The 57,671-nt window shown below is 34.3% G+C and carries 50 protein-coding genes and 1 other RNA gene (2 of these 51 only partly in view); 18 read left to right on the forward strand and 33 right to left on the reverse strand.

Annotated elements, in window-relative coordinates:
- Positions 1–228: the start of a LysR family transcriptional regulator gene (locus tag IC221_RS01795; RefSeq protein ID WP_188167331.1), read on the reverse strand. It extends 660 nt beyond the left edge of the window; 228 of the gene's 888 nt are visible here — the first part of the coding sequence; its start codon is at positions 226–228; the stop codon falls past the left edge of the window.
- Between the two features lie 101 nt (positions 229–329).
- Between IC221_RS01795 and IC221_RS01800 the strand changes: the two genes are divergently transcribed.
- Positions 330–1,064: an SDR family oxidoreductase gene (locus IC221_RS01800; RefSeq protein WP_188167332.1), complete on the forward strand. Its 735-nt coding sequence runs from the start codon at positions 330–332 to the stop codon at positions 1,062–1,064.
- Positions 1,065–1,112: 48 nt separating this feature from the next.
- Here IC221_RS01800 and IC221_RS01805 read toward each other — a convergent pair whose 3' ends face one another.
- The 4 genes from IC221_RS01805 to rpiB all read right to left on the reverse strand — a co-directional run bounded on the left by IC221_RS01805 (position 1,113) and on the right by rpiB (position 8,515).
- Complete coding sequence (locus tag IC221_RS01805; RefSeq protein ID WP_188167333.1) at positions 1,113–3,539, reverse strand: BNR-4 repeat-containing protein; 2,427 nt, start codon at positions 3,537–3,539, stop codon at positions 1,113–1,115.
- A gap of 218 nt (positions 3,540–3,757) precedes the next feature.
- Positions 3,758–6,208 (reverse strand): BNR-4 repeat-containing protein, encoded by a 2,451-nt coding sequence (locus IC221_RS01810; RefSeq protein ID WP_188167334.1) that lies wholly within the window; start codon positions 6,206–6,208, stop codon positions 3,758–3,760.
- Positions 6,209–7,588: 1,380 nt separating this feature from the next.
- On the reverse strand, positions 7,589–8,065 hold the full coding sequence (locus IC221_RS01815; RefSeq protein WP_044213142.1) for a DUF4293 domain-containing protein: 477 nt from the start codon (positions 8,063–8,065) through the stop codon (positions 7,589–7,591).
- 21 nt (positions 8,066–8,086) lie between these two features.
- Positions 8,087–8,515: a ribose 5-phosphate isomerase B gene (gene rpiB / locus IC221_RS01820; RefSeq protein WP_044213144.1), complete on the reverse strand. Its 429-nt coding sequence runs from the start codon at positions 8,513–8,515 to the stop codon at positions 8,087–8,089.
- Positions 8,516–8,747: 232 nt separating this feature from the next.
- On the opposite strand from rpiB, the gene IC221_RS01825 reads away from it, so the two are divergent.
- Together IC221_RS01825 and IC221_RS01830 are read left to right on the forward strand one after the other, a co-directional pair.
- Positions 8,748–9,416, forward strand: a complete 669-nt coding sequence (locus IC221_RS01825; RefSeq protein WP_188167335.1) for a hypothetical protein — start codon at positions 8,748–8,750, stop codon at positions 9,414–9,416.
- A 324-nt stretch (positions 9,417–9,740) separates the two neighbouring features.
- A complete protein-coding gene (locus IC221_RS01830; RefSeq protein ID WP_188167336.1) occupies positions 9,741–12,272 on the forward strand; it encodes an AAA family ATPase in 2,532 nt (843 codons plus the stop codon).
- Positions 12,273–12,422: 150 nt separating this feature from the next.
- Here the strand turns inward: IC221_RS01830 and IC221_RS01835 are convergent, their stop codons facing one another.
- Positions 12,423–14,099: a hypothetical protein gene (locus IC221_RS01835; protein ID WP_188167337.1), complete on the reverse strand. Its 1,677-nt coding sequence runs from the start codon at positions 14,097–14,099 to the stop codon at positions 12,423–12,425.
- A 200-nt stretch (positions 14,100–14,299) separates the two neighbouring features.
- Between IC221_RS01835 and IC221_RS01840 the strand changes: the two genes are divergently transcribed.
- A complete protein-coding gene (locus IC221_RS01840; RefSeq protein ID WP_188167338.1) occupies positions 14,300–14,806 on the forward strand; it encodes a hypothetical protein in 507 nt (168 codons plus the stop codon).
- A 29-nt stretch (positions 14,807–14,835) separates the two neighbouring features.
- Here IC221_RS01840 and IC221_RS01845 read toward each other — a convergent pair whose 3' ends face one another.
- The 9 genes from IC221_RS01845 to IC221_RS01885 all read right to left on the reverse strand — a co-directional run bounded on the left by IC221_RS01845 (position 14,836) and on the right by IC221_RS01885 (position 27,357).
- On the reverse strand, positions 14,836–15,684 hold the full coding sequence (locus IC221_RS01845) for a hypothetical protein (protein ID WP_188167339.1): 849 nt from the start codon (positions 15,682–15,684) through the stop codon (positions 14,836–14,838).
- On the reverse strand, positions 15,684–19,328 hold the full coding sequence (locus IC221_RS01850) for an ATP-binding protein (protein ID WP_188167340.1): 3,645 nt from the start codon (positions 19,326–19,328) through the stop codon (positions 15,684–15,686). Before IC221_RS01850 ends, IC221_RS01845 begins: the two co-directional genes overlap by 1 nt.
- A gap of 2 nt (positions 19,329–19,330) precedes the next feature.
- Positions 19,331–19,891 carry a hypothetical protein gene (locus IC221_RS01855; protein ID WP_188167341.1) on the reverse strand — a complete coding sequence of 187 codons (561 nt, stop codon included), beginning with the start codon at positions 19,889–19,891 and terminating at the stop codon, positions 19,331–19,333.
- Positions 19,884–21,095 carry a hypothetical protein gene (locus IC221_RS01860; protein ID WP_188167342.1) on the reverse strand — a complete coding sequence of 404 codons (1,212 nt, stop codon included), beginning with the start codon at positions 21,093–21,095 and terminating at the stop codon, positions 19,884–19,886. The genes IC221_RS01855 and IC221_RS01860 overlap by 8 nt, the downstream gene beginning before the upstream one ends.
- A 20-nt stretch (positions 21,096–21,115) precedes the next feature.
- Positions 21,116–22,153: a YhcG family protein gene (locus IC221_RS01865; protein ID WP_188167343.1), complete on the reverse strand. Its 1,038-nt coding sequence runs from the start codon at positions 22,151–22,153 to the stop codon at positions 21,116–21,118.
- 469 nt (positions 22,154–22,622) lie between these two features.
- The gene (locus IC221_RS01870; protein ID WP_188167344.1) at positions 22,623–23,855 is read right to left on the reverse strand and encodes a type II toxin-antitoxin system HipA family toxin; all 1,233 of its coding nucleotides are present in this window, start codon (positions 23,853–23,855) and stop codon (positions 22,623–22,625) included.
- Positions 23,855–24,133, reverse strand: a complete 279-nt coding sequence (locus tag IC221_RS01875; protein WP_188167345.1) for a helix-turn-helix domain-containing protein — start codon at positions 24,131–24,133, stop codon at positions 23,855–23,857. Before IC221_RS01875 ends, IC221_RS01870 begins: the two co-directional genes overlap by 1 nt.
- 333 nt (positions 24,134–24,466) lie before the next feature.
- Complete coding sequence (locus IC221_RS01880; protein ID WP_223241264.1) at positions 24,467–24,712, reverse strand: helix-turn-helix domain-containing protein; 246 nt, start codon at positions 24,710–24,712, stop codon at positions 24,467–24,469.
- A gap of 272 nt (positions 24,713–24,984) precedes the next feature.
- The gene (locus IC221_RS01885; RefSeq protein WP_188167346.1) at positions 24,985–27,357 is read right to left on the reverse strand and encodes an arylsulfatase; all 2,373 of its coding nucleotides are present in this window, start codon (positions 27,355–27,357) and stop codon (positions 24,985–24,987) included.
- 141 nt (positions 27,358–27,498) lie between these two features.
- Here IC221_RS01885 and IC221_RS01890 point away from each other — a divergent pair, with 141 nt between their 5' ends.
- Positions 27,499–28,476 (forward strand): AraC family transcriptional regulator, encoded by a 978-nt coding sequence (locus IC221_RS01890; RefSeq protein WP_188167347.1) that lies wholly within the window; start codon positions 27,499–27,501, stop codon positions 28,474–28,476.
- A gap of 86 nt (positions 28,477–28,562) precedes the next feature.
- Here IC221_RS01890 and IC221_RS01895 read toward each other — a convergent pair whose 3' ends face one another.
- A complete protein-coding gene (locus IC221_RS01895; RefSeq protein ID WP_188167407.1) occupies positions 28,563–28,787 on the reverse strand; it encodes a helix-turn-helix domain-containing protein in 225 nt (74 codons plus the stop codon).
- Between the two features lie 332 nt (positions 28,788–29,119).
- A complete protein-coding gene (locus tag IC221_RS01900; protein ID WP_188167348.1) occupies positions 29,120–29,428 on the reverse strand; it encodes a hypothetical protein in 309 nt (102 codons plus the stop codon).
- Between the two features lie 195 nt (positions 29,429–29,623).
- Here IC221_RS01900 and IC221_RS01905 point away from each other — a divergent pair, with 195 nt between their 5' ends.
- Positions 29,624–30,400, forward strand: coding sequence for a hypothetical protein (locus tag IC221_RS01905; protein ID WP_188167349.1), 777 nt, complete (start codon positions 29,624–29,626; stop codon positions 30,398–30,400).
- Positions 30,401–30,519: 119 nt separating this feature from the next.
- The gene (locus tag IC221_RS01910; RefSeq protein WP_188167350.1) at positions 30,520–31,926 is read left to right on the forward strand and encodes a hypothetical protein; all 1,407 of its coding nucleotides are present in this window, start codon (positions 30,520–30,522) and stop codon (positions 31,924–31,926) included.
- A gap of 50 nt (positions 31,927–31,976) precedes the next feature.
- Here IC221_RS01910 and IC221_RS01915 read toward each other — a convergent pair whose 3' ends face one another.
- From IC221_RS01915 to IC221_RS01960, 10 genes are all read right to left on the reverse strand, one after another.
- A complete protein-coding gene (locus tag IC221_RS01915) occupies positions 31,977–32,378 on the reverse strand; it encodes a hypothetical protein (RefSeq protein ID WP_188167351.1) in 402 nt (133 codons plus the stop codon).
- A 28-nt stretch (positions 32,379–32,406) separates the two neighbouring features.
- A complete protein-coding gene (locus tag IC221_RS01920) occupies positions 32,407–33,660 on the reverse strand; it encodes a serine hydrolase (protein WP_188167352.1) in 1,254 nt (417 codons plus the stop codon).
- Between the two features lie 209 nt (positions 33,661–33,869).
- Positions 33,870–34,574, reverse strand: a complete 705-nt coding sequence (locus IC221_RS01925; RefSeq protein WP_188167353.1) for a hypothetical protein — start codon at positions 34,572–34,574, stop codon at positions 33,870–33,872.
- A gap of 38 nt (positions 34,575–34,612) precedes the next feature.
- Positions 34,613–35,758, reverse strand: coding sequence for a hypothetical protein (locus tag IC221_RS01930; protein ID WP_188167354.1), 1,146 nt, complete (start codon positions 35,756–35,758; stop codon positions 34,613–34,615).
- Positions 35,759–35,910: 152 nt separating this feature from the next.
- Complete coding sequence (locus IC221_RS01935) at positions 35,911–36,219, reverse strand: hypothetical protein (protein ID WP_188167355.1); 309 nt, start codon at positions 36,217–36,219, stop codon at positions 35,911–35,913.
- Between the two features lie 219 nt (positions 36,220–36,438).
- Positions 36,439–37,818, reverse strand: a complete 1,380-nt coding sequence (gene mnmE / locus IC221_RS01940; protein WP_188167356.1) for a tRNA uridine-5-carboxymethylaminomethyl(34) synthesis GTPase MnmE — start codon at positions 37,816–37,818, stop codon at positions 36,439–36,441.
- Between the two features lie 174 nt (positions 37,819–37,992).
- A complete protein-coding gene (locus IC221_RS01945) occupies positions 37,993–38,787 on the reverse strand; it encodes a type 1 glutamine amidotransferase domain-containing protein (RefSeq protein WP_188167357.1) in 795 nt (264 codons plus the stop codon).
- A gap of 95 nt (positions 38,788–38,882) precedes the next feature.
- Positions 38,883–39,455, reverse strand: coding sequence for a Crp/Fnr family transcriptional regulator (locus IC221_RS01950; protein ID WP_188167358.1), 573 nt, complete (start codon positions 39,453–39,455; stop codon positions 38,883–38,885).
- Between the two features lie 98 nt (positions 39,456–39,553).
- On the reverse strand, positions 39,554–40,753 hold the full coding sequence (locus IC221_RS01955; protein ID WP_188167359.1) for a FecR family protein: 1,200 nt from the start codon (positions 40,751–40,753) through the stop codon (positions 39,554–39,556).
- Between the two features lie 175 nt (positions 40,754–40,928).
- The gene (locus tag IC221_RS01960; protein ID WP_044208989.1) at positions 40,929–41,558 is read right to left on the reverse strand and encodes an RNA polymerase sigma-70 factor; all 630 of its coding nucleotides are present in this window, start codon (positions 41,556–41,558) and stop codon (positions 40,929–40,931) included.
- A gap of 337 nt (positions 41,559–41,895) precedes the next feature.
- Between IC221_RS01960 and nth the strand changes: the two genes are divergently transcribed.
- The 3 genes from nth (at position 41,896) to IC221_RS01975 (ending at position 46,250) form a co-directional block, all read left to right on the forward strand.
- Entirely contained in the window at positions 41,896–42,582 is a 687-nt protein-coding gene (gene nth / locus IC221_RS01965; protein ID WP_188167360.1) for an endonuclease III, read from the forward strand.
- A gap of 274 nt (positions 42,583–42,856) precedes the next feature.
- Entirely contained in the window at positions 42,857–44,788 is a 1,932-nt protein-coding gene (nagB, locus tag IC221_RS01970) for a glucosamine-6-phosphate deaminase (protein WP_188167361.1), read from the forward strand.
- Between the two features lie 199 nt (positions 44,789–44,987).
- Positions 44,988–46,250, forward strand: coding sequence for an exo-beta-N-acetylmuramidase NamZ domain-containing protein (locus tag IC221_RS01975; protein ID WP_188167362.1), 1,263 nt, complete (start codon positions 44,988–44,990; stop codon positions 46,248–46,250).
- Positions 46,251–46,261: 11 nt separating this feature from the next.
- Here the strand turns inward: IC221_RS01975 and IC221_RS01980 are convergent, their stop codons facing one another.
- The 4 genes from IC221_RS01980 to IC221_RS01995 form a co-directional block, all read right to left on the reverse strand.
- The gene (locus IC221_RS01980; protein WP_188167363.1) at positions 46,262–46,639 is read right to left on the reverse strand and encodes a TerB family tellurite resistance protein; all 378 of its coding nucleotides are present in this window, start codon (positions 46,637–46,639) and stop codon (positions 46,262–46,264) included.
- Between the two features lie 144 nt (positions 46,640–46,783).
- On the reverse strand, positions 46,784–47,989 hold the full coding sequence (locus tag IC221_RS01985; RefSeq protein ID WP_188167364.1) for a hypothetical protein: 1,206 nt from the start codon (positions 47,987–47,989) through the stop codon (positions 46,784–46,786).
- 108 nt (positions 47,990–48,097) lie between these two features.
- Positions 48,098–48,757, reverse strand: coding sequence for a nitroreductase family protein (locus IC221_RS01990; protein ID WP_367397747.1), 660 nt, complete (start codon positions 48,755–48,757; stop codon positions 48,098–48,100).
- Between the two features lie 77 nt (positions 48,758–48,834).
- Positions 48,835–49,602, reverse strand: a complete 768-nt coding sequence (locus IC221_RS01995; protein WP_188167365.1) for an alpha/beta fold hydrolase — start codon at positions 49,600–49,602, stop codon at positions 48,835–48,837.
- An 82-nt stretch (positions 49,603–49,684) separates the two neighbouring features.
- Here IC221_RS01995 and IC221_RS02000 point away from each other — a divergent pair, with 82 nt between their 5' ends.
- From IC221_RS02000 to IC221_RS02035, 8 genes are all read left to right on the forward strand, one after another.
- Positions 49,685–50,182, forward strand: coding sequence for a hypothetical protein (locus tag IC221_RS02000; protein WP_156152437.1), 498 nt, complete (start codon positions 49,685–49,687; stop codon positions 50,180–50,182).
- A gap of 189 nt (positions 50,183–50,371) precedes the next feature.
- On the forward strand, positions 50,372–50,932 hold the full coding sequence (pth, locus tag IC221_RS02005) for an aminoacyl-tRNA hydrolase (protein WP_188167366.1): 561 nt from the start codon (positions 50,372–50,374) through the stop codon (positions 50,930–50,932).
- A gap of 1 nt (position 50,933) precedes the next feature.
- Positions 50,934–51,683, forward strand: a complete 750-nt coding sequence (locus IC221_RS02010; protein ID WP_188167367.1) for an SPFH domain-containing protein — start codon at positions 50,934–50,936, stop codon at positions 51,681–51,683.
- Between the two features lie 21 nt (positions 51,684–51,704).
- Complete coding sequence (gene rimM, locus IC221_RS02015) at positions 51,705–52,232, forward strand: ribosome maturation factor RimM (protein ID WP_188167368.1); 528 nt, start codon at positions 51,705–51,707, stop codon at positions 52,230–52,232.
- Positions 52,233–52,481: 249 nt separating this feature from the next.
- Positions 52,482–53,048: a hypothetical protein gene (locus tag IC221_RS02020; RefSeq protein ID WP_188167369.1), complete on the forward strand. Its 567-nt coding sequence runs from the start codon at positions 52,482–52,484 to the stop codon at positions 53,046–53,048.
- A 104-nt stretch (positions 53,049–53,152) separates the two neighbouring features.
- Positions 53,153–54,022: a LytTR family DNA-binding domain-containing protein gene (locus IC221_RS02025; RefSeq protein WP_188167370.1), complete on the forward strand. Its 870-nt coding sequence runs from the start codon at positions 53,153–53,155 to the stop codon at positions 54,020–54,022.
- Positions 54,023–54,169: 147 nt separating this feature from the next.
- Positions 54,170–54,598, forward strand: coding sequence for a DUF2141 domain-containing protein (locus IC221_RS02030; RefSeq protein WP_188167371.1), 429 nt, complete (start codon positions 54,170–54,172; stop codon positions 54,596–54,598).
- Positions 54,599–54,600: 2 nt separating this feature from the next.
- The gene (locus tag IC221_RS02035) at positions 54,601–56,832 is read left to right on the forward strand and encodes an FAD-dependent oxidoreductase (RefSeq protein WP_188167372.1); all 2,232 of its coding nucleotides are present in this window, start codon (positions 54,601–54,603) and stop codon (positions 56,830–56,832) included.
- Between the two features lie 129 nt (positions 56,833–56,961).
- On the opposite strand, the gene ffs is transcribed toward IC221_RS02035, so the two are convergent.
- Together ffs and IC221_RS02045 are read right to left on the reverse strand one after the other, a co-directional pair.
- Positions 56,962–57,052: signal recognition particle sRNA small type (gene ffs / locus IC221_RS02040), an RNA gene on the reverse strand.
- A gap of 144 nt (positions 57,053–57,196) precedes the next feature.
- Positions 57,197–57,671, reverse strand: partial view of a DEAD/DEAH box helicase gene (locus IC221_RS02045; RefSeq protein ID WP_188167373.1) — the 3' portion only. Its footprint extends 2,441 nt past the window's final position; only the last 475 of its 2,916 coding nucleotides appear in the window; its start codon lies off the right edge, out of view; the stop codon is at positions 57,197–57,199.

The following is a 57,671-nucleotide window of genomic DNA, read 5'->3' on the forward strand; positions in this document are numbered from 1 at the left end:
AAGGGTATCCAATGATTCAATAATGAGGTTATTGAGGAATTTGGCATTTTCAGTAGGGATCACTCCTTTTGATTTTCGGGTGAACAACTTATGCCCCACTGCCGCTTCAAGCATACTAATTTGATTACTTACTGTGGGTTGAGTCAAGAATAATTCTTCGGCTGCTTTCGAGTAATTCTTGTGTTTATAAACTGCTTTAAAGGTGCGATACCATTCTAGATTAATCATAATGATATTAATATTTTTATATCAATACTAAAATTAAACGATTTCATTTTATATCACAAGCTCTCTACATTTGTATCATCACTTTTAAACAATAAAAAACTATGAAAAGAATAGCATTAGTAACAGGAGCAAATAAAGGTTTAGGTTTTGAAACTGCTCGTCAATTAGGTGCAAAAGGAATCAAAGTATTGATGGCATCTAGAAATCAAGAAAGAGGTCAAGCTGCAGTAGGTCAATTGACTGCTGAGGGACTAGATGTCGAATTGGTTCAATTAGAAGCAACAAAAGATGCACAAATCGAAGCGTTGCAGCAGAAAATTGAAGCGGAGTACGGTAAGCTGGATATTTTAGTCAACAATGCTGGTATCATTCATCAAGATGAACCTCTAGGAGTGAATACTTCTGAAAATATTGTCGCTTCCACTTTACAGGAAACTTTTGACGTTAACTTTTTCAGTGTTGTAAAACTTACTCAGGCTTTACTTCCTCTTATCAAAAAAAGCGATGCAGGTAGAATCGTAAACTTATCAAGTATTCTTGGTTCGAATACGGAGCAAAGTGATGTAGAATCACCTTACTATACGGTGAAGCCATTTGCCTATGATGCTTCAAAAACAGCCTTAAATTCTTTTACAGTTCACCTTGCAGCCTCACTTGAAGGAACAAATGTAAAGGTAAACTCTGCTCATCCAGGTTGGGTTAAAACGGATTTGGGTACTGAAAACGCACCAATGGAAATCGTGGATGGAGCTAAAACTTCAGTGAGTCTGTCTTTATCAGAAGAAACTGATTTCAATGGTCAGTTTATTCATATGGGTGAAGCTGTGGCTTGGTAATTATTTCATAAAAATGAAGGTGCCCACTTTTACATGGGCACCTATTTTTTATTTGATCATCAATTTCTTCTCATAATGATTTCCCTCTTGATCAATCACCTTGATCAGATAGAAGCCAGCTCCAAAGGTTGAACCTTTAGATAACTGTATTTCCTGAGAAGCATCCAATTGTTGATATACTTTTTGACCATTCATATTATAAATCAAAATATCAGCGTTTTCCATACCTTCCAAATTAATGGTAAATGTGCCATTGGATGGATTAGGGAAAACCGTCACTGCTGAAACTTCCTCTTCAATGAACGATGTACCACGTTGACGGGCAGAAGACGACCCGGAAGTCAATACTTCAAACTCATTGATACTTACCCAATCACCAGTATAATTATGTGCCCCTTCTACAATCAGTTTTACATAACGTCCTGAAGCATTGAAATTATCATTCAATGGTTGAGTAGTACTTGTATTTCCTGATCTATCCACCACCGTATTAAATCCAGTAGTTGGTGAGTTAGACACTCGAACTCTATATTGATAAGCTCTATCAAGGTAAGTCCACATTTTTGTACCCGTGATATTTTGAGTGCTTCCCAAATCAAATACTACTGTTTTAGAGAATCCTTGTGCACTCCATCGAGAATTGTCGCTCACATCACCGTCCAACAAATTAGTCGCTACGTTTGGTACTTGCTCGGCAGTAACAGATTCAATTGTCACGTTCACTGATTGTACATTGACGGTAACACTTGAAGCTATAGTACTCTGGCCGTCTTCATCATAAGCAACGGCATCAATAGTGTATGTTCCTGTAGTAGTTGGAGTCCATGTTACTGAATACGGAGCCGTTTTATCTTGTTTGTAAAAACCGTTATTCACTCTGAAATTCACTTTTGAAACTGCTTGGTCATCAGAAGCATTGGCTGTTAATGTGACCGTAGTACCTGGTTCAACGGTAAGGTTATTGGAAGGAGCCGTCATGCTGACTACAGGCGGTGCATTTTGAATATCTAAATCTATGATTTGAAGGTATGTTGGATGTGTGTCATCACTGTCATTTCCTTTTAAGTAATAGTATAATTTCCCATCGTTGATATGTACTATTCCTTTTGTAAAGGTCATTCCTGAAGTCGCTTTATAAACATTTGTGATATTGTTTGTACCACCTTCTAATTTGTCTACAAACACTCTACCTCCACTTAAACCAATCATATACACATCATTTCCTGAAGTATAAAGTGCATCGGCTCCATTGAAGTTCGTCGTCACTGTAAAGTTAGATGCCCCTGCCGGTTTGTAACTGTGTATGTATTTTGTGACATTGTATTGATCATCTCTTACTTTACTGATGATATGTACATCCCCTCTTTCAGTAACGGTCCAATCAAAACCACCTACAATATAAACCATATTTCGAGCAGTTGTTTGAACATAATCTCCAGGTTCATAGACCAATGCCTCTTGTGCTTTTACTAATGGGAAAGTGATGGACTGTCCTTTATGGTTTTTCCATTGAGAAGCTCCTGTTGGGTCATCAGAGTAGGCATAATAGACGCCATTTTGATACTTGTATTTATCAGTTCCATCTTTTAGTCTACGTTGGAAGCCAATACGCATTTTTCCATCCACGTATTTCATACTTCCATAAATACTCCAATTGTGTGTCTCTCCTTTACTTCCTGCTCCTAAAGCATTGAACATCTTAAATCTCCCCCATTTCTTTTGAGAGGCATCGTACTTAATGAAAGCTTGTGCTCCATCATGAGAAGTACCTTTACGCATTGTCAAGAATAATTCTCCTTGAGCATTTAGGAAAAACTTAGGGTAAGTGAACTTCGAATAATGTGATGCATCTCTCACCCCATCCATCGTACAATGCTTATAATCTCCATCAATGGGATCTTTGACAAACTTACTCAACGTAAATTCTGAATCAGAAACCTCAGCAACATTAGATTGAGAATAAGAATATCTGAAATAATCATTGACAAATGACCCCGAATTGCTGTAAGCGTGCATATCATAAGCCAAGTGAATCGTACCATTGATCGGGCTGATACCAATTGCAATTGTATTGTGTGTTTCTCCTAACCACCACTTACCATTGTAACCTGTGTGCTGATGAGGAAACTCAATAGTCTTCTTACTTCCCGTTTGTGTATTATACCTTGTCAACATCACATGACGGTTGGTTTTTCCACCTTTGTACCAAGTCATAAATACATAGTGCTTGTACGTTTTGATACAATCTCCATGAGGAGTCAGTGAACTTCCATATACATAATCATACCCTGTTGAAGAATTGGCGGTATGACTGATAGACACTTTGTTTCCATCAAAATATAAAGCTTGGCTCGTAATGCTTACTTCTTTTTCAAGTGTAACCTGTCCCATTGACACTCCACTGATCAATAAACCAATCAGTCCAAATGCAATTTGACCTAGTCTGCTAATTTGATAATAAAAATTGTTTTTCATACTTCATTAATTATTCATACTTCTTATAGATAAGCAGCTGTACAATTAAAATCGGAAGTTTTGGATTTTCTTTTTTAGCCTACTCTTCGTTAGAATATCATCACGTAGCTCCGGCTATGCTCTTCTATTCTGCCTTGATTAGACTAAAAAATAATAATCCAACTTATCACAATTATAAATGTGCAACTGCTTAAAGCCGTTGTAACGGTCTTTTTTACTTATCTGATCATCAGTTTTTTGTCATAGTAATTCCCATCTTGGTCAATCACTCTGATCAGGTAAACTCCAGAATTAAAGGTTAACCCTTTTGACAATCGGAGGGACTGAGATGTATTTTGCTCTTGATGTACTAATTGACCTTTCATATTGTAAATCAAAATATCAGCGTTTTCAATACCTTTCAAATCAATGGTAAATGTACCATTAGATGGATTAGGGAAAACCGTCACTGCTGAAGCTTCTTCTTCAATGAACGATGTATCACGCTGACGAGCAGAAGACGATCCGGAGGTCAATACTTCAAACTCATTGATACTTACCCAATCACCAGTATAATTATGAGCCCCTTCGACAATAAGTTTTACATAACGTCCAGAGGCATTAAAATTGTCATTCAACGGTTGGGTAGTGCTTGTATTTCCCGTTCTATCCACCACCGTATTAAAGCCACTATTTGGTGAATTAGACACTCGAATTCTATATTGATAGGCTCTATCAAGGTAAGTCCACATTTTTGTACCCGTGATATTTTGAGTACTACCCAAATCAATTACTACTGTTTTAGAGAATCCCTGAGCACTCCATCGAGAATTGTCGCTCACATCACCGTCTAACAAATTAGCTGCTACATTTGGTGCTTGTTCGGCAGTAACAGATTCAATTGTTACATTCACTGATTGTACATTGACTGTTATACTAGACGAAATTGTACTCAATCCTTCTTCATCATAAGCTACAGCGTCAATCGTGTAAGTGCCAGTAGTGGTAGGTGTCCATGTAACTGTGTAAGGAGCTGTTTTGTCTTGTTTGTAGAATGCATTATTTATCCTAAAATTCACTTTGTGTATGGAACCATTATCTGATGCATTAGCTCCTAACGATATTACGCTACCAGGAGCAACTGTAATGTTATTCGCAGGAGAAGTCATGTTGACTACTGGAGGAGTATTGGTCGGAATCCCTAAATCTATAATTTGCAAGTAAAGCGGTTGGGCATCGCCTGATAGACGCTCCATCATATAGTAATAGACTTTTCCATCCTTGACATATACTTGACCATGTCTAAATCTTTTTCCACTCGTTGCCTCATATACGCGAGTAAAATTATTGGTACCACCTATTCCTTTTTCAATAAATACTCTTCCCGAACTATTTAAGCCAATAATGTAAATATCATCACCAGATGTATAAATTCTTTCCGCACCCGAAAAATTAGTAGTGGTTGTAAAGTTAGAATTGCCCGCCTTTTTATAAGTATGCACATTTTTAGTGACATTAAACTCGTTGTCTTTGACCTTCCCTACAAAATGTACATCTCCGTTTTGCGTCACGGTCCAATCAAACCCACTCACAATGTACACCTTGTTTTTTTGAGTCGTAGCGACCAAATCACCCGGTTCAGAAATTTTGATTTTATCTGCATCAAGAAGTGGTAAAGAAAAGCCTTTACCTTTATCATCTTTCCAATTACTCGTTCCGTTCTGATTATCAGAATAGGCATAATAGAAACCGTTTTGATACTGGAATTTATCATTATTGTTACTAGACCTTCTTTGGAAACCGATTCGAATTTTCCCATTAACGTATTTCATATTGCCATACAAACCCCAGTTGTAAGCTTCTCCCTGCCCCTTTGCATTCAGCACATTGAAACTGGTAAAATTAGACCAAGTGGAGTTGCTGGCATTGTACTTACTAAACTTATAGGCTCCATTATTATTCCCTCCTTCTCTGATGTATACAAATAGATCTCCTTGATCATTCAAGAAAAATTTAGGATACGTCAAACCTGAAAAGTTGGCATAATCTTCACCTCCATTTAGACTCAAATGCTTATAATTACCACTTGGGCTATTTACAAACAACGATAATTTAAATTGACTATCAGAGACCGTTGCTGCATTAGCTACAGAATAAGAGTATCTAAAATAATCATCACTCAAACTTCCATCTGATGGCTTTGTTCTGGAATAAGCGTGCATATCATACAGCAAATGTATGGTACCATTCAAAGGGCTTACCCCAACGGCAATTGTATTGTGTGATTCACCAATCCACCATTTATTTTGATAACCGGTATGTCGGTGGGGAAACTCAATGGTTTTCACCACACCCGTACTTTTATTGTACCTTGACAACATCACTTGACGATTGCTTTTACCTCCTTTGTACCAGGTCATAAAAACAAAACCATCAAACTCAGTGATACAATCTCCATGGGCAGAGATTTTTGGTCCGAAGAAGTAATCGTAGTCTGTTCCGGTGTTAGAGGCAGAACCGCCCACTTTCTGACCATCAAAATGTAAACCGATGTCGGAAATTTTGGTTTCAGATTCAAGTGTTACTTGACCCAATACCATAGTAGGAAAATAACAGACACAAATTACCCATAGCAATGAATTAGATGTAATCCGCTTCGCTAAAACGTTTAGATTAGCATAAATTTTCATAGTAAAATATTTAGATTAGTACAGCGAAAAATTTAGCAATACCCATCGTGCTGCAAGAATAGGCATTGGCTATTCTTGAGATAACACCTTTTCACTGCCGAGTCTGATTGTATTGAATGAAAGCAATGAATAAGTAATAGTGAATTTGCTTCATTACTTTATGATTGATTCTATCCAAAATAGAATTAAAGAGGGTAGTTTAGATTTTCTATCTTTTCATTTCATAACGTGTACATTTAAGTTTCCCTTACCGTATAACTAATATTATACGCTACAGGCTTCACTTGATAAGTGACCGAAAATAATAATCCGAACGCTACTTCTCTAAAGCGATCTCTAGATATCAATACAATAAAGTCATTCAATGATTTTAAATTGAAAGTATACGGAATTGCCTTAAGTTATTTGACAGTGGTACCTACTGCACAAACAAAAGTGGTATTCGTAATCATTGTAATCTGCTCAAATCTCAATACCATACATCAATCATTGCACACTGAAGTAAGATTGTCGATTTGTGTAATAATCAGCTGGTGTAAAAGTAATGTTACTCAGAATTCCATTTAGATGTAATACATAAATTTCAATGCTAGCCAATTTCATTTCATCCTGTTTGAGTAGAGTTGATTCCTATTTCATTTTCTTTCTTTTGTACAAAACGCTATGGTTTCATTAATTCATCTCAATCATCAATATACTCTTCTTCATAGCTTCTGACTAGCTGATTCAAATATGATCGTTCACTTAAAAAAAATCATCCAAAAAGCATGGACTATAGTGTAAAAAATACATGTAATGGACTATTTGGCAAATATTAAATCATCGTCTACAATTAAATACATTGTAAACTAAGTTTTCGAATATTAATAATATTTAGAAATCGGGAGATTTCTGCTGATCTTTAGGACACGAATGTCGCTATCGCTTAACATTCGCGCCAGTGGACTTTCTACTCAATTCGTTTGGTAGTGCTTTCCATAGGCCTTGAAGGGAAAAGCGTTAAGAATTACATGGATTGAGCCGTTAAAAATGATTTTGTTGTTTGAGCGCAGCGAGTTTAAAATCATTTAGGCGAGAGAAATGGAATTTAGCTTTTGACTTCGAAGCCTTGAATTTTTTGCTTCTTTTTGTTTCAAGACAAAAACGAAGAGGAAAGAAGCTTGAAAGTAGATCCTATAAATGCTTACAGAAAGGTCAATTAAAAGTTGGCAAAAATTTAGTTTACAGTGTGCTGAATGATCTAGTGATGGAATGTAAGTGAGTAATTAATTCCCTACATATTATAGAGATTCGTTTACTTCAAATTTTTATTATAGCAAAAAAAGGAATGCAGCTTTAAACCACATTCCTTTTTAATCTTTATCGATATATCAATTCAGGTTAGTCTCTTAATCGACCACTGATTGAATCTTTTACTTTTTTCTCGTCTTTTTGGATAAAACGATTAGCCATAGAATTGAATAAGATGGCAAAAACAGGTAAGAAGAATCCTATTTTGTATTGTCCTTGAACTCCATCCATTAACTCAGTACCTTGCAAGTAACCGTAGTAAAGGTTTAAACCAATTACAGCAAATATCAAAAGGCTGTTGACTAAGTTTAGTTTCATTTGGTTCATTCTATTTTTGAATGAAAATAATGAAGCTAAAGCCACAATGCCTGACAATCCTGCAACTACTGCAATTGCGATAGTGTTAACTGATTCTACTAAATTACCATTTTCAGAAATGGTCAATTGCATCGCAGTTAGCACAGCTTGTTTCGATTCTGTGGCAGATACCCAAATTTGTGATGAAACAATAGCACCCATTGCCACTGCCACCAACAAAAGAAAAATTGATTGTATTCTCTGAATCATGTTTGTTTGATTTGTCTTCCTTTATACAGGAATCTTGTCTACTCTATTTTGATGACGTCCTCCCTCGAATTCAGTCGAAATGAAAGTATCAACAATCTCAATTGCTCTTACCAAAGAGATAAAACGAGCTGGAATTGATACTACATTAGAATTGTTGTGCTGACGAGTCAACTGAGCCAAAACGGGTTCCCAACATAAGCCAGCACGGATACCTTTGTGCTTGTTTGCTACAATAGAAACACCAATACCACTTCCGCAAATAGTGATACCAAACTCATACTCACCATTTTCTACAGCTTCCGCCAATGGGTGTACATAATCAGGGTAATCACATGAAGCTGTTGAGAAAGGACCAAAATCTTTTACTTCGTGTCCGTTTGCTTCTAAATGCTTAATGATCTCTGCTTTATATTCAAAGCCAGCGTGGTCGCCACCAATTGCCAATTTCATTTTTTGACTATTTATTATTTAAAAATCAATGGAATGACAAGCAAATCACTATTGCTTAACTCATCATGAACGCAAATTTAACCAATTAATTTTCCTAGTTGATCTGTTGAGGTAAGAATTGCATCTTTTTTATTCAGTTTTTGTATTCAAGTGTTAAATTTTGAACACAATTGTTTTAAAAGTCGATTTTTAAAGATTATTTTTGGCACTCACTAATCTTAATAGTCTCAACATGGTCACACTTGCCGAAGTAATAGCGGAACTTATCAACGAATCACCTTTTATTCAAGAGGGAATTGCAGAAGGTATTATTAATTACAGTGCCTTAGCTAGAAAGTTCCACTCAGAAGTTGAAAAAAGATTCGGCAAAGAAGTACAGCAAGGGGCCATTGTGATGGCATTGAAGAGGATGGCTCATAAAATCAATGCCACAGAGTTAGAAGATCAAGCGAAAGAATATATCCGACATATGGGTGATATTTTGGTACGTTCAGACCTTGTCGATTTCGCCTATAAAAACTCCCCTACTCTTATTCGTGCCCAAAAAGAATTACTGGAAATGGTGCAAAACAGTAGCACCGAACTTTTCCATGCTTCTTCAAAAGGAATGCATGAAACCAACATTATCACCAGTAAATCTTTCGCACCCAAGGTAAAAGAACTTTTCTTCGGTGAAGAGAAACTCTCAGAGATTACGGAACTTGCCGCCGTCACCATGCGTATGCCAATTACTTATGATAAAGATGCTCCCGGGGTATTTTATTTTATCTTAAAGATTTTGGCGTGGAATAAAATCAACGTAGTCGAGTTCATTTCCACTAAACATGAATTCTCCATTATTATTGAAAAAGAAGAAATCAATCATACATTTAAGCTATTGCATGATATGAAAAATAGCTAATACCTAGATAAAAATATCATTCAATTTAATCTTTGTAAACTTGGCTTTCTATTGAAGAGAAATCCCCTAAAGCTTTAGATCAAAACACCTTGATACATCCCGACTTACAGTTATAGAGGCACAAACATTGGAAATTAGCACCTTAAATTGTGAGGGATTGACAAACTAACTCTTTTATCTAATTAGTATATTTAAGTCTGAAATATACTTTTAAGTAGAGGGAAATGACAATAGAAAAAAATAGCATAATTGACCTTAAAGCAACTCTTTATTTCAATATCACCTTCCTCATTTATTTCTAAAGCATTCCACTTTTGATTGATCATGGAAAAATTCAAAGGCATAGTACACCGCGTTACGTATCATAACAAAGAAAATGGATGGACGGTCATCAGGGTAAACCCTGCCGACAGACCTCACGAACAAATCACCGTTACGGTACATCAAGCCAACGTTTTTGCGGGTGCTACTTTAGAGTTTGAAGGAGAATGGACTACTCACCCCAAATTTGGGGATCAATTCAAAGCACATTCTACTATTGAAAAAAAACCGGCAAGTTCGTCTGCCTTAGAAAAGTATATCGGATCAGGTTTGATTTATGGTGTAGGACCTAAAATAGCCAAACGGATTGTCAATCACTTCGGGAAAGATACTTTGGATGTTTTTGAAGAGAATATTGAACGGTTAACAGAAGTGACAGGAATTGCGACTACAAAACTGGATCAAATTAAAGCCTCTTGGACGGAACATCGTGAAATCAGAAATGTGATGCTATTCCTTCAGGAATTTGGAGTAAGTACGCTGTTTTCTGTCAAAATTTATAAGACGTATGGCAATGATGCGATCAAAATTTTGAAAGAAAACCCTTACCGTTTGTCAAAAGATATTTATGGAATTGGTTTTTTCTCAGCGGATAAAATTGCGTTGAGTATGGGGATTGCAAAGGACAGTCCGAAACGAATGAGAGCGGCAATCAGTCATGTGCTTTCGGCAAGTAGAGAACAAGGGCATTGTTATCTTGAATTAGAAATTATCCATCAAAATGTAAAAGCATTACTCAAAGAAGATTTTAAGGAGCTAGTGATTTCTGAAATTGAGGCCATGGAAAAGGATAACGACCTCTGTACTAGAATGAAGCAAATGGGTGAATTAGAAATCAAATGCTATTATTCTAAATCCCTTTTTTATGATGAATTGAATACCGCTAAGATTGTCAAATCCTTCTTATCCGAAAAAGTAAATGTGGATGCTGAGCGTGTAAAAAGATGGCTGGATTTATTCAACTCCAAACAACAATTTCCTTTAAGCGATGAACAGTTTGATGCCGTCTATGGTGCAGTACAACAACCTTTCTCGATCTTAACTGGCGGACCTGGATGTGGTAAAACGACAACGACAAAGGCTTTGGTGAGATTGCTTTTAGCCATGAAAAAGCGTGTTTTGCTAGCAGCACCAACAGGCCGTGCCGCACAACGAATGGGAGAAGTAATTGGAAGAGAAGCACAAACTATTCACCGTTTATTAGTATGGCAACCTAATACGGGACAATTCAAAAAGAACGAAGAAGATCCTTTGGAAGTGGATTTTATCATTATTGATGAATGCTCAATGCTGGATATTTCCATTTCGGCTTCATTACTGAAAGCCATTCCAAAATCAGCCCAAGTACTCTTTATCGGCGATCCTAATCAGTTGCCTTCAGTGGGTGCAGGAAACGTGCTGAAAGATTTAATTGAAAGTGAAGTAATGCCTTGTTTTCACCTCAAGAAAGTATTCCGTCAGGCACAAGAAAGTCAGATTATCAAGTTTGCCCATCAAATTATAAAACGACAAATTCCGAGAGTAGAATCTCCTATTAATACGCCAACGGTATGGGAGGACAATATGGATTGTTTGTTTATAGATTCAGATGAAGCGACAAAAGAGCAAACGCAATTCATCAAGAAAATGACACAATCTATGAAGTATGTCATCCAAAATGAAGGAGTTGCATTTGTCAAAGAAAAGGGAGCAGAAGGGGAAGAAGATACTTATAAATCCGTGACGCAAGAAGACGATATCTACATTCACACTACCTCTGAAAATGAGATTGAAGAAATCAAAAAAACAGGCGGAAGGTCTTTTGTATTTCATATCCCCAATCATTATTTACATGCTGACTTGCAAACTTTAATTCAATCAGAAGATCATGCTTCTGCTTTGAAAACTATTATGGAGGAAATTCACCCTTGGTCAAGTTTGCATTATGGATTTGTAGCTTCAGAAATGGTGGTTCGACTGTACGGAAAAACGATCAAAGAGAAAGTAGGTTCCAACTTAGAAACTCAAATCCTAACACCAATGACCGTAGGAAGCATGGGTGCTAGAAGCCTCAACCAATTGGTTCAAGCAACCTGTAATCCTGAGGCACAAGGAAAAGCGAGCCTTACCATTGGTGAGCGTATTTTCAGAATGGGAGACCGAGTGATTCAAAAAAGAAACAACTACGATCTTGAAGTGTTCAACGGCGATATCGGCAAAATTTCATCTATAGACACTTCCAATGTTCAACTTGCCGTTGATTTTGGGTCGGGTGAAAATGCCAAAACAGTATTTTATGAAAAACAAGATCTTATCGACCTTGACCTGGCCTATGCCATTACAATACATAAATCTCAGGGTAGTGAATTTGATGTCGTTATCATTCCTGTTGTAATGCAACACTTCAATATGCTCTATCAAAATTTGATTTATACAGCACTCACAAGGGCCAAGAAAATGGCCATTTTTGTAGGAACTCGTAAGGCTTTTGGCATTGCGGTGAGGAATATTGATAATAGGGCTAGGAAGACGATGTTGAAGGAGATTTTACAATAGAAAAAGTCAAATCACCTCAATAATTCATAGACTGATTTTACCTAGTCTATACCTATAAAGCTCAAAAGAGATTTAAGTCTCCGAAAAAAAAGCCAACCTATTTAGAATAGATTGGCTTGTGATTTAAGTAGTACCTTATGTTGAAGGAATTTACAATGATTTCTCTTTTAATTGTAACGTAATCATTTTGGTTTTGAATACCTTCGATGCTAAGCCAATATATGAGTTTGGAGCATAGTCATTGAAGCTTTTCATCATTAACCAATGACCTTCAATCTTATCGTTTTTCAGAGGATAGATATCTTTCGACTCTATTTTACCATTTTCAAGTGAGATCTCACCATATTGCATTTTATCTACATTGACGTTGGCATACATAAAGCTCAAAACATCATCATTTTCAATTAAGAGCACTCCACCTGATAATGCTGCCCCTTCCTCTAATTTCTGGTATTTATGAAAATTACTAATCCAATGAATTTTCCCTTCTTTATCAAAGTTGACAAAGCAAATATCACCAAAAGTATACTTTGTACTTACATCTGTAGTAGCTATTCCACCAAATGTTGATGTAGAAGACGTCGTTATTGCTGTGAGAGCTTCTGATACAAGCGTAAATGTTCCATTACTATTCGTGATCAGTTTTAAAGGATAATAAGAATTACCCATTCCAATCTCTTTTCCTTTCTCTAGTTTTTTTCTCAAATTTTCATCCTTTGAGACAAACTTAGATTCATATTTCGATGTTTTAGGATAGTAACCCGAAGTCATGAAATCCACTTTATTCTTATTTGTGAACTCTATTTTTTTCTTATTTTTCGTTTTAAGAAAGATCGGATCCATTAATTCGATGTAAAGACCATTAATTTCATACCCTTTCGTCTCTAGATTTGCATAATAACCGATTACACCTATTTGATCTTCGTATTCTGTTAAATACAAGCCTTTTAAGTATTCTTTATCGTTAGTAAAGGTCTTTACAATTGGGTTTCTTTTACCTTCAGAAAAGGAATATAATAAGTGGGCATAAGTGTTTTTCTTCCCAGAAACACGGTTAAAAATATTGAGTACTCCAGAATTCGAAAGAAGAATTTTATGATCCTTAAAGTTTTCAACTTTAGCTAAACCAATACTTAATTTAGAGGTAAAATTATTTTTTCTGTATTGAGGTACTTTAGAGATCATAGACCATTTGCTATTGAATTGATGGTCAAAAACATGGACATAAGCATTTGAGTTTTCTGCTTTCCTATTAGAAGAAATAGAGTAGATACATAACAGATTTTTATCGTCAGATAACTTTATATTATATGTACCTTGTTTACTGATTTTATCACTCCCAATTCTTTGTTGTGAAATTAAAATTGGCTTTTCAAAACCTGTTTGAGCATTATTTAATCTTGTGCGATAAAGGCGATTCATACCTTTTGAACCCGTTGAATAAATAACCCAAATCACCCCCTCTTGGTCTTGATAAGTGAATTCATAATTTTTATCATTGGCACCATTTAGTGCCATCATTTTAATTTCTCCAAGTGATACTTCTTTAACTAAATCTAATTTTTTATTGTAAAAAGATAGATGGAGGGCAATTTTTGTCCCGATAGCAATGGGGTCCATAATTCCTACTCCTATAGCAGTCCCTTTACCTTTACCACTTAAGTAAATCAGATGTTGATCTGTCTTACCTACCAAATACATGTTAGATTCTGCCAACCCTTTACCATGTTTTTCTCCTGTGGTCATCACTGGATCATACCTCAACTGTGCGTTTGCTGAAAATGTTAATACAAAAATAAGTAGTATAGTTGAAAAATAAGTTTGCATCGTTTTTAATTAAAATTGAAAAGATTAGTCTGCGAAAGTACAGTATTTCTCATTCTTTTGAAAATTAGCTAATTCATCTTCTAATGAAATTTTATTGAGTACATAAAAAACGGTGCTTAGTTAGAAACATTATAATAGCTCAGAGGATTTTTACCTGAACTAATTAATTCGTATTATGTTAATCCAAAACCTATAGACTAATGAAACTTTTAATTCTATGTAGCTTAACATTACTCTTTCTTACTAAGTGCAAGAGTGAATGTGATCATTGTGATGATAATAATAAAGGGAGTATTTCTCAATATCAAATTGTTAATACCCTCGATAAAGATGTTCTGATCAAAATATACAGTAGTGATATTATTACTTCTCTGGAACTAAATCCAAATGATACTTCAACGTATTGGATAAGAATTATAGAGCCTGCCGAACCAGTATCTTCTTTTTTTAGGGTTGACCATTATAATAATGGAAAAAGTTTCCCTTATGATAGTGATTCAATATCAATTATTATTGATCATCAAGTTCAGAAAAAATTTATATATGATGCGATGAACAAAGACATTAATTGGGAAATATCATTGTACAATGACTTTTCAGCTTATGAAATAGTTAAAGAAAAAGAGAACACCAATGAGATACTTTCTTCCTCCGACAATACACATCACTTCTATTATATTCTTGATTCAAATAAGATGAATAATTAGGTTTACAAAAATTATGTAACACTCCCACTTCACTTTATCAAAACCTCCTGCTCCAAACACTTTTTATAATGATGAAACAGATCTACCAACCTTTTCAACTTTTCGTCCTCAACAATCAATTTTCTAATATTCAACTGAAGATCATATAAATTCCTATTCCCATATTTCTGGAGTAATTCTTCAATATTTGGAGGGATAAAAAAAGAAGCCCTTTCCCCTAAATATGTTTGATATTCATTTTGGAAAATGCCAATTCCTTCAAAGTCAAAATCTCCAAAATGAAGGTAGGAATTAGGAACAGTTTGAAGCCAATGCATCAAATCTTTGGATTGGGATTGAGGATAACGACTCACAAATAAAACCCTCATGCCTTCAAAAAGATACTTTTGCTGTTCGATCATTTTAAAGTTTTCGGCATTTTCTACACCAACTATGGTTACTTCATTATCTACTGTAAAGTTTTCGAAATCACTGATAAAAATAAAGCTTCCTGAGGCGGGTTGAAGTTTCAATTCTTTCTCATTTAAAACTGCTGAAATTGATTCATAACAGTTGACCAAAAAGCCTTTAAAAGTTCTGACTTTTTTTGATTTAGAATCTGATGCTACAATAATATTATCTTTCCTACTCTCACCCACTTTGAAATTTTCTACGTAAGCCGACAGGTCATTAATACCCCATTGATTTTTCAAATAAAATTTCAATTGTGATGTATCATTACACACTACCTTTCGTCTTGATCTTCCTTGAATAGAAGATTGTAAAATACCATCATCAAGCATTTGTTCAAAAGGTGCTCCTTTCAATTGACTCCCCGAAATCACCTCTCCATTACTCAGTTGTAATAACTTTTTGGCTTTACTTTCAGATAACTTCATTATGCTTTAGATATTATTTGTCGAACCATCGTTTTATGCCCTGCCACTTTATCCAAATGATAAATATGACCATAATCCAATTGATTGTTCGTTTCTGGTGAGCCGTTCAAAACAATAATATTTCGTTCATTGGCAAACCTCAACAAACCTTTGACATTGGTAGAATGCAGTTTCCCAATTTCATCCATAATAATATGCAATTGGAATTCTTTAAACTTCCTCGAAGCACCCTCTTTGAAGACATTCAATAACATAATGTTCAGCATGGCTTTGACCAAAATATCTGTTCCTTCAGAACCCACATTTTTCAGTTTCTCAATCCACCCCGTATCATTACCGTTCTCTTCTATTCTAAATAAAATATGAATTGTATCTGAAAGTAATAGTTTTCCCGTTTTTGACTTCCCTATTTCATCCTTCAGATATTTTAATAGTTTGACGGCATTCCTATTGATCTTATTCAAATCTTTGTTTTGAGTAAAAAGATTTGCCACACCCAAAGAACTATTATTTTCTTCCTGAAACTCCTTGATTCTCTTCAAAACACTGATAATTGGATTTCTACTTTCCTCCAATTTCAGCTCAATGTTGGTAACTGCACTAACAAAGTTTTTCAGCTTAAAGTCCTTATTGATCTTTTTAATGATTTGATCTATCTCTGCCGTTTTCTTTAATAGATCCTGAGTTTCTGTACCGAAAATATTGATGATATTGGCAAATCGTTCATTGAAAATTTTCTCTATTTCTGAAATCTTATCCTCACGAACAAACTCTTTCAGTCGCTCACCAATCACTCTTACACCTTTGCTTTCTAATTCCTCAACAGAAGGAAATTTAAGCACTGAGTTGACTGTAAACTCCCCTAAATAATTTTTCAGTTTTTTGTAAAGTGCATCTTTCTTTTCTTTCATCATATCAAAAGTCTGAAACACTTTTCGATGTAGTTCATCAAAAGTCAAATCACCTTCCAACGATGTGACCGTAGTAGCATATTCTTCCAAAGCAATCAGCTTATCATCGTCTTTTTGTTCTTCATAAACCTTGAGTTCTGCTTCATAAGTTTGGATAGATTGATTGATATCAGATAACTGTTGTTTTACTTCTTTATACTTCTCTTCTAAAATATTCAAAGAATTAGAAAATTCAGCCACCAAATTATTTAGCTTCTCCTCCTCATGAAGCATTTCGTTTTCAAACGTTTTCTGCTTATCGATGTACTCACGCTTGTCTTTATCATATTCAAAAACCAATTGTTGATGTTCTTTAATATAGTCTAACTCGGCTTTGTTATTTTTAATTTGATCAGATAATTTCTCAAGGTGCTTCTTATCCACTCCTTTTCCAGAAAGCTCCTCATTTTTCTGTTCATTCAGTTCGTCAATTGCTTTTTGGATCTCTTGTTTATAGTCTTCAATTGCTGATCGAATTCCATTTTGTTTCTCTTGAAAATCCTTTTTAAACTGATTCAAACGCCTTGTCTTTTCTTTACGTTTGACTTCTTTTTGTTGCTTTACTCCTTCCTCAAATGAACTTAATTGCTGTTTTAACTCTCCCAACTCCAATTGAATAGTATTCAATTCCTTATTGAGTTGAACCAATTGTAACTCCCTCTCTTTCTGTCCTTTTTCAATCCATTCCGCTAATAAAACTTCTTGGCGTTCTTTCTCTTTTATATTCTTCTTAATTGTATTATTAGATACCTCAATAAAAGATTTCAACTTATTGATTTGAGGTTGATATTTTTTCTTTAGGCTTTGTTCTTTCTTAATTAAACCCTGATCTAATTCACTTGACGCCTTCCTCACTTTTTCAATCTCACCTAATGTATCTTTCAACTGTTCCTCCAACAATGACAATGAAAAAGACCTCCCTTCAATCGTTTTCAAGTCAATACCTACTCCGAAAAATGAAGAGGACAACTGATCCAATAATTGAGGATTGAGCTCATCATGGAATAGTAAATCTTGATCAATGACTTTACCAATATTTTCAGACCAATCTTTTTTATTATTCGTAAGCCAAGCCAAGAGTGTGTGATTGTATTTTTCGATTTTACCTTCTAAATCCTTTTTCGTTTGAGTCAGTTTCTCAAAACGTAGATTTAAATTTGCTCTCTCGTTTTCAATCTCTTTTTGATAGATTTCTAATTCATGCGTCCAACTCTTACGGTATCCTTCTATTTCTTGTTCAGACTTCAGCACCTCTTGACCTAATGCATTAGTTTCCGCTATTCCTTTTTGAATATAATCCTTTACACCTTCAATTTCTGAATGATAGAATTGCTTATTCTTACAATCATTGAGCTCAATTTTCTTCTCTGATTTGTTGTTTTGAAGGGTAGAAAAATGCTCCTGTAAGACGACTCTTTTATCAGCATTCGTTTCCTCCAACTGATCAAATAATTGATCGTATTCTTGATTTAACCCTCTCTCCTGATCAAATAGTTGATCTTTTAACTCACCTATCAAAGCTTCTTTCTGATGAATAAATGTGGATTGTTCCGCTTCTTTTTGTGCTTTTAGAGATTTGTATTTTACTTCTATATCCTGAAACTGACTAGTGAGCGAAGACTCTTCTGCTTCGAGATTTTTAAGTTTAATTTCAATACTAGGGCGCTCTTTTACCCTACGTTCTACTTCTTGAATATTTTGAGATTGATAATACTTCTTCTTTTCTCTCGTCTTTTTTAGATTATCCTTTAATACACTAATTTTTGAAGCAATAACCTCTTTTCTTTTTGCATGCAACGACTTCTCATGAGCTATTTTGTCATTTAACTTCACTTCATTTTGAGAAAGTAGATCTGCATTATCTTTCAAATAGGGTAATTGATCATTCAACCATTTTTCTCTGCTGTATAATTGACCGTACAAGGAATACAACTGACTATCGACATCATCTAATTCTAATAAAATCCCAAACGATTGCTCTAATGTTTTTAGATTTTTATCCTTTTTATATTCATCAATATCTCTCAATTGTTCTTCAAAATCAGATAAGTGATGATTGTAAGTATTCAGGTCGATATACTTTTCTTCACTGTCCAGAGAATCAATAATAATTTTCTGAATATCATCTGCCGAAACATCTGCATTGAGGTAGACACTTTGAATCGTTTTATAAATAGTACCGTACTGCTTTGCCTCAAGTAAATTGTACTTTTTAAATTCCCTTTGTTGCTGTTGAGCACCGTAAATGATATCACGATAAGTAGTGTAATTATCGATCACCTTTGAAAGTCCAATTCCTTCTTTATCTAATATCCCTCTGATCTGATTCCAATGATTAAAAACTTCTCCATTTTCAGTCATAAAAAATCGTTTTTCAAAACTGCTATCAAAAAACCTGAATTGTACTTTAGACTGAGCACGAAACAACACCACACAAAAACTCCCCTTCTCTGTAGCTACTTCATAGATGATATAAGAATTATCATTTTTCAAATACCAATCAACAAAACGGGTTTGTTCTTTTTTGATCCCTAGCTTTCTTGGGTCTGCATTATAAAAGAATAAAAGCGTTCGAAGAATTGTACTTTTCCCCACACCTTGTGTACCTCCAAAGTGACAATTGCTGTCCAATTCTATTTCTGCATATGGAATATTGGCACAATGGATTAATATGACTTTATTGAGGGTTCTCATGCTTAGTTTTCGTTTGTTGTTGGTTCTTCAATATCGATACTCAAAATCAATTCCTCGAGGTAAGAAAAAGAATTCAATACTTTGTAAGTCATGGAAAGATCATCAATTACCTCCACAAAACCTTCCTTCTTTAAGATCTCGAAAAGTTCATTTACACTCTCATCGTATTTCTCTTTTTTAGTAATCCTTTTTAGCAGATTGAGTTTATTTTTCAGATTCTGATTTACTCCAATAATAGACGAAACTTCTGAAGGTGTAATTTGAGTACCCACTCCAAAAGATTCATCATACGACTTGAAAAAATCAAGAATACTGATCCATCGCATTGCCCTTTCTAATTTACTTTTCAGTGTACTCCTTTCCTCTTCCCTACTAAAATAAAAACAGTCCTTCCCCTCCACTAAATAAAACCCGATCTGATCAAAATAATCTTGTGTTGCTTCCTTCTCTTTTTCTAAATACTGATATAACTTTTTTTGTGTTGAATTGATAGAGTTTGAGGAAATAAAATGTCCTTTACTCAGTATTTCAAAAATTTGTTTGTTATAATTTTCTCTAGGCATATTTCTTTCTTTTAGGGTACACTTTCGCAAAATATCGGTCTTCGTATCTTATTTTATCATTAGTAATCTCAATCTCATTACTGTAGTAATTAATGATCTTATAATAGCATCCCACCAATTCAATATAAGACACTTCAAAAGGAAACTCATAATGAAATACAAAATTAAAAAGATCATTTCCTTGAGCCAAAAAGCTACGTTTTACTTCCTCATGATTGATAAAGAATACACTTTCGGTTTGTTGATTTAAAAGGTTAGTATCTATTGCTTCCGCAGATGGGGCTTTTCGTCGTTCTTTATTTTTTTGATTTTGATTAATCTCTTGGATCAACTGATACACTTCATCCTCCTCCAAAATATCTAAATCTAATTTCAACGGATACGTTTTCCGTTTCTCATAAAGCACCTCCTTCCTTTCATTGAGCACTTCCTTGATATTGGTTTGGGATTCCAACTCCACCTGATCCATCAATAACTTCAGCTTCTTGACCTTTTCCACCACTTGAGAATTATGCCTCACTTGATTGATATATTGAAGCAATTGCCTTTGAATTTCAACCAAATTATGACTGGCTGAATTGAATTCTTTTTTCAACTCTACCACTATAGTCTGCAACTCTTCATCAGCAGAAAGTACAAAAAAGGAGACCTCCTCTTTATCAATCAAATGTCGTGACTGAGCGATTAAGTTCTGAATCTCTTCCGTTTTACCCTTAAAGTTTTCAAGCTTCTTTAATTTAATCTGATAGTTCTCCTCTGTCTTAAAAGTCGTATCAATATTTCGGATCAAATCGTCAACATTTCTAGAACATATTTTACCAATTCTACTTAAATCCTTTTTGACTAACTTAAAATAACGTTGTTTTCTGTTTTGTGTATTTTCCTTACTGAAGTAATCAATATTCTCCTTTATAATCTTGATATGTTCATTAAAAGACGAAATATTAATGACCTCATTAACCTGCATCAATTCCTCAAAAAAGGAAAGAAACTGATCTTCAATTTCAAGATATTGTCCATTTTCTTTTATAATGCCTTTATCTATCAAGCGTTGAATTTTTGCCTCCCCTCCGTCACCTAAAAGTTCTAACGCCTGTTCGTATTCGTAATCATAACGTTTACGATTTTTAAAGATCTCATCAATAAGCTTTTTACCCTCATTGAGAGTGCCTATGATTTCTGATATGTCTTGGAAGTGGTACATGTTTGTTGCTTAAATTATTTCTATTTCATTCTCTCTTCAAAAACCTCCCTTTGCCTCTCAATTTCGGCTTTTAGTTCTGCTTCTGTAGGTAAATAAGTCAAATATTTAGAGGTGAATAATTGTTTATTATCATTCAATACTGAATATTTAGCAATAGTTTGATCAGTATCAGCACATAAAAGAATTCCTATTGTTGGATTATCTCCTTCATTTCTTTTTAGATCATCATACATACGAACATACATATCCAATTGACCAATTGCTTGATGAGACAACTTCTCCGTTTTGATTTCAATCAATACAAAACACTTCAGAATATAATTGTAGAACACAAGATCAATATAAAAATCAGAAGTTTCTGTCCTTACGAGTTGTTGACGTTCTACAAAAGCAAAACCTTTCCCAAGTTCCAAAAGGAATTTTTGAATATCATCGATCAATGCTTTTTCTAACTCCTGTTCAGTATAAGCAAAGTTTGTTGGTAGATTTAAAAACTCTAATACTGAAGGATTTTTAATGAAATTTTCAGGGTTAAGGTTTAAGTCTTTTGTTTTTTCTTTCATCTCCGACTTAACTAAATCCTTTGATGGAGATTGTAATAGTCGTTGATAATATTGGGTTGATATGTTTCTATCTAATGTTCGAACTGACCATTGATTTTCAACTGATTCTTTCTGATAATACTTTCTAGCATCAATATCATTAACTCTAAACAATAATTTATAATGACTCCAACTCAATTGGGCATACAGTGTGTGCCCAATTTGAAAATCAGGAAAAAGCAGATAGAATTGTCTAAAATATTTTAGGTTTCTCATTGAAAACCCCTTACCAAACTCTTCTGTTAATTGTATTGATAGTTCTTTTATTAAGAAGCTACCGTACTTTGCTTTAGCTTCTCCTTTTTGTTCTTCCTCTACAATACGTTTTCCAATGGACCAATAGGCTTCTACCATAGCAGAATTAACTACTGAGTTCACTTTAATTTTTGCAGAAGCTAAGATTTCTTTTATTTCTGAATAGAAATTATGTTGGCGTGATGGTATTTGATTCCCCATTCTTATTCATTCAAATATACACACAATCTAATCATTAAATAGCTATCATCAAAAAAGAGGCCCTAAAGCCTCTTTCAAAGATCTATATACTATTTTTAGTATTACATTATTTCCCGATACAGAACTTAACAACACCCCTAAAATCTACGTTTTTGATAGTGTTAAGGCTGTTTTTGAAATTTGAGCGAACAAATAGAGTACAAAATAGTTTAGTGCTATTTTTGATGATTTTGGAGGTTGAAAAAATATTGATTTTAACATTTTAAACCTTCCCTCTCAAACCTCATGTATACTTTGTAGATTTTGTATACTTCAGTGTAGACTTAATAAAACACTACTATACTGTTAATATTATTTTTTACCATTTTTCAATTTTATAAGTTCTCTTTTAGGAAACCTATAATTTTCAGGGAGACTCAATATAATCGTTGTATGTACAACCTACTTTTACAAGAAAAAAAGAGCTAATTTATTTACTCACCAACTTTTCAATTGAATTTGAAATCACCTTTTTAGAACTATTTGTTACATTAGCGTCTTCAGCAAACCCCTTCCAATCACTTACAACTGTTTTTATATGCTCTATTATTTGTTTGCCATTTTTAATACCAAAGTGATTGGCCAATTCCATTAAATGTTTAGTATTTGGTGATTGACTTTCCCCAGCAATTGTTGTGGAATGAAAACCATGTGAGGAAGAAGAAAAAGTTAAATCATAAGCAGGTGAGAACTTCCAATTACCATTACTATCCATAAGAAATGAGAAGTTTTTACTATGATCATCACGATTGTGAGTAAATACATTGAAACAAGCTAATCGGAACACCTTTTCATAAGCTTCTATGCTCTTTTCCAACTGAAAAGCACAGTCTAATAAATGACCGTAATCCATATTACTTAATCGAAAATTATCATGCATCATACCACTTGCCGTATGCATATGCAATCTTTTTTGATTTTCTAATCGATCAAAACGCTTTGTACCGAAATAGGCTTTTCCTGTAGTTCCATAAAACAGTTGACTAGTACTCATTTCAATGCCACATGCGGTAGCCATTAAATAGTAAGCATATTCAATATGTGCAATATCTCTTGTATCATATGATGAAGGGAATTTAATAATCCAAAACTCATCATTTGCTTTTGGAGTTACACTTGCAGTCAATTGAGTTGTTTGAGGATTAAACAATACATTAATTTTGGGTCTTGCTCCACCTGAAGAACCTCCCATTCCAAATAGTTCATCTAAAATATCTTCTGATGTTCCCTCTAAAACTTTAGTCGCATGATCCGCTAATTTATCCAACTCTACAGACTGGTAATCATTCCCGTTCTCAAATTCAGGTTCATATGTCAATGCTCCTGCACCACTCTCTCCTACATAAGCCAATCTTTCCAAGGGTGTAATAGTATGAATATCTATTCCTTCTGTTGTCAATTTTCTATCTAAAAGTAACCGTCCCCAACCATCTGGTAAAGAATCATTAAACACCCCTGCAATACCTTCAAAAGGAAACAACGTCATGTCATACACATCCCTTTTTAGAGGTAATTTAAATGGGGATAACTCTAATTTTTCAGACAAAAATGAAGAGTGATATTTAAAATAATAGGATTGATTATTATTGATAATTTCTCCTACTTGGTATTTTTGAGTAGGGCCAAAATTCAAGTTTACTCTTATTTTTTTAATATTTCCCATTACATATCATCACTAAATAGTTTCTCAATTTCAGACATATCTTTTTGCGGTAATAAGATATTATCTAATTCCTCTAACCTTCCAAAAACATGCATTAATCGAAGCAATGATTCTAATGAAATTTTGCCCGTGCTTTCAAAACGTTTCAGGCTTCCTAAAGAAACACCTGAACGCTTTGCTAATTCTTCTTGGGAATATTTATAGGCTTTACGGATTGCTCTTATCTTATTAGAAATCTCTTGTAAAACAGAATTTGGAGTTTTATTTACATTATACATAATTAGCTAAAATATTATCTGTTAATACATAAATATACACATTTTAGCTAAAATATTATCTATATAATTTTTAAAATAAAGTACAATTTGCCCTGTTTATTTCAAAAAAAACAAGACAAAAATATATCATATCTATATAAGCAACCTCATGGTATCAAACCTTCAAAAAATGGAAATAACCTATTATCCTTAAATATCTTATCACACACAGGTATTGAGAACGTAATGAACTATTTAGTAAAATTTTGAATATAGTCATCTACATATTGTAAGGTATACACACCTTCATATGTTTCCTATAAAATACCTGCAATTTGTTCCTGATAATATACTTTACCCTTTCTCATTTCCTTCTTCTACTTTTAACTCACGACTATTTACAGGAGCTAATTCATGACCGAACATTCTTAATACAAGATTGACCTTATCAAGGTTTAAATTAGTTTTACCTTGTTCTATTTTTCTTATCACTGTCAAAGCTACTCCAGACCTTTCTGCAAACTCTACTTGGGTTAAACCAGCCTGTTTTCTTCTACGTTTCACGAATTCAGATAAAGCACTCATTATATCTTTTTGCATATAAAAAATATTCTATCGTAAAGAAAAAAGATAACACAATACATTTAGCTTGACATTAAGCAGATTTATGACTTTTGAATGACATTTCTAAAACCGTATAGTTAAAGTCGATAATATCTACATTTCCAAAAAGTGGAAATATAAAATGCAAACCCAACTTATATTCACATTTTTTGGAGATATAAAATAGTCCCTTTGAATTATATAATTTTAGTTCAAAAAAAATCCCCTAAACAAATTATTGCTTAGGGGATCTCTTTTAAATTTACCGTTTAATCTTCTAAAGTGTAGATGATTTTAGCTTCTTTAAAATCTCCTGTGAAATTATAGGGAGCTTTATCAAAATAATTCTCTGAAACTGGACTGCCCTTATCACTTCCAAAATCAAGACAATCATTTGCAGTAAATGCTAGAGGAGCAGTGACAGGAACTGTACCTTTACTTATTTCCTTTCCATTTACGAGTATAGAAATGGACATTGGAGCTCTTGCTTTATTTTGTGTCATTTTAGAAATAACTTCAATTTTTACATCTCCAACGGGCAATTTTGTTTTTGATTTAATAATAGTCCTATCGATTTCAAAAAGATTATACTCATAGTAAATGTATCCATTGATCATATATACTGAAAGTCCCCCTGAGAAACCTCCTAGCGAATAGAGTACACCATCCGAGTTCTTTTGAGTAGTTACATTTAAAGTTACTTTATTTGAAATAGTACCTAATTTTGGTGCAGAAAATTCAGGCATTCTTTCAACTATTCCTTTAAAACTCCATTCTTTATAAGGTGATCTAGGAGCATCTTCTGGATGATAAAGTATCGACCATAGCGCACCTCCGATAGGTAAATCATCATTTTTTGCAGCTTCAACTAAAAATAAATCTTTCATTAGTTGAAGCTTATGAGGATTTACTTTTGATAAATCATTTGATTGAGTCCAATCTTCATTTAAGTTATACAACTCCCATTGATCATTTTCGGGAGACCATGTACCTATACCTTTAGGAACACCGGGTACCCATGGCGTTCTAGGTCCGAAAGTACAGGCAAACCAGCCATCTGAGTAAACGCCTCTACTCCCCATAATATCAAAAAACTGTGTTTTTAATTGTCCTTTAGCGTCAGCATCATTAAATGAATACGCCATACTAACACCATCAATATCATCTTGAGGAAATCCATTTACTTCATTTGGAGGAGTAATACCTACCACTTCATAAATTGTTGGTGTGATATCATTTACATGATGAAATTGTGAATGAGGTTTCTTATCCACTTTAATTTTTTCCGGCCATGCCACCGCCATAGGCTGACGAGTACCACCAAAGTGTGAAGCTAATAATTTGGTACCTTTGTAAGGTGTACTACCAGCCCAAGCCCATCCTGCATGGTACATATTATCTGTTTTATTTGAACCAAGTACCTCTAAACCTCCAAGTTTATCAAGGGTTTCTATATGTTGTTCAATATTAGTAGCAATACTATTTTGAGCTAAAAGTTCACTAATCGTACCGTTCTGTCCTTCAGAAGATGAGCCATTATCACCCCAGATATAAAAAATTAATGTATTATCTAATTTTTCTAATGCTTCCAGTTCATCAATTATTCTACCAACATTATAATCTGTATGTTCTGTAAAACCTGCAAAAACTTCCATTAACCTTCTTTGAAAATCCTTTTGCTCTTCTGGAATTTCATCCCATCCAGCTAAGGTGGTATCTCTGTCTGTAAGCGTAGCATTTTCAGGTATCCAACCTAACTCTTTTTGATTTTTAAATACTCTTTCTCTGTATGCGTCCCAACCGTCATCAAATTTACCTTTGTACTTATCTGCCCATTTTTTATTGACATGATGAGGTCCATGTACAGCTCCTGGTGCCCAATACATTAGAAATGGTTTGTCTGGAGAAAAAGCATTTTGATCTCTTAACCATTTGATGGCATCATCTGCTAAGTCATCTGTCATATGGTAATAATCATTCCCTCCACTTGTTTCAGGGTGTTCAACAAAAGTGGTATTTCTAATCATTTGAGGTTCGTATTGAGAGGCCTCACCACCTAAAAAACCATAAAAATATTCGAAGCCATAACCCATAGGCCATTTATCAAAAGGGCCTTTGTTTGTTGTTACTAAAGGATCTGTATTATGCCATTTTCCAAAAGCACTGGTGTTATATCCGTAATTTTTTAATACTTCTGCTACTGTAGCTGATGTCTTCGGAATTTCTCCGGTATAACCATCCCAATCATTCGCAAGCTCAGCAATCTGACCATTTCCTACTGAAGTATGATTCCTACCTGTCAATAAAGACGCTCTTGTTGGAGAACACATCGCTGTAGAGTGAAAACGGTTATAAGAAACACCCATATTTGCTACTCTTGAAAGTGTAGGTGTATTTATCTCTCCACCATATGTTGAAGCTGTTGCTGGACCTGCATCATCAATTAAAATAATTAAGATGTTAGGAGCATCATCACTCAAATGCTTTTCTTTTGGAGTAGGCTGATAAACAGAATTTTTTATCGTTAAACCTGCTTTACTTTTTGATTTTTGCTTAGGAAAGGGTAATACCTCTTGCCCCACTGATTGATATATAATACCCAAAAAGAATATTACAGTTAATGGTAAGTTTTTCAAACTCATTTATCTATTTGTTTTAATGTTAAACAACTCTCATTTATGATAATCTCTTTACTGATTATGCTTATTGTTTTACAAAATTAGGCCTCATCAATATATAAGAATTACAAATTTTAGTATCTTAATTGCATAAACTTATATATTATGGAAGAAAGAATAATTTGGTCAACAGGAGATTATACTATTGAGGAAAATTTTAAACGGCTCGAAAAGATATATACAGGTGCTAACTATAATAGGTATCGTATAGAAAGAAAAGGGGAAGAGTATCAGATTTACTGTGGTAATTTCAATCAGATTAATAACATTTCAATATCAATTAATAAATCAAAATTTGATAAAGATTTTTATTTTAAAGGTGATTTAACCAAAAAAGATTGGACAGAAATTCATTTACTTCGAAATAAGTCTCACGTAGACTTACAGAAAAAGCTAATCACAATACGAAATTTTGGTTTTAATGAGGTCATATTATACAATGCTCCTCATCCATATGATATTTTGATACCAAAAGATCAATATTTCGAAATCATCACTCTAAAAATAAAGAATGATACAATTTGTGATTTCAGTGCAATAGATCATTCCGTTGTAGCCTCTATATTAAACTCACCCGAACCATTGGTTATTCATGAAAGAATGTTACCTGAATTAAGAATCAAAGTTGATGAACTATTTAAAATTCAAGAAAAAAGTGACGGAGTGATTGGGTATACAATTTCTAAAGCTTTGGAGATAATGACTTTTTTTCTTGTTCAGATACGTAAGCGATTACAAGATAAAGATGCTTATGGATCAACGAATGTTAAATTTCAGAAAGCTATCGATATAAAAGAATATTTAATGGATAATTTATATTCAAATATTGAAATTCAAGAGATTGCCAAAAAATTTGGGATTAGTATACCAAGCTTATATAAAAACTTTAAACAGTTTTATGGAACTAGTCCCTATCAATACATAAAAAAAGCAAGATTAGATAAAGCACATAAATTATTACTTGAAACAGATGATCCTATCTCAAATATTGCTTACAACCTTAATTTCACTCACCCAAGTCATCTAACCAACGCTTTTAAAAAAGAATTTGGTTATTCTCCTAAATACCTAAGAAGCAAATAGTATTTATTATCATATAGTGATAGGTTATTCTCACTTATCAAATGATTTCGTCTATACTTCTTATTCTAAACTGATCAAGTTGATAACTATAATGTTCTGGGGAGATACTCTGAATATACTTCCCTCATCTCTAATTTTTCTTTTAACTCACAACTATTTACAGGCAATAGTTCAAGATTGAATATTCTTAATGCAAAATTCACCTTATCAAGGTTTAAATTGGTTTTACCTTGTTCTATTTTTCTTATCACTGTCAATGCTACTCCAAACCTAACAGCAAACTCTTCTAAGGTTAAACCAGCAAGTTTTATTCTATGTTTTTACAGATAATTAACAGCAAAAAAAGAGGGCAAAACCCTCTTTTCAATGAAGTAAACTTCTAAAAATACAATTTATTTTCCGATACAGAACATAACAACACCCTTAAAATATACGTTTTTGACATCGTTAAGGTTGTTTCTGAAATTTAAGCGGATAAGTAGCGTACAAAATTGTCAAATACTATTTTTGATGATTTTTGAAGTAGAAAAATATTGATTTTAACATTTACTTCAATAAAAATCTTATTTATCACTTTAATCATCATCAGTCAAGATTACATTTCAGACTGATGATGATTAAGAATATTGATTATTTAATTAGATTAATCACAATCTCTTTCCCAATGCTGATCATCATGATCCCACTCCCAGTGACAACCAATTGGAAGCCTTTCTGAAGGAGGATTATTTCTATCATATCTCCCTCCTGAATATCTACCATCACATTCTCTTTCCCAGTGATGATCATCATGATCCCATTCCCAATGACAACCATCAGGTAAAGGGGTATTTGGTCTTGGAGGTCTTTCTCCATAGTAGTCATCGTTATAGCCACATGATACTAATAGAGAGCTGATTGTCAATAATAACATGAATAATAAACTGCGAGAAAACTGTTTTGTGTTTTTCATTTTTGTATAATTTTAAATTGATAACGATACAAAGATGAAGGGTTTCGAACTCCCATATAAGTAACTTACTGTAACGAGGGGTTACGTTACTTATACCAGCTACTATTTGTTACTCTAAATAACCTAACGTTACTTATATCCTATAGCATAAATAAGGAAGTTTGTAAAACAATTTAATTCTAAAACATCCTTATTATGTTCTATCAATCTGTTAATTTAAATAAGAAGGTATCTTTTTTATTGACTTTAATATTCATTAGTTTTTCTAACTTAATATATAGCCAAGAAGAAAAAGATAATTCAAAACCTACCAATATTTATTCTCAGATAGATCACTTTGTAGAGTTTAATCATTCTCCAGAAGGAGATACCTACTCTTACAATCCCCGAGTGAGCTATACTTTTGATGAGACAAATTTGTTATTAGTGGAGCTTCCGTATAGATTTTTACCCAAAACAAATGCATCGGGATTAGGAGACCCTAGGTTAAGGTATTTCTACATTCCTTTTAAAGATTATACTAAAACAATCAGTTCAGTAGGCTTGTCTTTAGATGTTACTTTACCTTTAGGAGATACAAAGAAAGGTATTGGAGATGGTTGCTTTAAATTTGCTCCCGGTCTGATGCTAGGGTTTATGGCGAATAAATCACAAACGATATCTTTTTTTCCAACAATAGCATATCAATACACCTATCAGCAAAAACAATCAGAACAATCTAAGGATCAAATATATCATGGACTGAATATCGAGTTTCTATCTTCATTTGTCCTTTCAGAAGATCTTTTTGTACATGTAAAGCCTATCCTTGATGTAAAAGATATGAGCAACTTCTCACAAAGTGAATTTGTATTAGAGGTAGAGCCTGTAGTAGATATTTGTAAGGACAAGTATCAGGTAGGTGTATTTTATAAAGGCGAATTTCGTAAAAATGCACATACTTTCAGTGTTTATTTTACCATCTTCATTTAGTTCATTTTGTGACCTTCAGAAAGAACAATCCTGAAATTTAAAATTGTGAACAAGAAGACTCTTTTATAAGTCATTAATTTTCTATCTTCAATAATCATTAAAATGAAGAGGCTTAGAAAATGGACCAACAAAAGATTTTTTCAACATTAGAACGTATTCTAGAAAGTGAAGTGTTTGTTTCTTCTTTTAGAGCAAAAGCACTGCTTAAATATCTAGTAGATAACAGTGATAAAGGTGAAGAAAGTGATTTTTCTTCTTATACTATTGCATTAGATGTTTTTGATAGAGATCAAGACTTTGACCCTTCTTTGGATCCAATTGTTCGCGTACAAATGGGCCGATTAAGGGTGTTGTTGTCTAAATACTATTTACAAGAAGGAAGTAATGAGGATATTATCATCACTATTCCTAGAGGAAGCTACAAACCTCGATTTTCTGAAAATGAAGTAATCAAATCACCTAACTCACCAGAGAAAAAACAAACTACAAATAGCTCTTTTCCAATAGTTCATGTTTCACCTTTATCAATCCTAAAGAATGATGTAGAACAAACCTCAAATTATTTCAAAGAAGTACTTTTTTCAAGGTTGCTCCGAACAGGTTTTTTCAAACTTACAGATAAGAATGATGCTGATTTTTACATCTCCTATTTTATGAACGAACATCAATTCGGGATAAATATTAAGGATAAAAACCAAAAAGGGATCATCACCAATACTTTTGATATTGATGAGAATAACAATACTATAGAGAAGTTATTATTGTTTGCACAGACGTATCTTGATGGACCCTACGGTACATTAAAAGAAGAAATAGAAACCTTAGAGGGATTCAACTGGATTAAAAAGTTTATGGACTTTGAGAACATCATCCTTGAGAAAGGTTGGTTGGAGTACGTAGGAGATCTTATAAATCGCTTAGAAAAAGTATTAGCCACTACAAAGAATTCGTTCATCGCTTCTGTTCTTGTAAAATATTATCACATTGATTTTCAATACAACCTTCTGAATTTCCCTAAAGGATTAGAAAGAGCTGACGAGCTATATGCTATTTATAATAAAGAAACATCTGACTTTTTGGTGGAGAATATCTGGCGTAAAATTTATCAAGCAGATTATAAAGGAGCTTCTAAAGTATTGAATAAATTAAAAGCAATTCAAGGAAAGCATTTTGAGACATTAGTACAAGAGATGTTATTGGCAGGCTATTTTGGTGATGAGAAGACATTTTTTGAGTTGAAGAATAAACTGTTAGCATTTACAGAACAGCTTCCTTCTGTATGTTCTTCGGTAGAGGCCTTTCTGATTTTATTAAATGGAGAAAAAGCTTCAGTTGAACTATTAAAGAAACTAGAAGAACATCTGTTTTTCTTTAATTTATTTCTATTGAGTAAACTTAGCAAGACAGATGATTTAAAAGAAAAATATTCTAGTTCCTTACTAGAATCAGTACCTACTTTTAAAGATGATCCTATAAAATTGCTTTCATTATGGGGACATCCTGATTTAATAAAGAAAATAATTTAAAAAACAACCTGCTATTGAACAAGATTCAATGGCAGGTTATTGTAAGTTTATTATAAGATTGGAAGTTCAGGTTGTAGACCATTAGGGTCACCATCACATGGATTATTAAACTCAATTTTAGTTCCTTGTAGATTGACCGCTTCCCTTAATTCTTTAATATTTTCTACATCACTACAATTTCTAACTATAGCATAAAACTCTAAATCATACAATCCATCAGGTCTTCCGAATGCCATACAGAAATGTTGTTCTTCATTCTCTCCTATAAATAGTAAATTTAAATTATTGTTATCTAATTTATCTACTCTGTAAATATTTTGAGCTTCATTTCTATAGTAAGCTCCTTGTTCAAAGACTGGGTATGAAGGCCTAGGTTCTTCACGTCTATTTTTTGAACAAGAGAACAAACCCATGAAAATTGTAATGACGAAGATAATTTTAAACGCTTTCATAATTATTTTGTTTATTAAGATTGATAAATTATTTAGATACATTTTGTTCATCTGCTCTTAGATTTTTAATGATGCCGAGTGCCATCGATTTTGTAGTGTAATATTTATCTAACTCAGCATTTACAGCCCAGTCTTGAAGGAATATTACAGATATACCAGACGACAAATCGCTAAAGCCTAATTGACCATAAGACCCACTTGAATAGATGATTTTTTCATTATTGATATAATAACTTTGAGAACCGTAAGTGATATCGTCCCCTAATAGCTTCCCTATTTCATTTTTGCCAATTAGGTTTTTTCTTTCATCTGTTACAGAGGTGTAGTAACTATGTGGGGCGTTCCCTTGAGCAATCCATTGATGGAATAAAGCAAAATCTCTTGCAGAAATACTAATACCATAACAGCCTGCAGCATTCCCGTTTTTAGTTACAGCGATTGAACCATCTTGATTTGCACCAAATTCCTTGAATAAACCACTAAGTAATTCGTTAAAAGGAAGCTTTGTTACTACCTGACATAAATACACCAATGCGTCAGTGTTTTTATCTGTATAGTTAAATTCTGTACCTGCCGTAGCTATTGTTTCAGATTGAGCTATCACCTCAATATTACCCTGAGGATTACCTTCTTGAAGACCAATTTCAACTTCATACTTTTGGCCATCAGCACCTTCTGTATGTAAATCCAATAACGTTGGTAAACCACTAGTCATATCGAGTACTTGTTGTACTGTTGCTTTGCCAATAGGTGTCCCTTTGAACTCTTGGATATAGAAATCCATTCGTTCTTCAGGGTTAATTTGTTTATTATCTATCAACTGATGAGTGATCACTCCAACAAACGTTTTAGAGGCCGATTGTAGTAAATTGGTTTGATCTACAGTAAATCCATTATCATAATATTCTGCAAGGATTGTATTGTTTTTCATAATCACAAACCCTTTTACCTGATTGGCTTGTAAACGTTCAATGTAAGTATGTGATGAATCAAAAGAGGTGTTTAAATTATATTTATAATCTAAAGTGATTTCTATTGGAAGTTGAGATTTCGACACTGGGGCGGTTCCAATAGTTGAGTATTTATCCCAATTAGCACTTACATAGCTATTATAAGGCCATTGTTGCATATTCTGTGGTGTGATATCTTGAATAGAATATGCCCTATGAAAATCTTGAACATCATATCCACTACCAAATGCAGAAGGAGTATTTTGAGCAAAAAGATTCGAATATCCTAAAATTATAAGTATTCCTGTTGTTAATGCTGATATTACTTTCATTGTATTATAATTTATATTTTGGTAAATGATTACAATACAAATGTGCTTAAAAAGTATAGGAGATATAAGTAACGGGGAGTAACGGGGAGTTATGTGATCATCATTTATTTTTTGGGAAAATAAATCAGAAACCTCAAAAAAACTTTAAGGTCAACACTCTAAGAATGTTGACCTTGTTGACAAAAAAATCAAATTATTGTTTTGATCATTTATAAGAAAATAGAAATTCCTGTTCTTATAGTATTACCATAATGTTGTGATGTTGTCACTGTTGTAGTCCATTGTAAATTTTTACTGATCGTTACATAAGATCCTAATTCAAAAGATAAGTCTGTTTGAGAGTGGCGGAAATCTGGTAGTTGTATTGCCGGATTAGCCCTTAGAAAAAACTTATCATTAATTTGAATTGGGGTAACTACCTGAAAACTTATACCATGCTGTACAGCACCTTGAAAGTTTGATCTATACTGATAAGAGATGATTGGAAAGAACTGAACTTTCTCCCAGGCCATTACACCTAACAATACACCCGGACTAATCATCCACATATCATCATTAGTATCAGGAGCAATGACATCAACACTTGCTCCCCAAGTTCCCATGACCCGATCATATTGTTTATTCACAACATGAAATACTCTCAGTCGGGCATTCTCAATATTTACTTTACCTGAGTTATTATCATACATAACAGGTAGTTCTCCTACAATCATTGTTTTACCATCTGCCGAAGCTTTATCAATTGAGAACCTCATTCCTACACTACTCTCTGATATTTCACCTTCAGCCATCACCGAAGTATAAAGATTAGTAGGTTTAGCATTATCAATTTCAGGAGTGGTATCTTGTGCTGTTACAGCAAATGATTTTATACATAAGATGGCTATAACAATAGGTATAAATATTTTTTTCATGACAATATATAATAGGTTTGTTTGTTGTATAGATTGAATTACTTAGAAACCGTATTACTCTTTAAATTGATCTTCGTGTAATCCACAAACCTAGGGTTGTCTGGCGTGATATAAGCAACTCCATTTACAACATCAAAAATCATTGTTTGCACAGTTACAAATGTTGATTCTGGAGCATCTTTAGAGATATTAATTGGACGAACACTAAATAAATGTTGCATCGATTTTACAGAAAGTTCAGGTGTATATTCTAAAAATAAACCTGCAGCATCTTCTCTTGCAAAAGTATTAGCGGTAAAACTGTTAGCCGTGTAAATATCAAATTTTTCTAAAATTGCATCTTTTGTGACTTGTGTGTGATTAGCACTATAACTGCCTCTTTCATTGTGGTTAGCTACTTCAAGTCTATCTGAGAAAACTCTAACTGCAAAATGATTACCTTGGTCATCTGCAACAGTAAAATTAATAGGAGAAGGAGTAGCATACCCTTCTATTTTTTCCAAAAATTCTTTTGCGGATTTACATTGTACAGCCATGGCAAATACTGCATCCGTTGAAACTATATTGTCTTTACCTAAAGTATTACCTGATTCTATATCTATAATTGTATTTAAAACTATTCCCACATGTTCTCCCATACCTTGAAAATGTGCTCCATCTGTAGGAATAAATAAAGAATTTTTCGTCCTAATCATTACCGTTGGTGCTCCTTTAAGGAAATCAATCCCCATGTCATTATTTTGGCCAACAATTCCATTATTAAAAGCCATAGAGGTACATCCTTTTAAAGCTTTTTTAATCTTGGTCTTACCATATTCAGACACTTCAACATCCACATAACTTGCTTCAGCAAACAATTGAACAACATCTACTCCTCTTATTTCTGCTTGTTTTTCCATCATTGCCACATATTCAGGAGCTATTTTACGGTTATTTTCTACCACATGAGCATATTGTTTTAAAACCTCAGAAGGAACAGTATCTCTATCAATCTTAGAAAGATATTCTGCTAACTGATAATCGGACTTATCTGTAAAATCAAGAACTTCTACTTTTGTCTGTACTGGCTGACGTTGTGCATTAAAGTAATCTAAATTATCTCCGGCTACTTGAGCATTTGAATATTTAATTCCAGTTAATAACATTAAGAATAAGAACGCTAAGAATAAATTATATTTTTTCATCACTTGTATATTTTCTATGGTTGAATTTGAATGAAATAAAGATTACAATGGTTTGATTAAGGCAACCCAAAGTGAAAAACCTATTTAATCATCATCAGTATAAATTATTTTGCGAACTGATACTGATTAAAAACCTTGGTTAATTGAATAGATTAATCACAATCTCTTTCCCAATGCTGATCATCATGATCCCACTCCCAGTGACAACCAATTGGAAGCCTTTCTGAAGGAGGATTATTTCTATCATATCTTCCTCCTGAATATCTACCATCACATTCTCTTTCCCACTCGCGATCATCATGATCCCATTTCCAATAGCAACCATTAGGCAATGAAGATGATGGTTTAGGAGGTCTTTCATAGTAGTCATCATGATCATCTCCACATGAAACGAATAATGAACTCATTGATAAAGCTAACATGAATAATAAATTGCGAGATAACTGTTTTGTGTTTTTCATTTTTGTATAATTTTAAATTGATAACGATACAAAGATGAAGGGTTTCGAACTCCCATATAAGTAACTTACTGTAACGAGGGGTTACGTAACTTATAAGTACTAAGACAAAATTATATAAGACTAATTCCTATTATTTTTTCTCATTAGGTAAACTAGAAAGTACAAAAAAAGAGGGCAAAAACCCTCTTTTCAATATCCTTAAAGCTATAAATTCTGTACCTACTTGCCGATACAGAACTTACTAAAAATATTCTCCAACAAATCATCCGTAGTTACCTCACCAGTGATCTCACCCAAATGATGCAATGACGTACGAATATCTAATGCCAAGAAATCTCCAGTCATACCCATTTCGACTCCGTTGATTACATCGTCTAATGCTTTCATGGTTTCGCGGAGTGATTGATAGTGACGGGCGTTGGTGACCATTGTATTTCCTGATTGTACTTTATCAAGATTAACGAGATGTAGTGCACGCTCTTTTAACTCTTCAACTCCTGTGCCTTTATCGGCTGAAATTTCTAAAAGATGCTCTGAGAATTCTTTGAATTCTGCTGATAAACCGTTTTCTAATTGATCTAGTTTGTTAGCGACAAGAATATAGGGTACACCTAATTGTTCTAGGGCTTCAACTTCTGCTTTTACGTCTTCGAAAGTGGAAGTGGCTGCATCAAACATATACATGATCAATGAAGCCTTTTTCATTTTTTCGTAAGAACGTTGTACACCGATAGCCTCTACTCTATCTTGTGTTTCGCGAAGCCCTGCCGTATCTACAAAACGGAAGGTTACGCCACCGATATTGATTTCATCTTCGATAAAGTCACGAGTGGTACCTGCTACGTCTGATACGATTGCTTTTTCTTCATTCAGAAGGGCGTTCAATAGTGTTGATTTTCCGGCATTGGGTTTACCTGCAATAACGGTGGGAACACCATTTTTCAGCACGTTACCCATAGAGAAGGAATCGATCAAGGCTTTGATTACGCGTTTTAATTCGTTGATCAAATCGACTAACTCATCTCTTGAAGCAAATTCCACATCTTCTTCTGAGAAATCTAATTCCAATTCGATCATGGATGCGAAGTGGATCAGCTTTTCGCGAAGTGCTTTGATATCTTTTGAAAAACCTCCACGCATTTGTTGCATAGCGGCGTCTCTTGAAGCATGTGAATCGGCGGCGATCAAATCAGCTACGGCTTCTGCTTGTGCTAAGTCGAGTTTTCCATTGGCAAATGCACGTTGGGTAAACTCTCCTGCTTTGGCGTAGCGGGCTCCTGTTTTCATAAAAAGCTGGAGCAATTGATCGACGATAAACTGAGAACCGTGACATGAAACTTCCACGGTATTCTCTCCTGTATATGACTTAGGCCCATAGAAAATAGTCGCCAATACTTCATCTACAATAGTTCCATCCTCTTCACGGATAGTACCAAAATGTGCCGTATGACCTTCTTGTTTTTCTAGGTTTTTCCCTTTGAAAACTTTGTTTACAATTTTAATGGCATCAGGTCCTGACAAACGAATGACATGGATGGCTGACTGCCCTGGTACTGTTGCTAAGGCAACAATTGTATCTAATTCTAACGTATTATGCATTAGGTTGATATTAAATTCAGTGCAAAGATACAGTTAATTTTTTTAAGGTCATTTTTATTCAAAGTCATTCGTATTCTACCAATAAAAAAGTGGTAAAACTATATCAAATAGCTTTACCACTTTTAAATATTTGTTGAATTTATTCTTTTGACCTAGAATCTAATACACTTGAAATTAGTTCAATTGCTTCAATAATTTTTCAGCTACTAACTCTGATGAAGCAGGATTTTGACCTGTGATGATCAATCCGTCTTCTACTGCATACGCTGACCAGTCTGCACCTTTTGAGTAAGTACCTCCATTTTCTTGTAACATATCTTCTACTAAGAAAGGAACGATGTCAGTCAATTGGATAGCCGCCTCCTCAGTGTTAGAGAAACCTGTTACTTTTTTACCTTTCACCAATGGAGCACCATCTTTTGCTTTTACATTTTTGAAAATAGCCGGCGCGTGACACACTGCAGAAACAGGCTTACCTGAATTGTAAAAGTCTTGAATCAATGCAATTGAATTCTCATCTGTTGCCAAATCCCACAATGGACCGTGACCACCTGGATAGAATACTGCATCATAATCAGCCGCATTGACTGTAGATAATTTTAAAGTATTCGCCATTTGAGCTTTCGCTTCCTCATCTGCTTTAAAACGAACTGTTGATGGAGTTTGAGCATCTTTGGCATCACTTTTTGGATCAAATGGAGGTTGTCCGCCTTTCGGTGAAGCTAATGTAATTTCAACGCCTTTATCTTTTAGGAAGTAATAAGGAGTCGCAAACTCTTCAATCCAGAAACCTGTTTTTTCTCCTGAACCACCTAATTGATCATGACTGGTTAAAACGAATAAAACCTTTTTTACAGCTTTCGTTTCACTCTTTGTTTCTTTTGATGATTGAGAAGAATTGTCTGCTCCACATGAAGCAAAAATTAAAGTCGATAATAAACCGATTAAGAAGTTTTTAATATTGATCATAACTGTTTTATTTTTTGATGATGCAAAGCTCAAAAAAATAATTCAGTGAAAAAATTGATCTATGATAAGAAAAGACGAAAGGTCAAATAAAGCAACTAATGCTTCGCTATTTCCCTTCTGATTCTACTTAGGCTTTCTGTTGTAATACCTAAAAAGGATGCAATGTGATAGTTTTTAATATGGGTTTCAATTTCCTTATGAGTTTGAAGAAAATCAAGGTATTTCTCTTTGGCTGTTTTTGATAGATCATTAATGATTCGCTTTTGAAAAGCTCCAAAACTATGCTCCATTTTTTCTCTGAAGAAACTTTCTACTTTCGGTATGTTTTCAAAAATCTCAATTTGAGCTTCCCTTGAAAATTCTAATACAGTTGTTTTCTGAATGCTTTCAATCGTTAAAACAGCAGGGTTTCCATCAAAAAAGGCCGTATAATCACTGATCCACCAATCATGAATCGCAAATTGCAAAGTATGATCTCTTTCGTGAGTGTCTTCAAAAAAAGAACGTAAGCAACCTTCTAAAACATAATATTGTGAAAGCGTTGGCTGTCCTTTTTCTAATAAAATATCTCCTTTGCTTAGCTCTAATTTCTGACACCTTTCTTGGATGAAGGTATATTCTGATTCGGTTAATTCTAGGCCTTTAAAGATTTCTGTGATTGATTTCATACTCAAAAATAACCAATCTTATAGAAATTTTCGGATAATAAAAAACCACTCTATTACTAGAGTGGTTTTCAAGATATTTCAATAGATGTAGAAAAGTGTTATTTCAATACCACTGTTCCATCTTCTAATTTTTCAGTATCACAACCAACAACTTCTGAAACTTGTTCAATCACTGTCTCCAATGTTTTATTTCTAAAAGTACCAGTGAATTTACGTTTCTCTAATTGTTTGTTTTCGATAACAATAGAAGTATTGTATGCTTTTCCAATTTCTTTAATGGCATCTGAAAGGTTTGCACCTTTGAAAGAAAGTTCTGTTTGCATTAATGAAGCGGCATTGAGCTCTTGCTCATACACAGTTTTACTCACTGTACCATCTGCAATAGCACCTGTTTCATTTTTGACTAAAACAACATACTCTCCTGATTCTTTACTTTCGAATCTAACCTTACCTGTCACTACCTCTACTTGATTTTGCGTCAAGTGGAAAGACGTACCCAATACGGTAGTTGTTGCTTCTGAAGTGATGATATTAAACGCATGTTCTTCATCTCTTTTTACTTCAAAGAAGGCGTCACCCTCTAGGGAAACTACTCTATCGTTGTCACCAAAAGATTCTGGGTAACGAATAGAACTTTCTTTGTTCAGCCAAACTTTTGTACCATCAGGTAGCTTCACCAAAGCAGTAGTATTGCCTGTCTCTTTTTGCAACATCTGTACTTTATCACTGTCTAAATAGTAGAACATTGACAAGCCTAATGTCAACAAAATAGCTACAGCTGCAGCCATACTGTTAGGGAATGACCATGTTGAAGTATTGTTTTTCTTTGCTGAAAGGTTTTTCTCCACTTTAAAAGCTGGAGCCTCCTTTTTCTCTTCAGCAGAAACATTCATTCTTAATAACATTTTTGCCATTGCAGCATCCATGTCTTCAGAAGATACGTCTTTACGTTGTTTCTTACCAAGCGAACCAGCAGCAGACCAAATGTCCAATACTTCCTCACTCACCTCATTAGATTGGTTTTCTAATGTAGTAGCAATTTTTGTTTCTTCAGATTCAACTTCCAAAATCTTATCCCAGATTTCGTTTACTTTAGCATCTAATCGAGAAGAATTTAGTATACGCTTCTTTTCTTGACCTATAGTAGTGGATTGAATCCAGATCTCTGTTACTTCTGAAAGAACACTCTTAAAAGTCTCATCGGTTTCAGCCAGCTGTTTTGCTTTAACAACAGCCATTTGATCACCACCTAAACTTTCTGCAATCAGTGTCCAATCAATGTTAATTTCCTTATCCATGTTGTATCGGATAAATATGATAAATTCTTTATTACTCTATAATAATCGTAAGGACAAGTCATGATGAATATTCATTTTAAGTCCTTTATTTTTTATGACTCTTCATAGCGGAATCACACAATATAATCGTCCTTAAAGCCAAGACAATTGAAATGCATGGCAAGACAAAAAAAATCTAAAATAAATTGAATTGTAATAAATAGTCAATGATCAAGCCAATCACTATTCCACCTTCCAATGCCATTAGACTAGGGTCTACATGCCCTTTTAATTTTTCTCTTAATTGTTTTAATGCTAAGCCAATTTGATAATGCACTGTTCTTACAGGAATATCCAATGCGTCTGCAATTTCTTTGTAAGTCAAATCCTCAAAACGACTCATCTTAAAAATTTCTTTCATTTTTTCCGGCAACTCTTCAATCGCTTCCGACAGACGCTTTTCTAATTCTGAAAAGTGATAAGTGTCCTCCGTGTCATTACTTGAAATAACCATTCTTTCAGCAACCCCTTTCTGATAATCACGTTCAAAATTTCTTCTCTTGATAAAATTCAACGTATGATTTCTTGCTGATCGGTATAAATACGCTTTTAATGAAAGATTTATATTTAAAGATTCTCTTTTACTCCAAAAATTGACAAATATATCCTGTACCAACTCCTCGGCAGTTTCCCAGTCTTTTACCATTCCATTGATAAAGTTGAGGATTGCCTGATAGTATTCCTTTGTTATATATTCCCAAGCGAAACGATCACCCCCCTTCACAAGGTCAATCAATGCCTCTTCTTCTAAGTTTTCGAAATTCATTAGATTAAATATCGATTTTTATTGATTTTAGTACTAAAAAATGTTGTCTATCCCTCGTAAACTTCTTCTAAATATTCATTAGAATACTTGTTAATCACTCTTATTTGGTTTCACGCTTCCAGTTCAACTCTAACTTGAATGAAAAACAAAATCAACGATTTCTGATCACCTCTATCTTAGCACTTCTTATTTATTCTGAAGCTATAATCACACAATATATTTAAAAAATAGTGTATTATAAACCTACATAGTGAAAAAATGAATTATTCGTTACCTCGATGTTTATATAAAACCTTGATACTTTCATAAATTGCTGTCTCAATTAAAACTATAAACAATGACTAAGCAGGAAAAAGTTCAAGATATCGTTCAAACTTTACAAGGTTTATACCCTAATCCACCCATTCCATTAGACCACAAAGATCCATTTACACTACTTGTCGCAGTGGCCTTATCAGCACAATGTACTGACGAAAGAGTAAACAAGATTACCCCTCTATTGTTTGCCAAAGCAGACAATCCTTATGATATGATGCAATTGAGCGTGGAAGAAATCAGAGAGATTATCAAACCTTGTGGACTTTCGCCGATGAAATCAAAAGGCATTTACGGGATGTCGAAGATTATAGTAGAGAAATTTGGAGGCAAAGTGCCTGATAACTTTAAGGACTTAGAGTCATTACCTTCTGTAGGACACAAAACTGCTTCGGTCGTGATGTCACAAGCTTTCGGTGTTCCGGCATTCCCTGTAGATACGCATATTCACAGATTGATGTACCGTTGGGGGCTGTCTACTGGAAAAAGCGTGGAGCAAACGGAAAAAGATGCTAAACGACTATTCGATGAGAAAGACTGGAATGACCTTCATCTTCAGATTATCTATTTTGGTAGAGAATATTGTCCTGCACAGCGTCATGATCCAAATGAATGCCCGATCTGCTCTAAACATGGTCGAAAAACACTTTTCACTGAAAAAAAATCATCGAACCCGAAGAAAAAGAAAAAAACTCTAAGTAAAAAGTAAATAAAAAGTGGTACGGTTACGGATTACTTCATGTGCGGTTAACATAGAATTCAATCTGTACGTGGTTATCATAGGAAGTTAACACCCCTTTTAGCGTATTAACATTAATTACTACGTCAAACAACGCCTCTTTTTAGATAAACGGCGTTTAACTATAGACGAATGTTTTGTACCGAAAAACTTATGTGGAGCGGTGATCACTTTCTAAATTTGAGCATAAATCAATTTCAATTATTGATTTTATAATACCACTACAAAGTAAAATTGAATGACTATGAACACAACATTGTTGAACCAACAAGTAATGACGGACAGAGAATTTGAACGTCTTCAAACCTACACTTTTTCAACAAATGCTGAAGCGTCTACTGTGATTGCACATGAAATCGCTGATCTTATTAGAGATAAAGCTTCAAAAGGTGAAAATGCAGTATTAGGCTTAGCAACAGGTTCTTCTCCTTTAAAGGTTTATGATGAATTAATTCGTTTACATAAAGAAGAAGGATTGTCATTTAAAAATGTAATTACTTTTAACCTGGACGAATATTATCCTATGCAACCTGATTCAGTACATTCTTATGTACGTTTCATGAAGGAAAACTTATTCGACCACATTGATATTCAAGAAAAAAACATCCACATTCCTGACGGTACTTTAGCGATCGAAAATGTTTATGCTTTCTGTAAAGACTATGAGTCGAAGATTGCAAATGCAGGTGGATTGGATATACAAATATTAGGTATTGGTCGTACAGGTCACATTGGTTTCAACGAGCCAGGCTCAACAGAAAACAGCCGTACTCGTATGGTGACTTTAGATGCAGTCACTCGTATTGACGCTGCTCCTTCTTTTGGTGGTTTGGATTTCGTTCCGAAACGTGCCATCACAATGGGTGTAAAACCAATCATGCAAGCTAAGAGAATCATTATGATGGCTTGGGGTTCTGGTAAAGCGCCTATCGTAAAGAAAATGGTAGAGGGCGATATCTCAATGCAAGTACCTGCAACTTTCCTACAAAAACACGATAATGTTTCTGTATTTATCGATGAAGGTGCTACAGAACAATTGACACGTATCACAACTCCTTGGTTAGTTTCAGAAGTAGAGTGGACTACTGCTATGGTAAAGAAAGCGGTAGTTTGGTTAGCTTATAAAACAGGTAAACCTGTATTGAAATTAACAAACAAGGATTACTTGGAAAGTGGTTTAGATAGCTTATTATCCACTAAAGGTTCTGCTTACGATTTGAACATCGAAGTATTCAACCTTTTACAACATACAATTACAGGATGGCCAGGCGGTAAGCCTTCAGCAGACGACACACAACGTCCTGAAAGAGCTGTTCCTGCGAAGAAACGTGTAATTATCTTCTCTCCTCACCCTGATGATGACGTAATTTCAATGGGTGGTACGTTCCAACGTTTAGTGGACCAAGGACATGAAGTACACGTTGCTTACCAAACTTCTGGTAACATTGCCGTTTCTGATGATGATGCTCGTAGATATGCTACATTTGCGAACTCATTGATGGACAAATTCGGTTTTGGATCTGCTGAATCAAAATCTAAATTCAAGGAGATTACAGGTTTCCTTGATGCCAAAGAAGAAGGTGATATTGATTCACTAGCAGTAAGACAAATCAAAGGTCAGATTCGTAGAGATGAGTCGATTGCGGCATGTCGTTACACTGGTATTCCAAAAGAACAAGTACACTTCTTAGATTTACCTTTCTATGAAACAGGAAAAGTTCGTAAAAACCCAGTAGGTGAAGCGGACATTGAGATCATCAAGAATATTATTTCTGATATCAAGCCTCACCAAATCTACGCCGCAGGTGACTTAGCGGACCCGCATGGTACGCACCGTGTATGCTTAGATGCTATCTTTGCTGCTTTAGAGGAGTTGAAAACTGAAGAGTACATGAAAGACTGTTGGGTTTGGATGTACAGAGGTGCATGGCATGAGTGGCCAATCGACGAAATCGAAATGGCTGTACCAATGTCACCTGAGCAAGTTCTTACAAAAAGAAAAGCCATTTTCTTCCATGAGTCACAAAAAGATGGCGTAGTATTCCAAGGAACAGATGACCGTGAATTCTGGCAAAGAGCAGAAGAGCGTAATTCGGATACTGCGAAATTATACAATGCACTTGGTCTAGCAGAATATGAAGCAATGGAAGCGTTTGTACGCTACCACTTCATCTAATATGATATATAAAAGTGTGCGATAAAATAGATTGAATTAGAAACGTCTGGGAGAAATCTCAGACGTTTTTTTGTTTCAAGACAAATACCTTTTCACAAATCAATTTTTTATTGAGTATCTTTATTTAATAATCATCTTCTCTAGAGAAAGCCATCTTGCAAAGGTCTATCTCGACTTAATTTAAACCAACCGATTTTTAATGAAGTATTCCAATTATTATCCTCTAAGAACATTACTATTTACCTTATTATTTTTCAACTCCATCATCACTTTTTCTCAAACTTCTACACCACTTGTTAAAGTAGGCATAGAGGTATTGAGAGATCAAAATTTCAAGGCATTAGAAGGGAAAAGAGTAGGATTAGTGACTAACCCCACGGGAATTGATCATGATTTTGTCTCAACTGTAGATATATTATTCCAAGCAAAAAATGTCAACCTCACAGCACTTTATGGACCTGAGCACGGTGTGCGTGGCGATACAGATGCCGGTGCTCATGTGGATAGTAATACGGACGCAGTGACGGGACTTCCTGTTTATTCACTTTATGGAAAAACAAGAAAACCTACAGCAGCTATGCTCCAAAACGTAGATGTAATTGTGTATGACATTCAAGATATTGGGGTAAGATCTTATACTTTTATCAGTACATTGGGGTTAGTGATGGAAGCAGCAGCTGAGAATAATAAAGAGGTCATTGTATTGGATAGACCCAACCCTCTAGGTGGCAATAAAATTGAAGGAAACATTGTTGAGCCGGGCTACTTTTCTTTTGTAAGTCAATTTCCTATTCCTTATATCTATGGTTTGACGGTAGGTGAGTTGGCCTATATGATGAACTATGAAGGATGGTTAAAAAATAAGACGCAATGCAAGCTCAATGTTATTCCGATGAAAGGCTGGAAAAGAGAGATGCGCTTTCAAGATACAGGGAGACATTGGGTGCCTACTTCACCACATATTCCATTTCCTGAAGTGGCTGAACTTTACCCTGCTAGTGGTATTATAGGAGAACTAGAAGGAAACTTTATTGGAATTGGCTATACCCTGCCATTTACACTATTTGGAGCAGAATATATCAATACAGCTCAGTTTGCTCAACATTTAAATGCATTAAACTTAGAAGGTGTATATTTCAGGGGGCTTTCTTTTACACCTTATTATAAAGAGAAAAAAGGGATAAAATTACATGGAGTTCAGGTGTATGTCACCGATTATGATAAGGTTCGATTATCTGAAATCCAGTTTCATGTATTAGCAGTTCATCATCAATTGCATCCTGCTAAAGACCTTTTCAATGCTCATCAAAATAGATGGGGAATGTTTGATAAAGTGTGTGGAAGTAACAAAATCAGAGAAGGGTTTATGGCTTCTTATACTTTCGATGGAATTAAAAATTACTGGAGAAAAGACGAGGCAGCCTTTAAGAAAAAAGCTGCCGTATATTTAATGTATCGCTAAGTTGATACTTTTTAAGATTGTATTGTTTCAAGGTCTTTTTTAAACCTTGTCAAAAGATCATGGGAGAAGGATTGCATCACGGCTGTCTCGTTATCATCTACACCGTCAGCCGCCTCTGCTACTACTTCCATGGCTTTTATAAATTCTTGATACTCATTGGTAGGGCCGTAATGTTTACAATAATCAATTACCTTGTTGTAAACATCCTCTACAGGTGTATCTTTTTGAGCTTCATAATTGAAAGACCGTCTGATGTCTTCACCATAAGGATGGTCTTTAAAGTAGTTTTCCAGAACTGCTTTTTCTTCTTCTTGAATCACACCATCCGCTTTTGCCACCACAAATAATAGTTCGCCTAAAATCTCGTATAGTTTTTCTTTATCCGACATAACAATTAAAGTATTAAGTTGAAATAAGTACTTTAGGGTATACGTTAACAACTGATAATGAAGGTATTTATTTAAGTGTTTATTTTACATTTTTATAAATGTTTAACAATACGGTATTTGTGGAATATTTCTCCATAAAAGTGCTTATTGAGGAGGTGTAATATTTTTCATTCTCAACAAAAAACCAAAGTTTCGCTCCAAAAGGTATTTTTGCATATCTTCTATCATATCTTTTCTCTTTGCCTTAAGTACATCTCTGTGGGTAATTGAAGTTGGACTGTTATCTGGTAAAGAATTAGCAAATAAACCAACTGGTGATAAATTAGCAGGTGATAAACTAAAAATTGTAGACCTCAAATCATAAATTGACTTCTCCGTATACGGATCAAACATTGATCTACGTTTTACTACTCCCTCTTGATTCACTACAACTCCCATATTTTTCACTTTGATGGGTTTAATTATATCAAATAGCTTCACAGAATAATTGTAATAAGAAGATACTTTTCTTCCTTCGTATTCAGCTGCTTCCCAAAAGTCATCAGTATTTCTTAAAGCTTTCAATAAATATCCATTCACCCATTCCGTAAAGCCATCTACCATTTCAATATCTACAACCTTACCTTTTTCATTGATTAGAATCCTCATGCTTAAATCTTTCTCATGATAGATTTCATACTTTATTCCTTTTAATTCTTTTCTCAAATACTTTTTTAAACGATCTTTTGATTTAAGTTCAGCTTGTTTTTCAGAAATAATATATATGCTATCTTGATTCCCATTTATTATAAAAGAACAGTCAATTTTTCCTTCTTGATAATGTTCATTATAAACTTCTGAGTCGGAAATTCGGAGTTCAATCACACCATTTCCATCTTCTATTAAAACTTCACCATTGGGTGTTTTTATTGTACTTACGAACTCTACGTCTTGATCGTATTTAAATTCTTTTTTGAAGTAGTCATAGTAATAATAGTCTATCCAATTCCCGCTCTTCTTTCCTTTTGTATAATTCCCTACAATCTTTAGCCTATCCTCACTATCATAAAAGTAGCTTTTGCCATTATTCACACCTGATTTCACTTCATTGATCATCACTAAGTTTTTAGAATAAACATCAAAAATTAGGTAATACTTTTTATCTTCTTCTGTTTTATAATTGACTTTTACATAGAAAATCCCCTTAGAAAAATTGTTAGAAACCATTGATTTAAAATCCTTATCTAACCAAACAAGAGATAAGTATTGCTTCTTTTGAGGAGAAAGGTCAGTCGGAGTCAATTGACCGTAAGAAAAGTAGGGTAAAACTAATAACACAAAAGTGCTTAGGAATGAAAATAGTTTGCTCATTTTGAAAAAAATATAGTGCTTTAATTTGGGCTCAATATAATAAAATAAGGTATAAAAAAAGCAATGCACCTTTCGATACATTGCTTCTTTTTATCTTTCTAAAGTGATCTAGTACCACTCTACAATATCATTTAGCGGTTTCCTTGTAATGTTAGGCACCTTCGCATCATCTGTTGGGTATCCTACCGGTATTAGAAGGTAAGGTCTTTCATTCGCCGGGCGTTTTAATTCCTTTGCCAAAAAGTTCATTGGAGAGGGAGTATGCGTCAAAGCCACTAACCCTGCCTCATGAATGGCATTCAATAAAAAACCACTGGCCAAACCTACGGATTCATTTACATAGTAATTGTTGTGACGTATACCATGCTCATCAATTTCATATACTTGCTTAAAAACCACAATCAGCCATGGAGCCTTTTCCAAAAAAGGTTTATTCCAATCCGTACCAAAGGGTTTTAAGTCATCCAACCACTCTTCACTCATTCTGCCGTGATAGCCTTCATACTCTTCCTTTTCTGCAGCAATACGAATGTTCTTTTTAACTTCTGGGCTTGAAACAGCACAAAAAGTCCAAGGCTGTTTGTTGGCTCCTGATGGTGCACAACTTGCTGCCTTAATGATATTTTCAATCACTTCTTTCTCCACTGGTTTATCAGAAAAGTCCCTAAGTGATCGTCTTTTGTTAATCTTATCGTAGTATTCCTGCGTTTTCTTCAGCATTTGTTCTTCTGGAACTTCTAAAGAATTGTATGGTATAAAATCTTCCACAGCGTGCATATGTGTCAATGGGTTGAACGAATAAAAGTATTTATAACACCTAAAAATACAATAAAAACTTTAATAAATTAAAAAATAAAGCTATTAATTGCCAAAAGTAGTTCTTGAGGCTTCTCAGCGTGTACCCAATGTCCTGCTCCTTCAATCATTTCGACTGAAACAGAGGCAAATTTTTCATTAATCTCTTCTTGATCTGCTTGTTGTATATAGTTGGAGTTCGTGCCTCCAATAAATAATGTTGGTACTTCGATGGAATGTGTCATTGCTAAAGCTTTACCCACTTCCTCAATTTTAGCTGTAATGACAGGTAAATTGACTCTCCAAGCAAAACCTCCTTCTTTCTTTCGGTAGATGTTCTTTAATAGAAACGATCGTTCACCGAAGTTTGGTATATATTCTGCCAATAACTTATCCGCTTCGCCTCTAGTTTTTATAGAATCGATTGGTAAAGCATTCAATCCTTCCAAAATAGTTTGATGATGTACGGGATAAAAACGAGGTGAAATATCTACTACAACCATTCTGCTGACCATTTCAGGATAATTGGCAGCAAACTGCATCACAGTCTTTCCTCCCATTGAATGTCCCAATATAATCGGCTTTTCTAACTGATGTGTCTCAATAAATTCCTTTAGGTCCTCTGCCATCAACTGATAATTAAAGTCATCGCTATGCGGCGACTGACCGTGATTACGTTGATCAACCAAAAAAACATGTAATTTTTCCGACAATTGCTTCCCTAATGTCATCCAATTATCGCATTGTCCGAAAAGTCCATGAAGTATGATTAATGGTTTATTTCCTCTTTCACCAATTTCTCTGTAAAACAAATTCATTATATATGAAATTTTAATTAGAAAATGTAAAGATGTAGTTTTGAGGAGAAATAAAAAAAACATCCTCTTTAAAAGAGAACAAATGAAATTTATAAATCAATCAATTGTAGCGTATTTAATCTTATTCCTATCCCTGATATCTTGTGGATTGAGAACTTCAGATAAGATTGATGCCAACAGTGTAAACAAGCAAATCAAAGAACGTAAGATAAAGCAGATTAAAGAAAATGACATTGCTGAAAAAGGCTTTTCAATTGGAAGTTCTATCATAAAGACTATTTCTATTGATCAAGCTTGCGGTGACCTGTCTTTAGATATTTTTGCTGATAGCTTAAAGCCCTATATCAAAAAAGCTTGGATAGAATGCTCTACGCCTACTGATGAAATTGAGAAAAGCGTTTGGGAAGCCTATCAATATAACCTTGATAACAACTTACCACTCAACGATAATATTCAAAAAATCATCACTTCTTCCAATAAGAAGTCTTATCTCTACTCTTCAGCCATGAATAACAATGGTTCTTTAAAAATAGTTCAAATTGAACTCAATCATAAGGCATTGGTGTTGGCGTTGTATTAAAAATGAGTACTATTTAGCAGAAAGGTAAACAAGATTATCTTTTCTATTTACTTCCTCATTTTTTAGTTTTCTTTCAAAGAATAAGTAGCGATAGATGATGAATTCTGATTTATTTTTGGTTTAGTACTTCATAGAAAATACTACCTTTGCGTATTAAATTCGTTATCAAGAAATTTCTTAATACAAACAATGAAATATTTAATCGTAGGCTTGGGCAATATTGGTCCTGAATATGCAAAAACTCGTCACAATATTGGTTTTATGGTGGCTGATTATCTAGCAAAAAAGCATGACACTTCTTTTGAAATGGATCGCTTAGCCTATGTTGCTGATTTTAAACATAAAGGAAGAAGTATTACAATTATCAAACCTACTACTTACATGAACTTAAGTGGTAAAGCTGTAAAATATTGGGCCAATCAATTAAAAATCAAAACAGAGAATATTTTGGTGATTGTAGATGATTTGGCTATTCCTTACACTAGCCTACGAATGAGAGGGAAAGGTGGTGCTGCTGGTCATAATGGTTTGAAAGATATTGAAGCACAGTTGCAAACAGCCGCTTACCCAAGATTACGTTTCGGTATTGGTGATAATTATTCCAAAGGAAAACAAGTTGATTTTGTGTTGGGTGAGTTTACAGAAGATGAGAAAATTGATTTGGATGGTTTAATTGAAAAGTCAGCCGATATGTGTCTTTCTTTTGCTTCCATAGGTTTATCAAGAACGATGACCCAATATAACAAATAATATGACAGATAAAAATATCAAAGGCATTTCGGGATATATCATGATCATTGTCCAAGCAGTTTTGTTTGGTGCAGCTGGTTATGTTTTATCTCTTCCTGATTTGGGCGCCATCTCCATGCTTCTACTTTTTGTAGACGTGGTGTTATTGAGAGGTTACTTTATTACAAGTGAAGGTAACGCTGCTCTTCTTTCACTTTTAGGGAAATACAAAGGCACGATCAACAAATCTGGCTTTTATTGGTACCATCCTTTCAGAAGTATTCAAAAAATCTCTTTGAAAGACGAGGTGCAAATGGTAGGTCCCTGGGATACTTTTGCTAAAGATGGTGTACAATTAGAAATGAGTGTTGAATTGAGATGGAAGGTAGCTGACGCTGCCAATGCCTATTATGGTATGTCCAATATCAAAGATTCAGTGCTTTCTATTGCGAAAGAAACCGCTCAAACGTTAATAGAAATGTATCCATACGAGGATTTTGGAGAAGAACGTGTTTCTTTGCGCTTACATTCTACTACCGTGAATCATGCTTACGCAACTGCACTCAAGAAAAAACTAGAAGAAGTTGGTGTTCATTTAGAAAGTGCTCGCTTCAATAGTATTCGTTCGCTAGGTAAGAAAAGAGCGGCGAATGAGGCTGTGGCAATTGCTCATCAGATGATTCAGGAGGTAGATCAGGTCAATCAGTTGACAGATAGTGAAAAGGCAGGAATGAAATTACAGCTGATGTCACTTTTAATGACTGAAAAATAAAAAGAGAACAAGTTTAAAGATATGCATAAAGATGAATGTTTCGAGTTTGGTAAAATCACCAAAACTCATGGTCTAAATGGTGAGGTTTTATTTTTCCTCGACGTGGATGATCCTTCTAAATACGAAGGTCTTGATGTTGTATTTTTAGAGAGAAGAGGAAGTTTGGTTCCTTTTTTCTTAGAATACTTATCACTTCATAATAATAGATACATTGCAAAGTTTGAGGACATTGATAGTATAGAAGCGGCGGCAGAATTAAAAGACGCTCAGCTTTACCTTCCTTTATCTGCTTTGCCTAAATTAGAAGACGGACAATTCTACTACCATGACATTGAAGGCTTCACTGTAGTAGATAATAACTTAGGATCTTTGGGTACTGTACATAAAGTGTACACTAACTCTGCTCAAGATATTTTAGAAATGAAATACAAAGGTAAAGAGGTCTTGATTCCTATCAATGATGAAATCATCATCAAAGCAGATCTGGAAAAGAAGGAATTATACACTAATATTCCTGATGGATTACTAGACATTTATATGGAAGAATAAGCCATAAACATCAATAACAACTTCCTTTAAGGAAGTACATATTCACTAAAAGCTTCATTTTAAGAGAATTTCACTCCTTAAAATGAAGCTTTTATATTTTGTAACATAACAGTTGTTTATGTTCAAAATCATTTAATTTAATCAATAGCTCTTTGTTAATCAGTCACGTTACTTTGTACATACATAAACAAAAGACAATCTAATCATTCGTTTATGTAACCGTCATTATCAATATTTAAACTACTTTACGTGAAAAAGCTACTACTAATCACCGGCATTGTGTTGCTGGGCTTATTTACTTCCCAAAACGATGCTAACGCACAGACAAGTATTCAATACTACTATGGTATGGGCAATGTTCAACAAATTTCTGTTTGGCAGAATATTGACGATAATAACTTATTGAACTTTCGTGTTGGTTATCAGGATTTTGCTGAAGAAAATGTAAGTATGTCCATCGGATATGGACGTCTTTTTGGTGAGTTCTTACCTTACTTGGTCTTTAACAAAGACGTTACTTCTGAGTTAAATAATTACTCGTTTACGAACGGATATTATTGGGCTCCTGGCGGACGTTGGGATTGGGCTATTGGTTGGACACTTAATCAACATGAAACAATGAGAGGAACATCTGAACGCCCTGAAGGTACTTATTCAGCATGGTCTCAAAGTTATTGGTTTGATGCTTATTACAATCTTATTGAGTGGAGAGCTCAAATAGGGGTTGAAGTAGGGGTTACTTCTTCAGGAGTAAAATTCTGGGGTGTAATGTTTAGTAAAGCATTAGATTTTAGTAAGAAAGATAAAATGAAATAAGCTCTATTTTAGAGATAGAACATAGAAAGTGATGCATTTCGATTATGAAATTTCATCACTTTTTTTTTAAGTTTACTTCGGAAAAACAACCAAAACGGAAGTAAATGATACTACAACTGCTAAATGCCCCCTTTCCTTTTCTAGATTCTCATCGATCGAGATGGTTATTTGCTACTTTAGCAGGAGTATTTGTCTTTACTTTTCTTCTGGTATTCCAGCCTTTTGAATTACATCAGATACAATTCAATAAACCTATTTTTATTTTAGGGTATGGTTTGATCACTTTTGGGGTTATCTGTTTTGCTTTATTTTTACTTCCAAAATTATTTAAAACAACTTTTCAAAAAGATCAATGGACCGTCGGAAAAACGATTTTCTTCGCTCTTTTCCAATTACTATTCATCAGTATTTTAAACTGGGCTTATACCCATTACTTTTCTTGTCAAGTTGAGATTACTGCTGCCACTGATCATTCTTTTCCATATTTTATTTTCATCACACTTTCTATCGGCATTTTTCCATGTGCATTTTTAGTATTATTTCTAGAAAGAAAACTAAGAGAAGAGAAAGAATCTAAAGCAGACTCGATCAATAAAAATATTTCAATACATAAACAACAATCAGTCAAAGAAGATCATCAGGTCTATAAAATAGGTACTGAAAAGCAATTTGTCGCTTCTTTGGCCCATGAACTTTTGTGTATAAAATCCGAAGGCAACTATTTAGAGCTCTATCAATGGAAAGAGGATCAATTATTGAAACATGTGGTCCGTTTACCGCTAAAAACTGCAAAATCTATTTTAGAAAAAGAGAAAGATATTCATCATTGCCACCGATCATATGTTGCCAATTTCCAACACCTTGAAAAAGTTTCCGGCAATGCTCGTAACTATGAGATTCAACTTCAAAACCTTCCATTTTCAATTCCTATATCAAGGTCATTTTCAAAAGAACTCATTGATTTCTACCTCTAGAAGCCTTCCCATTCGTCACAAAAACGCCCATTAATCACTCAAAAACGTCACTTTACATCATATCTTCCCACTTATAACTTCTCACTGGCAAACTCGATTTAGTACCTCTATGTTTGTATTGTTATCCACAAAAAAATAAGAATACAAATGAAGACATTACTCTTATTGTCCACACTTTTTTTCTCCTTTTATCTCAACATAATGGAAGATAAAAATACTGTTGAAGTTACCATTACAGAGGTTACATCTGATAAAGGGAAACTTATGATTGGTCTTTATAATAAAGAGAACACCTTTCCCAAGTACGAAGAAGTTTATCAAGGTCAAATTATTTCTGCTCAAAAAGGAAAAGTGAATTGTACTTTCAGCAACCTTCCAAAAGGTGAATACGCCATTGCAGTATGGCATGATGAAAACAATAATCAATCATTAGATACAAATTGGGTAGGCATACCGAAAGAAAAATATGGTTTTTCTAACAATCCAGACTCAAGATTTGGTGCACCTTCTTTCAAGAAAGCCACTTTTGATTTTAATCAAGACAAAACAATTTCATTAACCATTAAACTCAATTAATCATGAGCAAAAATACATTTGACACAATTATAATCGGTGGTGGTCTTGGAGGACTGACAGCTGGTGCTACATTAGCTAAATTAGGTAAAAAGGTATTATTGCTAGAGCAACATTACGTATTGGGTGGTTGTGCTACTACTTTCAAAAGAAAAGATTTTGTCATGGAAGTAGGGTTACATGAAATGGATGGCCTTTTTGAAAAAGATTTGAAGATGGATATTTTCAAATTTCTAGAAGTCGACCAACACGTAGATTTAATTCAGGTTCCGGAGCTATATCGTTTAAAATCTAAAAACCTGGATTTTGTTTTCCCTCACGGACATGACGAAAGTATTAATGCCTTGATTGAGAAGTTTCCTTCGGAAGAAAAAGGCATAAGAAGTTTCATGGCTTTGATGAATGGCGTTTTGGAAGAGTTACCTAGTTTCCCGAATCAAAAATGGAAACAAAATTTGGGTTTACCTTTTATGCCTCTTACGCACCCTAATCTTGTAAAGGCTTCCCGCAAAACGGTTGGAGAGTGGCTAGATCATTATTTTGAAGACGAAGATCTCAAACTATTACTTCAAGCCAATCTGCTTTACTATCATGATGACCCCTACACTATGTCTATGATTTATTTCTCAGCAGCTCAATCTAGTTATATACAAGGTGGTGGCCATTTTGTCAAAGGAGGATCGCAAAAGCTTTCGGATTACCTCGCCTCGATCGTTGATCAGAGTAGTGGACAAGTGCTTGTTGGAAAGAAGGTCAATAAGATTATTGTTGAAAATGGTAAGGCCGTTGGAGTGGAATTTACAGATAAATACAATACTGGTAAAACACACACTGTCTTTGCCTCAAAAATCATAGCGAATACAGCTGTACCGTTGGTGCAAAAATTACTTCCACCCAAAGAAGGAAATAAACTAAACAGCAAAATCAAAAACCTAAAAGCTGCATGTTCTTTATTGAGTATTTACATTGGATTCAAAAAAGAAATCAAAGATTTGGGTACTGATCATTACTCTACGTTCATTTCTGATGATAATATGACTAGCATTAAAGAGGTGTACAACAATTGTAAGGGGTCTTGGGAAAAGAGAAACTTTGTATTTGTGGATTATAGTCAGATTGATTCGCAATTAGCTCCTAAGGGCAAATCATTTGGTGCTATATGTGCTGCCGATTACCTGACCGACTGGGAGAGCCTCTCTACGGAAGAATATGCTCTAAAGAAGGAAGAAGTAGCAACAATCTTTTTTAATCGCTTAGAAGAACATTTCCCGGGCATTAAGGAGGAAATTGAATATTATGAGGTAGGTACTTCCAAAACCATACAACGATACACTATGAATCCGGAGGGAACGCCTTATGGTTTTGCTCAAACTGCTGATCAAGCCGGAAAAAATAGAACTCCTTTGGCTTCGCCGATCAAAAACTTACATTTTGCTGGTGCTTGGACTTTTCCAGGTGGAGGCTTTACAGGAGCCATCATTAGTGGCTTTTTAAGTGCCCAAGAAGTCAATAAGAGCATTAAAACTACTGTTGAGGATTATGGTATTTTAGAAGATGAAAACGTCATAGAACTGATTAGAAAGAAATGTATTGCTGATAATACGTATGAATTTACTTTCACTAAGCCGAAAGGGTTTAATTATCAAGCGGGGCAGTATGGTATATTAGAACTGATCAATCCAAAATTCAATGCAGTAGAAATTCCACATAGGGCATTATCTTTCGTTTCTCATCCTGATGAGCCTTACCTGCGTTTTGCATTAAGATTAAGCGACAGTAGCTATAAAAGATCTTTGATGGCTTTAAGTGAAGGTGCAAAATGTAAATGCTATGGCCCCATTGGTGACTTTACAAATCAGAAATTCACTCAGAAAGACAAAGGAATTGTATTTATCGTATCAGGCATAGGTATTACCCCTATCCTTCCTTTAATTCGAGAGCATCAGAAACAACATCAAAATACACCGATCACTTTACTGTACTCCAATAAGACTTTGGAAGCTTGTGCTTATCATGATCACTTTATTGGTTTGGAAAATGAAAACTTCAGTTATCATACCGTTTTAACTGCCACTGAAAAAAGGATGGACAAGGATTACATTAAAGGAAAAATCGAAAACATAGAACAGTACCGTTTCTGTATTGTTGGAGGAAGGTCTTTTGTGTTAGGTATGCAAAAGGAATTGCAAGACCTGCAGGTTTCCAATGAAGATATCATTGTAGACGATTTTGGGTGATAAAGTGAGAAAAGAGGTATGAATAAAGATACAGTTCTTAAAAACAATTTCCCTTCTCCTTCTTAAAAGAAAAAGGTCATTCTATTTATGTGATAGAATGACCTTTTCATTATAAAATCTTAGGTATAAAAAAACAAGCCGGGAACGCATCGCTCAACTCCTTACCCTTGCTTGCTTCCGCACCTGGGGGATTCGGAGGAGCAAATCGACCCGACTTGCGATGCAAAGGTAAGTACATTTTTTAATTCCGCAATGGTTTTTTATTATTTTTTTCTCAAAAACTTATAAGTTAGCGCTAATTATTTAGCTTTCAATAAATTAAAGATGATTTTTTATTTTAAAATAAATATCAATCTCAAAAAAATTACGAAAGCAGGTTTGTGATATCATCTTTGCTCAACTTTTTCATAAAGCTCTCTTCCGTCGTAATCAAAGTATCAGCCAGCTCTTTTTTACTTTGCTGTAAGGCTAAAATCTTCTCTTCTACCGTACCTCTAGTGATGAATTTGTAAACCATTACCTTATTCTCCTGTCCAATTCGGTGTGCTCTATCCACCGCTTGTGCTTCAATTGCAGGGTTCCACCAAGGATCAAGTATGAAAACATAATCGGCAGCGGTAAGGTTCAATCCTAGACCACCTGCTTTTAGTGAAATCAAGAAGATTTGAACATTCTTTGAGTTTTGGAATTTGTTGACTTCTTTCTTTCTGTCTTTCGTTCCTCCATCCAAGTAAGCATAGTCAAATCCTTTTTCATCCAACTCTTTTCTAAATAGTGTTAGATGCTTCACAAACTGACTAAACACTAAAATTTTATGACCTTCAGCAGTTGCATTTTCA

The sequence above is a fragment of the Flammeovirga sp. EKP202 genome, assembly GCF_014534745.1.
Lineage (GTDB): Bacteria > Bacteroidota > Bacteroidia > Cytophagales > Flammeovirgaceae > Flammeovirga.

Bases quoted from the DNA above. Each gene is read 5' to 3' on its own strand.
- IC221_RS01800 (WP_188167332.1), top strand. From the start codon at position 330: ATGAAAAGAATAGCATTAGTAACAGGAGCAAATAAAGGTTTAGGTTTT.
- IC221_RS01805 (WP_188167333.1), bottom strand. From the start codon at position 3,539: ATGAAAAACAATTTTTATTATCAAATTAGCAGACTAGGTCAAATTGCA.
- IC221_RS01810 (WP_188167334.1), bottom strand. From the start codon at position 6,208: ATGAAAATTTATGCTAATCTAAACGTTTTAGCGAAGCGGATTACATCT.
- IC221_RS01815 (WP_044213142.1), bottom strand. From the start codon at position 8,065: ATGATTCAGAGAATACAATCAATTTTTCTTTTGTTGGTGGCAGTGGCA.
- rpiB (WP_044213144.1), bottom strand. From the start codon at position 8,515: ATGAAATTGGCAATTGGTGGCGACCACGCTGGCTTTGAATATAAAGCA.
- IC221_RS01825 (WP_188167335.1), top strand. From the start codon at position 8,748: ATGGTCACACTTGCCGAAGTAATAGCGGAACTTATCAACGAATCACCT.
- IC221_RS01830 (WP_188167336.1), top strand. From the start codon at position 9,741: ATGGAAAAATTCAAAGGCATAGTACACCGCGTTACGTATCATAACAAA.
- IC221_RS01835 (WP_188167337.1), bottom strand. From the start codon at position 14,099: ATGCAAACTTATTTTTCAACTATACTACTTATTTTTGTATTAACATTT.
- IC221_RS01840 (WP_188167338.1), top strand. From the start codon at position 14,300: ATGAAACTTTTAATTCTATGTAGCTTAACATTACTCTTTCTTACTAAG.
- IC221_RS01845 (WP_188167339.1), bottom strand. From the start codon at position 15,684: ATGAAGTTATCTGAAAGTAAAGCCAAAAAGTTATTACAACTGAGTAAT.
- IC221_RS01850 (WP_188167340.1), bottom strand. From the start codon at position 19,328: ATGAGAACCCTCAATAAAGTCATATTAATCCATTGTGCCAATATTCCA.
- IC221_RS01855 (WP_188167341.1), bottom strand. From the start codon at position 19,891: ATGCCTAGAGAAAATTATAACAAACAAATTTTTGAAATACTGAGTAAA.
- IC221_RS01860 (WP_188167342.1), bottom strand. From the start codon at position 21,095: ATGTACCACTTCCAAGACATATCAGAAATCATAGGCACTCTCAATGAG.
- IC221_RS01865 (WP_188167343.1), bottom strand. From the start codon at position 22,153: ATGGGGAATCAAATACCATCACGCCAACATAATTTCTATTCAGAAATA.
- IC221_RS01870 (WP_188167344.1), bottom strand. From the start codon at position 23,855: ATGGGAAATATTAAAAAAATAAGAGTAAACTTGAATTTTGGCCCTACT.
- IC221_RS01875 (WP_188167345.1), bottom strand. From the start codon at position 24,133: ATGTATAATGTAAATAAAACTCCAAATTCTGTTTTACAAGAGATTTCT.
- IC221_RS01880 (WP_223241264.1), bottom strand. From the start codon at position 24,712: ATGCAAAAAGATATAATGAGTGCTTTATCTGAATTCGTGAAACGTAGA.
- IC221_RS01885 (WP_188167346.1), bottom strand. From the start codon at position 27,357: ATGAGTTTGAAAAACTTACCATTAACTGTAATATTCTTTTTGGGTATT.
- IC221_RS01890 (WP_188167347.1), top strand. From the start codon at position 27,499: ATGGAAGAAAGAATAATTTGGTCAACAGGAGATTATACTATTGAGGAA.
- IC221_RS01900 (WP_188167348.1), bottom strand. From the start codon at position 29,428: ATGAAAAACACAAAACAGTTTTCTCGCAGTTTATTATTCATGTTATTA.
- IC221_RS01905 (WP_188167349.1), top strand. From the start codon at position 29,624: ATGTTCTATCAATCTGTTAATTTAAATAAGAAGGTATCTTTTTTATTG.
- IC221_RS01910 (WP_188167350.1), top strand. From the start codon at position 30,520: ATGGACCAACAAAAGATTTTTTCAACATTAGAACGTATTCTAGAAAGT.
- IC221_RS01915 (WP_188167351.1), bottom strand. From the start codon at position 32,378: ATGAAAGCGTTTAAAATTATCTTCGTCATTACAATTTTCATGGGTTTG.
- IC221_RS01920 (WP_188167352.1), bottom strand. From the start codon at position 33,660: ATGAAAGTAATATCAGCATTAACAACAGGAATACTTATAATTTTAGGA.
- IC221_RS01925 (WP_188167353.1), bottom strand. From the start codon at position 34,574: ATGAAAAAAATATTTATACCTATTGTTATAGCCATCTTATGTATAAAA.
- IC221_RS01930 (WP_188167354.1), bottom strand. From the start codon at position 35,758: ATGAAAAAATATAATTTATTCTTAGCGTTCTTATTCTTAATGTTATTA.
- IC221_RS01935 (WP_188167355.1), bottom strand. From the start codon at position 36,219: ATGAAAAACACAAAACAGTTATCTCGCAATTTATTATTCATGTTAGCT.
- mnmE (WP_188167356.1), bottom strand. From the start codon at position 37,818: ATGCATAATACGTTAGAATTAGATACAATTGTTGCCTTAGCAACAGTA.
- IC221_RS01945 (WP_188167357.1), bottom strand. From the start codon at position 38,787: ATGATCAATATTAAAAACTTCTTAATCGGTTTATTATCGACTTTAATT.
- IC221_RS01950 (WP_188167358.1), bottom strand. From the start codon at position 39,455: ATGAAATCAATCACAGAAATCTTTAAAGGCCTAGAATTAACCGAATCA.
- IC221_RS01955 (WP_188167359.1), bottom strand. From the start codon at position 40,753: ATGGATAAGGAAATTAACATTGATTGGACACTGATTGCAGAAAGTTTA.
- IC221_RS01960 (WP_044208989.1), bottom strand. From the start codon at position 41,558: ATGAATTTCGAAAACTTAGAAGAAGAGGCATTGATTGACCTTGTGAAG.
- nth (WP_188167360.1), top strand. From the start codon at position 41,896: ATGACTAAGCAGGAAAAAGTTCAAGATATCGTTCAAACTTTACAAGGT.
- nagB (WP_188167361.1), top strand. From the start codon at position 42,857: ATGAACACAACATTGTTGAACCAACAAGTAATGACGGACAGAGAATTT.
- IC221_RS01975 (WP_188167362.1), top strand. From the start codon at position 44,988: ATGAAGTATTCCAATTATTATCCTCTAAGAACATTACTATTTACCTTA.
- IC221_RS01980 (WP_188167363.1), bottom strand. From the start codon at position 46,639: ATGTCGGATAAAGAAAAACTATACGAGATTTTAGGCGAACTATTATTT.
- IC221_RS01985 (WP_188167364.1), bottom strand. From the start codon at position 47,989: ATGAGCAAACTATTTTCATTCCTAAGCACTTTTGTGTTATTAGTTTTA.
- IC221_RS01995 (WP_188167365.1), bottom strand. From the start codon at position 49,602: ATGAATTTGTTTTACAGAGAAATTGGTGAAAGAGGAAATAAACCATTA.
- IC221_RS02000 (WP_156152437.1), top strand. From the start codon at position 49,685: ATGAAATTTATAAATCAATCAATTGTAGCGTATTTAATCTTATTCCTA.
- pth (WP_188167366.1), top strand. From the start codon at position 50,372: ATGAAATATTTAATCGTAGGCTTGGGCAATATTGGTCCTGAATATGCA.
- IC221_RS02010 (WP_188167367.1), top strand. From the start codon at position 50,934: ATGACAGATAAAAATATCAAAGGCATTTCGGGATATATCATGATCATT.
- rimM (WP_188167368.1), top strand. From the start codon at position 51,705: ATGCATAAAGATGAATGTTTCGAGTTTGGTAAAATCACCAAAACTCAT.
- IC221_RS02025 (WP_188167370.1), top strand. From the start codon at position 53,153: ATGATACTACAACTGCTAAATGCCCCCTTTCCTTTTCTAGATTCTCAT.
- IC221_RS02030 (WP_188167371.1), top strand. From the start codon at position 54,170: ATGAAGACATTACTCTTATTGTCCACACTTTTTTTCTCCTTTTATCTC.
- IC221_RS02035 (WP_188167372.1), top strand. From the start codon at position 54,601: ATGAGCAAAAATACATTTGACACAATTATAATCGGTGGTGGTCTTGGA.